Here is a 56,563-nt window from a genome sequence, read left to right on the forward strand (position 1 = left end):
GCGGCGCTGATGTTCTCCATGGCGGGCGTGCCGCCGCTGGCCGGGTTCTGGGGCAAGTTCTACGTCTTCATGGCCGCCATCGAGGCGCACCTCTACACCCTGTCCATCCTGGGCATCCTGTCGTCGGTGGTGAGCGCCTTCTATTATCTGCGCATCATCAAGATCATGTATTTCGATGACGCGGCCGAGCCGCTGGATCGCCCGGTGGGCCGTTCCATGGCCCTGGTCATGGCGGTCAGCACCCTGGTGATCCTGGCCTTCACCCTGGTACCTGCGCCGCTGGTGACGGGCGCCAAGGCCGCCGCCGCGGTTCTGTTCCCCGCAGCGGGATGAGCAAGAACGGACTGCCGTCGCCGTTCGGCCTGATGCGGCTGGGCGTCGTCGGCAGCACCAATGACGAGGCGCGGCGGCTGGCATCGGACGGTGCCGCCGCCGATCTTCTGGTGGTGATGGCCGAAAGCCAATCCGCCGGGCGCGGCCGCCGGGGGCGCCAATGGCAAAGTCCCGCGGGAAATCTTCATGCTTCGGTGCTGATCCGGCTTGATCGGCCCTTGTCCCAATCGGCGCAGATCGGCTTCGTCGCCGCCGTGGCGCTGGCGGAGGCCTTGGGTGATTTGGTCTCGGATGCGGATTTCCGCTGCAAATGGCCCAACGACCTCCTATGTAACGGCAAGAAGGTCGCCGGTATGCTGCTGGAAGCGGCGGGTGACGGATGGTTGGTGCTGGGATTTGGCGTGAACGTGGTTCAGGCGCCGCCACCCGGCGAGGCGCTGTATGCCGCCGCCTCTCTCGCGGATTTCGGCTGGGGCGGCGATGCTCCGGGGGTGTTGAACGCCTTCTGCCACCGCTTCGGGCCTTGGCTGGCCCGGTGGCGGCAAGACGGATTTCCACCCATTCGCGAGGCTTGGCTCGGCCATGCCAGGGGCGTGGGGGAGCAGGCAGTTGTTCGGCTGGAGACGGAGACCCTGACCGGGATTTTCGCCGGGCTGGACGAGGACGGCGCCCTGATCTTGGATCAGGGCGAACAGGGACTGCGCCGGGTCATGGCCGGCGACGTTTTTTTTCCGGGTTAGGGTAGGAGTGGCGCCATGCTGTTGGCCATCGATTCCGGCAATACCAACATCGTCTTCGCCGTCTATGACGGCGACATCCTGCGGGGTGAATGGCGAGCCTCCACCGATTCCGAGCGCACCGCCGATGAGCTGGGCGTGTGGCTGACCCAGCTGCTGACCATCGAGGGGCTGAACCGGCTGGACATCACCTCGGCCATCGTCGCCAGCGTGGTTCCGGCCATGGTGTTCGGGCTGAAGACCCTGTGCCGCCGCTATTTCCGCTGCGAGCCGCTGGTCGTCGGCGACGAGGGCGTCGATCTCGGCCTGTCCATCCTGCTGGACCGGCCGGAAGAGGTGGGCGCCGACCGTCTGGTCAATGCGGTGGCGGCCCATAAATGCTACAAGGGGCCACTGATCGTCATCGATTTCGGCACGGCGACCACCTTCGACGTGATCGACGGCAATGGCAATTACTGCGGCGGCGCCATATCGCCCGGCATCAATCTGTCCCTGGAAGCGCTGCACGCCGCCGCCGCCAAACTGCCCCGGGTCGCCATCGGGCGACCCAAGCAGGTGATCGGCCGCGCCACGGTTCCCGCCATGCAGTCGGGCATCTTCTGGGGTTATCTGGGTCTGATCGAAGGCCTGGTGACCCGCATCAAGGAGGAGTTCGGCTCCGACATGTATGTGGTGGCCACCGGCGGTCTGGCGCCGCTGTTCGCCGACGCCACCAAGGCCATCAACGCGCTCGACGCCGATCTGACCTTGCGGGGATTGCTGGAAATCCACCGCCGCAACCGTGGACCGGCGGCGGCATGAGCCAGTCAGAGGACGCAACCGAACTGTTTTACCTGCCGTTGGGCGGGGTCGGTGAAATCGGCATGAACCTGTCGCTGTATGGATGCGGCGGCAAATGGCTGATGGTGGATCTGGGGGTGTCGTTCGGCGATGATTCCATGCCCATGGTGGATGTGGTCATGGCCGATCCCGCCTGGATCGAGGAGCGGGCCGACAAACTGGTGGGCCTCGTGCTGACTCATGGTCACGAGGATCACCTGGGGGCGGTGGGTCATCTGTGGCGCAGGCTGCGCTGCCCGGTCTGGGCGACGCCGTTCACCGCCTCGCTGCTGAAAGGCAAGCTGCACGAGGCGGGCCTGCACAACGACGTGCCTCTTACCGTAGTTGCGCCGGGCTCCCGCTTCACGGTGGGTCCGTTCGAGATCGAAATGATCTCCATGACCCATTCCATCCCCGAACCGAATACGCTGGCCATCCGCACCAAGGCCGGCACGGTGGTCCATACCGGCGACTGGAAGTTCGATCCCGATCCGCTGTTGGGGCCGACCGCCGACAAGGAAGCGCTGCGCAAGGCGGGCAAGGGCGGTGTTCTGGCGGTGGTGGGTGATTCCACCAATGTGTTCACCCGGGGTCATTCCGGTTCGGAATCGGAAGTCAGGGGCAGCCTGATCGAATTGCTGGGACGCTTCGACGGCCGCATCGCGGTGTCGTGCTTCGCCACCAATGTGGCGCGGCTGGAAAGCATCGCGGTGGCGGCGGCGGCCAATGACCGCAATGTCGCCCTGGTGGGGCGCTCGCTGTGGCGCATCGACAAGGCGGCCCGCGAGAACGGCTATTTCGCCGACCTGCCGCCTTTCCTGACCGAGCACGACGCCGGTTACCTGCCCAAGGACAAGGTGGTCTATATCTGCACCGGCAGCCAGGGCGAGCCGCGCGCCGCCTTGGCCCGTATCGCCTCGGGGGATCATCCCCATGTGGCGCTGGGCTCCGGCGACGTGGTGATCTTCTCGTCGCGCATCATTCCCGGCAACGAGAAGGAAATCTACCGGCTGCAAAACGACCTCGTCCGTCTGGGCGTCGAGGTGGTGACCGAGAAGGATGAATTCATCCATGTCTCGGGCCATCCCGCCCGCGAGGAGATGGAAGAGCTTTACCGCCTGCTGCGGCCCAAGCTGGCGGTGCCGGTTCATGGCGAGGCCCGCCATCTTCAGGAACACGCAAGGCTGGCCAAGGCCTGCGGCGTACCGGAAGCCTTCGAGATCGGCAACGGCACCATGTTGCGGCTGGCCCCCGGTCCGGTCGAAGTGGTCGATTACGTTCCCACCGGCCGTCTCTGCGTCGATGGACCCCGTCTGGTGCGGCTGGATTCCGAGATTCTGCGCAACCGTCGCCGCATGGTCTATAACGGCTCGGCAGTGGTTACCGTGGTGGTGGACCGCAACGGCAAGCTGATGGGCGATCCGCAACTGACCGCGTTGGGGCTGCTGGACGCCGGGCACGAGGCGGAAGAACACGACGTCGTCGTCGAAGCCATCCGCGACGCCATCGAGGAATTGCCGCTAAAGGCCAAGCGCGACGACGGCATCGTGCGGGAGACGGCGCGGCTGGCGGTGCGCCGTTCGCTGAAGGAAACCCACGGCAAGAAACCCATTACCGATGTCCATCTGGTGCGAATCTAGAATCTGAATTAGAGTTTTTGGCAGGAAATAGAGGATCTGCGCCCAATGTCCTTGATCGAGTGGGATTCGTCTTTCAGCGTTGGGTCCGAGCGCATGGATGCCGACCACCAGCGTCTGCTGACTCTGCTCAATCGCCTTTACGACGCATGGCATGGCGGCGAGGGGGTGGATGAATTGGGGTGGTTGTTCGACGAATTGCTGGCTTATGCCGACACCCATTTCGCCGCCGAGGAAATGGCGTTGAAGTCCCGCAATTACCAGCGACTGGAAAAGCAACAGACCGATCATATCCGCCTGAAGGCTTCGGTGATCGATTTCCGCAATCGCTATCTGAGCGGCGATACGCCAACGGTCCTGACCGAGGAGATGACCCAGTTCCTCAAGGACTGGCTGCTGCAGCATATCCTCGGCGAGGACATGCTCTACAAGGACAGCTTCAAGGGCGAGTAGTCTAATCCACCGTCAGCACGATCTTGCCGCGCACATGGCCGCTTTTGCTGCGGTCCAGCGCCTCGGCGGCGTGGGGCAGGGGGAATTCCTCGATCTCGGGCGCGGCGAGAATGCCGCTGTCCATCAGCCCGGCCAGCCGCCGCAACTGGCCACCGTCGGGCTTGACGAACAGGTACTTCACCCGGATGCCCAGTTGCTCACCCAAGTCCTTGTCGGTCTTGTCGGTGATGGAGACCAGGATGCCGCCGGGCTTGACCGTCTGGTAGCTGCGGGTCAGCACCTCGCCGCCGACGGTGCCGTAAGCAAAATCGACGCCGTCCGGGCAAAGCGCCTTCACTTCGGTGACGAAATCCTGGGCGGCGTAGTCGATGACATGGTCGGCGCCGAGGCCGCGCACATAGTCATGGTTGGCGGCTCCGGCGGTGGCGATCACCGTGGCGCCCGCCCATTTGGCCAGCGGCACCGCCAGACTGCCGACGCCGCCGGCCCCGGCGTGGATCAGCACGCTTTGGCCCGGCCGGACCTGGGCGACGTCGAACAGGGATTGCCATGCGGTTAGTCCCGCCAGGGGAATGGTGGAGGCCTGGGCGAAGGATGCGTTGGCGGGCATGGGGGCCACCGCCGAGGCGTCCATGGTGACGTATTCGGCATAGGTGCCCCATTGGATGTCGGGCTTGCGGCAGAACGACCACACCCGCTCGCCGATGGAAAAGCCGGTGACGCCCTCGCCCAGGGCGGCGATGGTGCCCGCCGCGTCCCAGCCGGGGATCAGCGGAAAGCCGCAGGGAAACAGGCGTGCCAGCCCGCCCTCGGCGATCTTCCAATCCACCGGATTGACCCCGGCGGCGCGCACCCGGATCAACACCTCGCCCGCCGCCGGGACCGGGGTGGCGATCTCGCGCCATTCCAAGGTCTCGGGCGGGCCGAAGCGATCCAGGATCATGGCCTTCATCAGCCGCCTTCCCGCAGCTTGAAGCGCTGGACTTTGCCGGTGGCGGTGCGGGGGATGGCGTCCAGGAAGCGGACGTTGCGCGGACATTTGAAGATGGCCAGCTTGGCGCGCAGCGACTCGATGATGCGCGCTTCCAGAATGGGCGGATGCTCGTCCACCTCGGCCACCGCGTAAAGGACGAGGCGAATCAACCCGTCCTCGTTGGGAATACCCACCGCCACCGCGTCGGCGACTCCCGGTACCATCAAGGCGGCTTCTTCGACTTCGGAAGGGCTGACCCATTGGCCGGACACCTTGATCATGTCGTCCGAGCGGCCCTGGGGCGTCCAATAGCCGTCGGCGTCGAAGGCGAAGACGTCGCCGGTCTTCCACCAGCCGTCGCGCAAGACCCGCTGGGTGACATCGGGCCGATTGTGGTAGCGGCGGAACAGCGAGTCCATGCGCACCCACAAATCCCCGGCCGTGTCGGGGGTGGTGATCTCGGTCCCGTCGGGGCTGCGCAACCGTACCTCGGCCCAGGGCAGTGGCTTGCCGCAGGCGCCGGGTTTCATGTCGGCGGGCGTGCTGGCGATGAACAGGAACAGCGCCTCGGTGGCGCCGATGCCTTCCAACATCAAGCCGCCGGTCTCCTCCATCCAGCGACGGCACAATTCGGCGGGCAAGTTCTCTCCCGCCGAGACCCAGGTCTTGACGCCCCGGAACGCCTCGGTGGCGCAGGCGCCGTCCTTGAGCAGCAGGCGATAGAGCGAAGGGACCGAAAGGACCACCTTGGGCCGGGCGGTGGTGATGACCTGGGCGGCGGCGGCGGCATCCGGCCAGCCGCGATGCAGAACCAGCGTCGCGCCACAGCGTAATCCGCCGATCAGGCAATGGCCCAGCGGATAGGCGAAGAACAGCTTCGAGGTGGAGAATATCCGATCGCCGGGATTGACGCCCAGATTCTCGCGCACATGGCGTTCGCCCAGGGCGATGGAGGCATGGACGTGGATGGCCCCTTTTGGCTGACCGGTGGTACCGGAGGTGTACATCCACAAGGCGGTATCCTCGGGATCCATATCGGCCGAGACCAACTGATCGGATGATCCGGCCAGGAACGCCTCCAACTCGTCGGAAAACACCATGCGGGGCGAGACATGGGCCATGGTGGCCGCTTCACGTGCCAAATCGGCAAGGGCGCTTTCCGCCAAGAGCAGGGGGGCGCAACTGTCGCCGAAGGCATGGGCCAGATCCTTTGCGGCCATGCGGGTGTTCAGCGCCACGGCGGCGAAGCCCGCTTTCATGGCGCCCAAATAGGCGGCCACCAGTTCGGGGCCGTCGTCCAACAGCAGCAGGACGGGCTGCTGGCGCTGGACGCCCGCAAGGGTCATGGCGTTGCCGTAGCGGCAAGCCAGTCGGTCCAACTGGGAATAGGTCAGGGTCGTCTCACCGCAGATCAGGGCAAGGCTATCGCCTCGGCCGACGGCAAGGCTCGGCCCCAAGATATCGTCGGCGCCATTCATGGCAATCACCCTTGGAAAGAAAAGGCGAGCCGCCACCAACCCCATTGGGGCGGACGGCTCGCCGATTGTCGCGACCTATTCGACGATGATCCAGTCACCGTTCTTGATCTCGACCATTTTGAAGGACTCGAGGCCGAGTCCCATATGGTCGGTGGGCGAATAGGTGTAGATGCCGGTGGTGGCGACGAAGTCCTTGGTCTGCTCGATGGCGTCGCGGACCTTGGCCTTGTCGGTGGTTCCGGCACGCTTGAAGGCGTCGATGGCCATCATCAGGGCATCGATGCCGTGACCGGGCAGCGGACCGGCTTCCAGCGGCTTGTTGTGTTCCTCGTATTCCTTCTTGAAGTCCATGGTGACCTTCTTCTGACGGTCACTGGCAGGCAGCTGATCGGCGACGGCCTGAGCACCGGCCGGCAGGCGCATGCCGTCGGCGGCGGTGCCGACCAGGCGCAGGAACTCCTTGGAGGCGACGCCGTGGGACTGGTAGGTCGGCAGGTTGAGGCCCATCTGCTTGAGGTTCTTGGTCACCACGGCGGGGCCGGTGCCGGTACCGAAGATGAACAGGGCCTGCACGCCCGCCGTGCCGCGGATCTTGGTCAATTGCGGCGTGACGTCGGGATCCTTCGGCGAATAGACCTCGTCGATCAGGATCTCGATGCCGTAATTGGGGGCCAGCTTGACGGTCTGGTCATGACCGGACTTGCCGAAGCCCACATTCTCGGACAGCAGGGCGATCTTGGTCAGCCCGCGCTTCTTCAGGTCGGTCATGACCTTTTCGGCGGCCAGACGGTCGGACTGGGGAAACTTGAAGGTCCACTTGCGGACCGGATCGCCGATGGCGGTGCCACCGCCCAGGGACATATAGGGCATCTCGGCGCGTTCCATCAGGCTGAGAACGGCCATGCTGGTGGGCGTGCCCGATCCGCCGATGATGAGGTCCACCTTGTCGTTCTCGATCAGGCGCTTGACGAAGGTGGTGGCCTTTTCCGGCTCGGAGCCGTCGTCATAGATGATCGCCTGGATCTTGCGGCCCAGCACGCCACCCTGGGCGTTGACCTTGTCGATCATGTAATCGAAGGTCCGCTTCTGGGGGTCGCCCATGGGCGACATCTGACCGGTGACCGACAGGAACATTCCGATCTTAATGTCGTCGGCCGCGCTCGCGGCATTGGTGCCGCACAAACCCATGACAACCGCCAGGCCAAACCCGGCTGCACGCTTCCAGCTCATTGAACACCTCCACAGTGTGATTGACGTCTGCTTCTTTATCGGCAGTTCTTTGTCGGTATTGTAGTACCGAATTGCGCAAAAGCCAAAGCCTCTATTTGGCTAGGGCGTATAGGGTACGCTTGACGAAAGGTGCTGCCAAGCGCACCATTGAATTGTAGCGAAATGTAACGGCGCGGTTGCCATGAAAGATGCATCCAAGCTGGGCAACAGGCCCAGTGGGTTGGTCTCGGAAAGGGTCGCCGACCGCATTCTGGCGCGCATCGCGTCGGGGGAGTGGGGGCCGGGACACCGGCTGCCGGGGGAGCGGCACCTGGCCGAGGATATGGGAGTAAGCCGCGTCTCGGTCCGCGCCGCGCTCCAAAGCCTGAAGACCCAGGGGTTGCTTGACGCCGTCCAGGGCGGCGGCACGCGGGTCATCGCCACCACGGCCGCCATGGACCCCGGCATGCTGGAACTGGTGCGGGTCAATGGCGAGAACCTGACCGATCTTGCGGAAATCCGCTCCATTCTCGAAGTTTGGGCGGCGGGCCGCGCCGCCCGGCGCAGGACCGAGGCGGATATCGCCGCACTGGACGCCATCATGACGGCGACCAAGGCCGATATCGACGCGGGCAAACATAAGAGCGAAAACGACATCCGCTTCCATCTCGCCATCGCCAAGGCATCCAGCAGTGGCATCTACATGCATTTCGTCGCCATGATCCGGGGCATGCTCAGCGAGATGGTGGACTATCATCGCTACGAGTTGTTTCCCACCCGCGACGACGATCACCGCATTCTCAGCCAGCATCAGGCCATTTTCGACGGCATTCGCACAGGTGACGCCGATGCCGCCCAATCGGCCATGAAAGAGCATTTGGGCTGGGTGCTGGAGCGCTATGCCAAGCAGCATAACAACAAGAAATCGTAACAGCCGCATGGTATGCCCCGCCGGGTTCGTCTGCTATGGTGCGGGTGGACCATTTGCGAGGACTTGCGATGAAGCGAAACAGAAATGCCAAGATCATTGCCACCCTGGGGCCGGCGTCTTCCACCCCCGAGGAGATCGAAAGCCTGTTCATCGCCGGGGCCGATGTATTTCGGCTGAACTTCAGCCATGGCACCCATGCCGACCACAAGGCCCGGCTGGACGCCATTCGCGAGTTGGAGAAGAAGGTTCAGCGTCCCATCGCGGTGCTGGCCGATCTGCAAGGCCCCAAGCTGCGGGTGGGCGATTTCGAGATCGGCAAGGTCCGCATCGAAAACGGTAATCTGTTCCGCCTGGACATGGACCCGGCCCTGGGCACCGACAAGCGTGCCCCGCTGCTGCATCCCGAGGTGTTCGCCGCTCTCAATGTGGGCAGCGAACTGCTCATCGACGACGGCAAGGTCCGTCTGCGGGTGGAACGCCACGGCGCCGATTTCGCCGAGACCAGGGTTCTGGTCGGCGGCGAGGTCTCCAACCACAAGGGCGTCAACGTTCCCGACGTGGTTCTGCCCATCTCGCCGCTGACCGAGAAGGATCTGGCCGATCTGGAATTCGCGGTGGAGATGGGGGCCGACTGGATCGCCCTGTCCTTCGTCCAGCGTCCCTCCGACGTGGCCGAGGCGCGGCGTCTGGTGTCCGCCCATGTGGGATCGCGCGTCCGCATTCTGTCCAAGCTGGAAAAGCCCTCCGCCATCGACCATCTCATCGACATCATCGACCTGTCCGATGCGGTGATGGTCGCGCGCGGCGATCTGGGCGTCGAGTGTCCGTCCGAGATGGTGCCGATCCTGCAAAAGCGCATCGTCCGGGCTTGCCGTCTGGCGGGCAAGCCGGTGGTGGTGGCGACTCAGATGCTGGATTCCATGGTTCATTCGCCGACGCCCACCCGCGCCGAGGCCTCCGACGTGGCGACCGCCGTCTATGACGGCGCCGACGCGGTGATGCTGTCGGCCGAGACGGCGTCCGGCGACTTCCCCAAGGAAGCGGTCACCATGATGGATCGCATCATCGGGCAGGTGGAAAAGGACGAGCATTACCGGGTCATCACCGACGCTTCCCGCCTGGAGCCGGAACACACCACCCGCGACGCCATCAGCGCGGCGGCGCGCCAAGTCGCCCACACCCTGGGCGCGGCGGCCATCGTCACCTTCACCTCGTCGGGCTCCACCACCTTGCGCGCCGCCCGCGAGCGGCCGGAACAGCCCATCTTGTCGGTGACCTCGGACGTCGAGGTGGCTCGGCAGATGGCACTGGTCTGGGGCGCCCATTCCATCATGGCAAAGGATGTGCGCAGCTTTACCGAAATGGTGCAAAAGGCGGTGCATTTCGCCCAAAGCGAGGGCTTCGCCACCATCGGCGACAAGGTGATCATTACGGCGGGCGTGCCGTTCGGCTTCTCGGGAACGACCAATGTGCTGCGCGTCGCCGAAATCGAAGACCCCAACGCACCGCACGGCCCCTATCGTCATGTGAGCAACGAATAAGACGCATGGTTTGAAGAGCGGGCGGGACGCCCGCCCTGCTACTTGCAGCGCGGCAGTCGGGCCGCCTGTTCCAAGGTGGCCGTCGCGGCGGCGCGGGTCAGGCAGGGCGGCTCGGCCGGTGGTGCCGGGGGCTTGGGAGTCTGAACCACCGGCTTGGCGGTTGGAATCGGCGGCGGCGGCTTTGGGGCCGGTGGCGGCGTGACCATCTTGGGAGCGGGAGGAACCACGACCGGGATCGGAGCGATGGGAGCCGGTGCCACCGGTTCAGGGGCGCGGACGGCCGCGGGTTCCGGCGGTGGGGGAGGCGCCGTTGTCGCGACGGCGGGCTTGGGGGGCGGCTCGGCACCCGGCATGTTCAGATAGGGCGACGGGCTTGAAATGGGCGGGCCGACCAAGACCTTGAGGACGCCGCCGACGCCGTCGACCACGTCGCCCAGCAGTCCCAGCGTGCCGCCCTCGGACTCCTTTTCAGGTTCCTCGGCCCTTGCGGGCTGGGCCGCCAGCCCCAAGGCCACGATCAGCAGCGAGAGGCCAAGCCGCATCGCCAATCTCAGTCCGCCAGATCGATGGTGTAGTTTTCGATCACGGTATTGGCCAGCAGGGCCTTGCACATCTGCTCGGCGGCGGCCTTGGCCTTGGCGGGATCGGTTTCGGCCAGATCCAACTCGATGTACTTGCCCTGGCGCACGTCGTTGACGCCGGAAAAACCCAGCGAGGCCAGGGCGTGCTGAACCGCCTTGCCCTGGGGGTCGAGAACGCCGTTCTTGAGGGTGATGTGGACTTTGGCTTTCACGGGAGTCTTTCCGTTCAATGAAGAGGAGGGGGAGCGAGGCCGCTCCCCTTACTGCATGGTCGCGGGGCCCTTGAGATCACGGGGTCCGCCTTCCGGCAGGATGCCGAGGCGACGGGCCACTTCCTGATAGGCCTCTTCCACGCCGCCCAGATCGCGACGGAAGCGGTCCTTGTCCATCTTGTCGCCGGTCTTCATGTCCCACAGGCGACAGGAATCCGGGCTGATCTCGTCGGCCAGCACGATCTGCATGTCGTCGCCGTTGTACAGGCGGCCGAATTCGATCTTGAAGTCCACCAGACGAATGCCGACGCCGAGGAACAGGCCGGTCAGGAAGTCGTTGATACGCAGGGCCAGCGACATCATCTCGTCCAGATCCTGGGTGGTGGCCCAGCCGAAGGCGGTGATGTGCTCTTCCGAGACCATGGGATCGCCCAGGGCGTCGGACTTGAAATAGTATTCCACGATGCAGCGGGGCAGCGGCGTGCCCTCGGACAGGCCGAAGCGAACGGCCAGCGAGCCTGCGGCGACGTTGCGGATCACCACTTCCAGCGGGACGATCTCCACTTCGCGGACCAACTGCTCGCGCATGTTGAGGCGGCGCACGAAATGAGTGGGAATACCGATCTCGCCGAGGCGCAGCATCAGATACTCGGAGATGCGGTTGTTCAGCACCCCCTTGCCGGTGATGGTTCCCCGCTTCTTGTTGTTGAAGGCGGTGGCGTCGTCCTTGAAGTATTGGACCAGGGTGCCGGGCTCGGGGCCCTCGAACAGGACTTTGGCCTTGCCTTCGTAAATTTGTCTGCGTCTTGCCATGGGAAACATCCGGGTATGATGAGCGCGCTTGGCGCACGGGGACCGACGATGATGGCGTTCGGGGCGGCCATCGAGCGATCCGGGTCTGATATAGCAGGGATGTGACAGGGAGACAACGCGCGTCTCCGTCGAATTCAACACTCGACCGGGGCGTATGCGGTTTGGTCTGGGCGGCCCGGCGCGAACCGCCAGATCGGGCGGATCGGAGCGAGTTCCGGAGCGGGCAGGGCGATCAGCGAACTGGAGACGGTGCCAAACCCGTTGGGGCGAAGGAAACACATGGAGGGGGCTTCCTCGGCGTCGTTGCCGTCGCGTCCCGAATCCGCCATCAACCGGGCCCAGCCGCTCCAGTCGCCGCCCTGGGAATCACCGGGGTCGGGCCGTGGCGGCGCCAGCGCCGCGAAGCGGTCCATATAGGCGTCGATGCGGGAGCTGGCCCGGTCGTCCAGTTCCAGCGCGCTCAGCATGTGAAACCCTGGGGCGATGGAATGACGGCTGATGCGGTTGCCGTCGGCCCGCAGCCAGTAGGCGTCGCGGTTGTCGGCGATCACCATGTTGAATGGGCGATAGGAACCGGCATCAAGGTCGGACAGGGCCTCGGCGGCATCGGCGGCGTCGGCGTGTTCCAACGCCTCCAACACCAATTCCCCCCGTGAACGTTTGCCCGCTTGCGGTCCCAGGGTTCCCATGCGGTTCAAGATGGCCGCCATCACGCCGGTGTCGTTGATGCCCATCCATGATCCGCCGGCCAGTTCATCCATCCCGGCCACTACCTCGGGCCGGTCGTCCCACCACCGGCCGGGCGGCCGCGATGGGCGTCCCGCCATTTCGTCGCGATTGGCGGCGATGATCAGCGGCCAAGTCTCGCCGGGACGGCGCAACAGCACCAGAGTGCACATGTGGAGATTCCTGATTTTCCCAACGCGGGCTCCGTTATACCATGGTGGTTCAGACCCGCCAGTTGGAGAGTTATTTCCGATCATGAACGCCTTCGATGACCGCGAGAAAGCCTTCGAAGCCAAGTACCACCTCGATCAGGAGATGGAGTTCAAGGCCAATATCCGTCGCGACAAACTGCTGGGTCTGTGGGCTGCCGAGAAAATGGGGATCGGCGGCGACGCCGCCAAGACCTACGCCCTGTCCGTGGTGGACGTGGAATTCAATGGAACCGACCATGATGCGGGCCAGAAGGTGGCGCGGGACTTCGCCGCCAGCGGCGTCGCCATCGACGAAGGCACCATTCGTCACCAGATGACGGTCTTGCTGTTGCTGGCCCACGAACAGATTATCGAGGAACTGTCCCGATAGGACTCAAGGCTGGGTGCCGTCGTAGTCGATTTCGTCCTGGGGCGTGCTGTCCGAGTAGAAGCAGAACGCGTTGCGGCCCGAATGCTTCACGCGGTACATGGCCACATCGGCCGCCTTGCTGACCTCTTCCATGGTGGCACCGTCATCGGGGAAGATGGCGATGCCGATGCTGGCCCCGACCTGACAGGCGTGCTCGTTAAACTCCACCGGCTTGGTCAGCGAATCGATGATCTTGCGGGCGACCATGGCGGCCTCGCCGGGGCGGGCGACTTCCTCCATCACCACGACGAACTCGTCGCCGCCCACACGCGACACCGTGTCGGAGCCACGGATACAGGTGGACAGCCGCCGCGCCACTTCCTTCAGCACCACGTCACCAGCCTCGTGACCGAGGGTGTCGTTGATTGGTTTGAACTTGTCCAGATCCACGTAAAGCACGGCCATGCGGCCGCCGTGGCGCCGCACGCGGGCCAGGGCGTGATTGATACGGTCGTTGAGCAGATTGCGGTTGGGCAATCCGGTCAGGCTGTCATGGTGGGCAAGACGCTTGATCCGTTCCTCGTTCTCCTTGCGCTCGGAAATGTCGCGCAGGATGCCGGTGAACAGGCGACTTTTGCCGTGGCGAAGCTCGCTGACCGAAATCTCCAGGGGGAACAGGCTGCCGTCCGAGCGCCGCCCCATGCTTTCCACCGCCCGGCCCATCAACTTGGTGCCGCCGCCCAGATAGGATTTGAACATGTCGCCGTGATGGTCGCGCATGGTCTCCGCCATCAAGACGCCGATGTGCTGGCGGATCAGTTTGCCGGGGCCATAGGCGAACATGCGGTCCACCGCCGGATTGGCGGTATCGATCAGCCCTTGCTCGTTGACGGTGATGATGCCCTCGGCCACCGAGGCCAGGACGCCTTGCAGGCGTTCTTCCCGTTCCCGCAGCGCTTCGGCGGAGCGGACGAACCGGGAGATATCGCGGGCCTCGACCAGGAAAAGCTCATCGGGTGACTGGACCCGGCGAACCCGGATTTCCGCCTCGAACAGGTCCGAATCAGTGCGATGCAGTTTCAGCGGCAGGAAATCTTCCTCCGCCAGCAGATCCCAGCCCGCTTCCACCAGAAAGCGGTAGTCGGCCTCCACATAATCGACGAAATCGGTTCCGATGGCGTCGGCGGCACTGGTCAGTCCCAGTGTCTTGATTCCGGCCTGATTGATAAAGGTAACCCGTCCATCGCGCAGAATGCAGACAAGCGACGACACGAGTTCCAGCAACTCGTGATCGAGGATGACGGTTTCGGCTCTGGCGACCGCGGACGAGGGCACGTTTCCCCCTAACAATGACCGGTTGATGGTCGGTCAATCCGCCGGGGCTTGTCAATATCTGCTACATACCGGGGCAAAATTAATCAATCCTTAGGTGGTCGGAGATTTCAGCCAAACGTCCGAACGGGGACGATCCCGGTGCAAGGCTCAAAGAGCCAGCGCGCCGCACGCCCTCGCGCCCAAATCTTTCCCGGATCGCTTCCACCAGCCAAATCTCGGCCTGCGCATGACGGGCGCGCGACAGAGCGTCCTTGGCGGCAAGGTGAGCGGCATGGGAGTCAATCCCGGCGACAAGGGAGTCGATACCCTCGCGCGTATTGGACGATACCATTAGAACCGGGACGGTCCAACCGGCATCTCCGTCCTCGCCGCCCAGGCTGAGGGCGCCCAGGACGTCGGCGCGGGCCCGCTTGGCCGCCGCCCCCATATCGGCCTTGGTCACCACCACCAGATGGGGGATCTCGGCAATGCCAGCCTTCATGAACTGAAGCGAATCCCCCGATCCCGGCTGGACGCAGAACAGAACGGTGTCGGCGACGCCGACGACATCGGTTTCCGATTGGCCGACCCCGACGGTTTCGATCAGCACCACGTCGAACAGCGCGCGCATCAGCACCATGGCCGATACCGTCAGGGCCGACAGACCGCCCAGGCGATCCCGCGCAGCCATGGAGCGGACGAAGATGCCCTGGTCTTCAGGATCGGTGGTCAGGCGGGTGCGGTCACCCAGCAGAGCCCCGCCGGAGCGGCGCGATGACGGATCGACCGCGATGCAGCCGACCCGGCGGCCACTGGCCCGCCAACAGGCGATCAAGGCATTCATCAAGGTGGACTTGCCGACGCCGGGCGGCCCCGTCATGCCCACCACATGGGCCATGGGCGCGCCATGGGCCGCATCCAGCAGGGCGATGGTCTCGGGGGCGTCGGGAAAGCGTTCGATTTGGGCCAAGGCCTTTGCAAGCCCGGCCTTGCCGCCCCGTCTGACCTCATCAAGCGTCATCTGGCACCATCCGGCCTGTGATCAAGGGATTGCGGCCGGGACGGCCGCGCTCCAAACGATGCCGCCCAATGGGAGAGCGGGCATCTTGCCCGTACGACGACATCCCCCTTTCCCGCAAGCGGGAAAGGGGGGAGACGCGGTTCTAGGAGATCAGGCGGTTCCACCAGCCCTTGCGCGGGGGATTGGCGGGGGGCAGCGGCTGTTCCGGCTCGGCGGCGACCGGCGCGGGTGCGGGCGCCTCCACGACCGGCGCGGGGGCCGGAGGCTCGGGGGGCGGTTCCGCCGCGACCGGCTCGGGCTCGGGCGTCGGAGCAGGCTCGGCCACCGGCGCTTCGGCTTCCGGAGCGGCCTCGGCCTTCTTGCGGGGAGCGGCGCGCTTGCGCTTGGGCTTTTCCTCGGCGGCCGGTTCGGCGGTCACGGCCTCCTCGGTCGGCGCTTCGGCCGCGGCCTTCTTGCGGGGAGCGGCGCGCTTGCGCTTGGGCTTTTCCTCGGCGGCAGGTTCGACGATCACGGGGGCGTCGGCGTCCACCTCGGCGACGGCGGCAATTGGCGCGTCGTCTTCGTTGCCCTGCGGCTCATCGGTGCCTTCGGGGGCTTCGGTGCCTTCGACACCGTCCTGGCCCTCGGCGCCTTCGACACCGTCCGGGCCGTCACGACGACGACGACGACGGCCGCCCCGGCGACCACGGCGGCGCTTGCGCGGCTGGTCGCCGTCGGCACCCTCGGCCTCATCGGCGCGGGGTTCGTCACCCTCTTCGCCTTCACCGTCTTCATCGCCTTCGGCGTCGTCCTCGCTCTCGCCTTCGGCGTCATTGGCCGAGGCCGAGCGTTCGTTGGCGCCTTCCTCCGAGCCTTCGCCGGGCTGGCCGTCCTCGGGGCGCCGCTTCTTGCGGCGGCGACGGCGGCGCTTGCGTCCGGCGGCATCGGTCTCGCACTCGCTCTCAGGGCGGCCGCCCTCGGCCGCGCGTCCGGCCGGGGCCTCTTCGGCCTCGTCTTCCTCTTCCGCATCGGCGTCGTCGGTCTCCTCGACGGCGGGCGGCGGGCGGTGGGCCGCGTCGTCCATGCTGATGGCGGTGCGGACGGGCTCGTCGCGGAATTCGGCCTTGACGCGATCCATGCGGTAATTGGGCGGAATCAAGGTGTCGTCGCCCAGCAGCAGCACGGTGAACTCGTAGCGTTCCTCGATGGCGGCCAAGGCGCTGCGCTTCTGATTGAGGATATAGAGGGCGATGGCCGAGGACACGTAGACGGTGACCTCTGAGGACCGGCGGCGGATGCCTTCTTCCTCGATGGCGCGCAGCACATGGACGGCGGCGGATTCCACCGAACGGACCAGACCGGTTCCGGCGCAGTGCGGGCAGGGGCTGAAAGTGGTTTCCTGAAGCGAGGGGCGCAACCGCTGGCGCGACAGTTCCAGCAGGCCGAAGGCGCTGATCTTGCCCACCTGGATGCGGGCACGGTCGTTCTTCAGGGCCTCCTTGATGCGACGTTCGACCGCGTTGTTGTTGCGGTTCTCTTCCATGTCGATGAAGTCGATGACGATCAGACCGGCCAGATCGCGCAGGCGCAACTGGCGGGCCACTTCGTCGGCGGCCTCCATATTGGTCTTGAGCGCCGTCTCCTCGATATGGCGCTCCTTGGTGGCGCGGCCGGAATTGACGTCGATGGCGACCAGGGCTTCGGTCTGGCTGATGACGATATAGCCGCCCGACTTCAACTGGACCGTCGGGCTGTGCATGGCGTCCAGCTGGGTTTCCACCTGATAGCGGTGGAACATGGGCATGACCGGATCCTTGTAGGGCTGGACCTTCTTGGCATGGGACGGGGTCAGCATGCGCATGTAGTCCTTGGCGAGGCGGTAGCCCTCGTCGCCGTCCACCAGCACTTCGTCGATGTCGCGGGCATAGAGATCGCGGATCGAACGCTTGATCAGGCTGGCTTCCTCGTAGACCAGTTCAGGTGCGCTGGACTTCAGCGTCAGGTCGCGCACGGAATCCCACATGCGCAGCAGATATTCGTAGTCGCGGCGGATTTCGGTCTTGGACCGCTCGGACCCGGCGGTGCGGATGATCACCGCCATGCCGTCGGGAATGTCCATCTCGTTGGCGATGGCCTTCAGGCGGCGGCGGTCGGTGGAATTGACGATCTTGCGCGACACTCCGCCGCCCCGGGCGGTGTTGGGCATCAGCACGCAGTAGCGACCGGCCAGCGACAGATAGGTGGTGAGAGCGGCGCCCTTGTTGCCGCGCTCTTCCTTGACCACCTGGATCAGCATGATCTGGCGGCGCTTGACCACCTCTTGAATCTTGTAGTGGCGCAGCAGCTTGGCGCGGCGGCGTTCATTGTCGGCGTCGTCGTCGCCGCCCACGGTTTCCACGCTACGCTTGCGCGGCTCGGCTTCGCCGCCTTCGGCTTCGGGCGTTTCCTGCTGCGCGGGAGCGTCCTCGACGGTGGCGCCGTCGGCGGCCTCGGCCACCGCTTCGGCGGCGAGATGGCCTTCGCCCACCGGTTCGGCATCATCGCGGTCGTTGGTGGCTTCGCGCATGACCTCGGCCCGCTGGGCAGCCAGCAGGGCCTGACGGTCGGCGACCGGGATCTGGAAGTAATCCGGATGGATTTCGCTGAAGGCCAGGAAGCCGTGGCGATTGCCGCCATACTCGACGAAGGCGGCCTGGAGCGAGGGCTCCACGCGCACCACCTTGGCCAGATAGATGTTACCCTTTAGCTGCCGCTTGGTGGATGTCTCAACATCCAGTTCTTCCAGGCGAGTTCCATTGACCACCACAACCCGGGTCTCTTCCGGGTGGGTGGCGTCGATCAACATACGCTTGACCATAAAATCCATATCTCCGTGGGCTCGTTCGCGACGCGCGGGGCGCATGCGAACGGCAGTCTGATCCAGCGAAGCCGGCGCGCACGGACGCGCGACCACAAGGTTCGCCTGAAAGCGATTCCACAATCCTGTTCTCTTGGATGGGCATCATGGTGGCGATAAACCTGATCACGGGCGTCACGCCCGGCTTCGAATTCGGGTCTGGCTTCGCAGGCCGAGGAGTGGCTTTCGCCTTGCTGTCGCGCTTGGTGCGAAAAGGGCGCGAAACCACCGTCCGGGATTGGACGCTCGGATAGTGCGAGCACATGGGGAATCAAAATAGCCGCAGCGGCTCATTTCGACAACGATCTTGTTGAGGTGTTTGCGATATGACGGCCGGGGCCGGTGGCGGCGTTAATGATTCGGTAAGAAGAGTCTGCCGAATCAAAGACTTTTGGGTTGAGCTTGAGTCTTCGTCTGCGTTATAGCTTTCCATACGGCTCCCCCGTGACCGCAGATGATCGAGACCAATGATTCCACGCCGACTCATAACCTTGTCCCTGGCGATTCTGACCGGGCTGTCCGTCCTGGCGGTGAGCGGGGCGGCATGGGCGGCCTCCGGCTCGGGGGCGCGGCTGGGCATTCACGGCGAGGGCGTCACCCGCTTCGTCATGGATCTGTCGGACACCATCGCTTTTTCGGTGACGCCCAAGGCCGATCCCTATCGCATCGTCATCGAAGCGCCCGACCTGCAATGGGCGGGCGCCAACACCATCGGCAAGCCCTGGGGCTCGGTCAACGGCATGCGCGCCGAGGATGGCCGCATCGTGCTCGATCTCAGGAAGCCTGCCCTGGTGAAGGGTTCGTTCCTCATAACCCCGCGTGACGGCATGGGCTGGCGTCTGGTGGTGGATTTGTCGGAGACCACGCGGGAGGCCTTCATGGCCTCGGTGGAGGGCGGGGGGCCAGTGCTTCGGCCGCCGGTCGCCAAGGCGTCGCCGCCGCCTGCGCCCGCCAAGACCGCCGCTCCCAAGCCGCAACCCGTTGTCAAGACCGCGCCGCCGCCTGCTCCCGTTGTGGAGGAGGTTCGCGCCCCGGAACCGGCGGTGGAAGCCGCCACGCCGCCGCCCGCATCGGAACGGCCGCAATCCAAGATCGTGCTGACCAGTCCCAACGCGCCGCCGCAGGCGCCGTTGCCGCTGCCCGAGCCGGTAACCGCGTCTTCCCCGGTGGTTCCCACTGCCGCGCCCAGGCCGCTGGAAAAGCCGGTCAAGGGGCTGCCCATGCTGACGGCCCCCATGCCGCCGCCGCCCGAACGTCCGGTGGTGGCCCAGCCCGCTCCGCCGCCGCCGCCCGTGCCCGTGGTCCAGGCGCCGCCGCCGCAACCAGCCGCACCGGTGATCCAGGTCGCCGCTCCCACGCCCAATCCGCCCGCGGCGCCCAAGGGCGAGAACACCGCCAAGGCCCGCGACGGCGTGCCGGTCATCGTCATCGATCCCGGCCATGGCGGCGTTGATCCCGGCGCGACCGGCGTGTCGGGCATCTACGAAAAGCACATCACGCTCGCCATGGCCCGCGAGATGAAGACGGCGTTGGAAAAGAACGGGCGTTACCGCGTGCATCTGACCCGCGATCGCGACGTGTTCATCCGCTTGCGCGACCGCGTCGCCATCGCGCGCCAACATGGCGCCGACCTGTTCATCTCGCTGCATGCCGATGCGGTGCAAAACCCGCAGATTCGAGGCCTTTCTGTCTATACCCTGTCCCAGAACGCCTCGGATAACGAGGCCCAGTCCCTGGCGGAAAAGGAAAACAAGGCCGACCTCATCGCCGGTGTCGATCTGACTCATGAATCGCCCGACGTGGCGGGTATCCTGATCGATCTGGCCCAGCGCGAGACCATGAACCGCTCGGCCGGTTTCGCCACCGAACTGGTGGACGAGGTGGGCCAGGAGATGGATCTGCTGGGCAATACCCATCGCTTCGCGGGGTTCGCGGTGCTGAAGGCCCCCGACGTGCCGGCGGTGCTGGTGGAAATGGGCTATCTGTCCAACGACTTCGAGGAAAAGCAACTGCGCCAGCCGCAGTATCGCGCCCGCCTCGCCAATGCCATGGCCAAGGCGGTGGAACGCTATTTCCCGCCCTCGCTCAAGGCGAAGCGGCCTTGATTTTCGATTCGTCACCCCCGCGTAGGCGGGGGTCCATGATGGGGAAAGTCTGAATGCTCGCCCTTGGGCGTCGTCTTCGCGGCAAGAAGGATTCCCGCTTTCGCGGGAATGACGGGGTTATGGCTGTGTCGGCTGTGTTCACCGCCATGCTCCTGTCCGTCTTGGGCGCCCCCGCCGTCGCCGAACCCAAGCTGGAAAATCTGTGCCTGACCTGCACCCGGCCGGACCCCGCCTGCTGGCTGGTGACCTATCGCTGGCAGGATTACAATCTGAAGGGCGACGTGGGCACCACCGTGGTGGTCACCGCCGGTCAGCCGCCCACCGAGGACGATAAGGAGCGGGCGCGGTTGTCGCTGCTGCGCACCATGCCGCCCAACACCACCGTGGTCATGGCCAAGAGCAGCCGTATCGCCTGTCCCCCGGGAGCGCGGGTGGAGTAGGGGGCACTCGTCGCCACACTTGACGGACAAGGCTTCGAAGCGGTACCACCTGCCCCTGGCTGCCGTGTCGATCGGACCGCGATGTTTCGCTTCTTTCTAGGCATCTTCTCCCTGCTGATCCTGCTGGCCATCGTGGCGGCGGGCGGCACCGTGTTCGTCTTCTGGCATTTCGGCCGGGGCCTGCCCGATTACCACCAACTGGCCCATTACGAGCCGCCCATCACCACCCGCGTCTATGGCGGCGACGGCCGTCTGGTGGCGGAATACGCGGTGGAGAAGCGGGTCTTCGTGCCGCTCTACGCCATTCCGCAGGCGGTGAAGGACGCCTTCCTGTCGGCGGAGGACAAGAATTTCTACAGCCATGCCGGCGTCGATCCTGTCGGTATCGCGCGCGCCATCGTGATCAATCTGCGCAATCGCGGCATGGGCGGCGATCGTCGGCCAGTGGGTGCGTCGACCATCACCCAGCAGGTGGCCAAGAACTTCCTGCTGACCAACGAGGTGTCCATCGAGCGCAAGGTGAAGGAAGCCATCCTGGCCTTCCGCATCGAGCGCACATTCTCCAAGGACCATATCCTCGAACTCTATCTGAATGAAATCTATCTGGGCGTCGGCTCCTATGGCGTCGCGGCCGCCGCGCTGAACTATTTCGACAAGGGGCTGGACGAATTGGCCCCGGCCGAGGCCGCCTATCTGGCGGCGCTGCCCAAGGCGCCCAACAACTATAATCCCCATCGCCATTATCAGGCCGCCAAGGAGCGCCGCGACTGGGTGCTGGGCCGCATGTTCGAGGACGGCAAGATCACCCAGGCCGAGTATCAGGCCAATGTGGCCATGCCGCTGGACGTGCGCACCCGCAAGGAAATGCAGGCGACCCAGGGCGCCGACTACTTCGCCGAGGACATCCGCCGCGAATTGCAGGCCAAGTTCGGCGAAGGGGCGCTGTACAAGGGCGGATTGGTGGTGCGCGCCTCCATGGATGCCAATCTGCAAGCCGTGGGCTCCAAGGTTCTGCGCCAGGGGCTGGCCACCTACGACCGTCGCCATGGCTGGCGCGGCCCCATCGCCCGCGTGACCGCCGGAAACGGCTGGCCGCAGCAACTGGCCGCCGTGCCGCGTCCCGGCGGCGCCAACGAGGCCTGGGAGATCGCTGTGGTCATCGGCCTGACCGAGCAGGATGCCACCCTCGGTCTGTCGGGCAATCGCACCGGCAAGCTGCCCTTCGCCGAGATGAAGTGGGCGCGTCCCGCCTTGGAAAAGCAGACCATGGGGCCCATGCCGCGCCGACCCGGCGACGCGCTGGCCCAAGGCGACGTCATCCTGGTGGAGCCTGCGGCCAAAAGCGAGGACGGACACGCCTATCCGGCCAACACCTACTCATTGCGCCAAATACCCAAGGTCGAAGGCGCCCTGGTCGCCATCGACCCCCATACCGGCCGCGTGCTGGCCATGGTGGGCGGCTGGTCCTATGGCAAGAGCCAGTTCAACCGCGCTTCCCAGGCCCTGCGCCAGCCCGGCTCGTCCTTCAAGCCCTTCATCTATCTGGCGGCGCTGGAAAGCGGCTATACGCCGTCGTCGCTGGTGCTGGACGCCCCCATCGCGCTGCCGCAGGGCCCCGGACTGCCGCTGTGGCGGCCCAAGAACTACAGCGACGATTATCTTGGCCCCACCACGCTCCGCGTCGGCATCGAGAAGTCGCGCAACCTGATGACGGTGCGCCTCGCCCAGGCCATCGGCATGGAAAAGGTGGCGGATTATTCCGGCCGCTTTGGCATCTACGACAAGCTGCCGCTGCAATTGTCCATGGCGCTGGGGGCGGGCGAGACGACGCCGCTGAAGCTGACCGCCGCCTATGCCATGCTGGTCAACGGCGGCAAGAAGGTGCGGCCTACCTTGATCGACCGCATCCAGGACCGCAACGGCAAGACCATTTTCAGCCATGACCTGCGCTTCTGCGAGGGGTGTTCGGCGCAACGGTTCTCCGGACAGGACATGCCCATTCTGGCCGATATCCGCGAACAGTTGGTGGACCCGGTCTCGGCCTATCAGATGGTCAATATCATGGAAGGCGTGGTCCAGCGCGGCACCGGCACCTCCGTCAGGGCGGTGGGCAAGCCCCTGGCGGGCAAGACCGGCACCTCCAATGATTCCAACGACGTCTGGTTCGTCGGCTTTTCTCCCGATCTGGCGGTCGGCGTGTTCGTCGGCTTCGACGATCCCGCCACCTTGGGCCACAAGGAAACCGGCGGCTCCATCGCCGCGCCCATCTTCCGCGATTTCATGATGGAAGCGTTGAAGGACAAGCCGCCGACCCCGTTCCGGGTGCCGCCGGGCGTCCGCCTGGTCCGGGTCGACGCCAAGACCGGCAAGCCCGCCATGCCCGGCGACGGCAAGGCCATCTACGAGGCCTTCAAGGACACCGACCGCATGCCGGGCGACGATGAAGAGGTGCTGGAAGGCGGCGGCGCCGTCAATGGCTTCAGCTTCGCGCCCTATCTCGGCGCCGAGGAAGGCGCATCCCCCACCGGGGAGATGCCCGCGCAGGGCGGCGCGCCCACCCTGACGCCGCCGCAACCGGCGGGACCGGCTCCGGCGGCGGGCGGGCTGTATTAGCGTCCGGCGACATGACTCATGTGGGATGCGGGCGGGACGCCCGCGCTCCGAACGGCATGCTGGTCTCGGAGCGCGGGCGCCCCGCCCGCCCGCGGCTTACTTCAAATAACAAGCGGTATCAGCGGTTCAGCTTGTAGAAATCGGCGATGAACGCCCAGGCCTCCTCGGCGGTTTCCACATAGGTGAACAGATCCTTGTCGCCGGGCGAGGCCATGCCTTCCTCGATCAGGGCGCCCAGATTGATGATCCGCTCCCAATAGGCGCGACCGAACAGCAGGATGGGAATCGGGTCGATCTTGCCGGTCTGGATCAGGGTTGCCGCTTCGAACAACTCGTCCAGGGTGCCGAAACCGCCGGGGAACACCACCAGCGCCTTGGAGCGGGTGAGGAAGTGCATCTTGCGGATGGCGAAATAGTGGAAGCGGAAGCACAGTTCCGGGGTGATATAGGCGTTGGGGGCTTGCTCCATGGGAAGAACGATGTTCAGCCCGATGGATTTGCCGCCCACGTCCTGGGCGCCGCGGTTGGCGGCTTCCATGATACCGGGGCCGCCGCCGGTCTTGACCACGAAGTCGCAGGTATGGTCGTTGGCGCAGGCGCCGGTGACGATTTGGGCGAAGCGGCGCGCCTCGTCGTAATACCGGCTGTTGGCCAGCCGACGACGCGCCACGGCCAGACGGTGAGTGGCCTCCTTGTCGCGCGGGCGGGCGCGGGCGGCTTCCTCGGCGGCGCTCAATTCGCGGCGCGCCATGTCGGGGTCCGGAATGCGGGCCGAGCCGAACACCGCGATGGTGGACTTGATGCCGTATTGCTGTTGCAGCAGTTCCGGCTTCAGCAATTCCAGTTGCAGGCGCACCGGCCGCAGATCCTGGCGCAACAGGAAATCCACGTCCTCGAAGGCCAGGCGATAGGCGGGCGAGGCCGTCTGGGCGGTGGCGGCGGTGGGGATGGTCAGCTTGGCGGCTTCCCGGCGCGCGGTGGGAAACGGACCTCGGTGGCGAAATCGCGGCATGGATTTTGGGGCTCCTTTGGCGAGTGTCAGTGTCAGCCATGCATCCTTACCAGGGGGTAAAGGCGCACGCGGCTCTTGGAAAGCGGCGCGCCCTTCGCTATAGGGGGGGAGTCTTTTCAGTGGAACCGGTGCCATGACCCATCAGCATCTCGGCGATTTCGGTGATTTCTCGCTCTCGGTGGTGGTTACCAGCCCGCCCTGGTACGAGAACTGCTTCGTCGTGCTTCACAAGCCGAGCCAAACCGTGGCGGTGGTCGATCCCGGCGGCGATGCCGAACGAATCCTCCATGCGGTCGAGGCCATGGGCGGCAAGCCCGAGGTGATCTTGCTCACCCACGGCCATCCCGATCATCTGGGTGCCGCCCATCAGCTTGAGACGGCCCTGAAGATTGTCACCCGCGCCCATGCCGACGAAATGCCGGTCATCGAGGCCGCTAGCGATCTCAACCGCTCCTTCACCGGCCAACCGCAGAAGGGACCGGGCAGCCTGGAAACTTTCCCGGGCGAGCCGAGCGAGACCCTGGGCGGCGCCCCCATTCGGGTCATTCACACCCCCGGCCATACGCCCGGCGGTGTCTGCTTCGACTTCGGCCCGTTCGTGCTGACCGGCGACACTCTGTTTCGCAACGGCGTCGGCCGTACCGACCTGCCCGGCGGCAGCGAGCAGAAGCTGTGGGCCTCCATCAATCACCTTCTCGGTCTGTTGGACGACAAGGTGATGCTGTTTTCCGGCCATGGACCGGAATGGAGCGTCCAGGACGCCCGCCGCTGGTGGCGGATGGTCGGCTAATTGCCTTTAACGGCGTGATGGGCGGGCAGGCGCGGCTCGGACGGCAACGGCTTGTCCGGGTGCCATCCCACCACCGCGCTCAGCACGATGAATCCGGCGATATAGGCTGCTGTCACATGCCAGCCGTGGCGCAGCCACAGGCCCACCGACTTGGCTTCGGGGAACATGTTGGACAAGGCCACCCCGGCCGATGATCCGAACCAGACCATGGATCCGCCGAACCCCACCGCATAGGCGATGAAGCCCCAGTCGTGCCCTCCCTGCTTGATGGCAAGGGCGGTCAGCGGGATGTTGTCGAATACCGCCGAGACGAAGCCGAGCCCGAACGCGGTCATGGCCGAGGCGGGAGGCAGTTCCTCCACCGGCATCATGGACGCGCACAGGACCAGCGACAGCAGGAACACTGAACCCTTGGCCGTCTCGGGCAGTACCTCCCAGTCGGGGCGTCGGATGGACATGGTGGCGACGAGGGCCAACCACACCGAACCGCCGATAAAGGGGAACAGATGCGCGAAGTGGCCGAATTGAAGATTGACCATGACATTGGTGGCGATGGCGGAACACAGGATGATGGCGACGATGCCGACCCGGCCCCAGTCCACATGGGTGTGGTCATGCGCATTCTTCAGGATGGGCGAATAGGCCTGTTGTTGCTTGGCGGCGATGATGCCGACCACCAGCAGGCTGACCACCGCCCCCGCATAGGCTTCGAAGACGGCGGCGGGCGAGACGCCTGCGATCCACAGCATGGTGGTGGTGGTGTCGCCCACCACCGAGCCCGATCCGCCCGCATTGGAGGCCGCCACGATGGCGGCCAGATAGCCCACATGCACCCGGGCGCGAAACAATTGGTGCGCCATGGCGCCGCCGATCATGGCGGCGGCGATGTTGTCGAGAAAGCTGGACATGACGAAGACCATGACCAACAGCAAAAAGCCGCCCTTCCAGTCGTCGGGCAGATAGCGCGGCAGCAGCACGGGCACATGGCTCTTTTCGAAATGCCGCGACAGCAGCGCGAATCCCATCAGCAGGCAAAACAGATTGGCCAGCCCAACCCATTCATGGGCGAGATGGTCGCCAAATCCCGCCAGGCCGGTTCCGGTCTTGAAACCGGCGAACAGGATCTTGTAGCCGGCGATGGTCACCAAGCCGGTGAGGCCGACCTGAAAGGTGTGATTGTGGAGCAGGGCGACACCCAGCAAGGTGGCCGCGAAAAGAAAGAAATCCACCGGAATTCCGAAGATGGCTGGCATGGACGCACCCTGTCGTTTTTTTGCCGACGGTCCTTGGTGGCCATCTGGCTTGGTTGGCTTGATCATAGCCCCAGGTCCGATGCAGGCACACCCCTTACCGAGGCCAAAGGCAGATAACGCGGAATTCCGGGAAAGATGCGTTGACGCCCCCATGCGCTTTCGCTAGAACGACGCCTTAGCCACGGCGGCAAGCAACCGCCTTCTGCGGAGGGGTGGGTGAGTGGCTGAAACCAACGGTTTGCTAAACCGTCCTAGGGTGTCAAACCTTAGCGCGGGTTCGAATCCCGCCCCCTCCGCCACCTAGCTTTTTCAAGCACTTACGCGAACCAGCGATCACGGGCCATCACCCGTGATCACTCGCGCGCCCTTTTGGCTTGCGCCAATAGCGCTACGAGCTCGTCGAGGCTTGGTAGTGCGTCTCGATAACAGGTATCCCCCGAGTCAAAAATTTCATTCGCCGAGGCTCCATTGAAAGGCGCTGGACTCTCGTTCCGAAAAACGACTATATTTACGTCAGAAATTTGGAACGCGGTGTCGCTCTGGTCTGGAAGGGATTGCCGATATGGCTGAAAATCAGGAGCCGACGGTCAAGATTGTCGAGCGCGTCGTCGCGGTCTTGTCGGCCTTGTCCGATGGCGGAGCCCAGGGGACATCGCTGGCGGATCTTTGCGATATCACCGGGTTGCGCAAGGCGACGGCTCACCGTCTGCTGGCGGCCCTGACAGGCAGCGGCTTTGCCTTCCAAGATATCGATAGTCGCCGCTACCGCCTGGGATTCCAGGCGGCTTCCCTGGGTTTGACCGCGGCGGCCCAGTGCGTCGCCGGTCCCGCCATGCCGGTCCTGGGGCGGCTGGCGGCGACCACTGGGGACACGGTATTCGCCTCCATTCGGGAAGGTCTGGCGGCCATCTGCGTGGCGCGGGCGGTGGGTGGTTTTCCCATCCGCACCCTGACTCTCGACGTGGGAGACCGGCGCCCCCTGGGGGTGGGGGCGGGCAGCCTGGCTTTGCTGGCGTTCTTTCCAGATTCAGAGATTGAAATGATCGTGAATCGGAACGAACGATGGCTTCAGGACTTCCAAAGATTCGCTCCCGAGGAAATGAGCGCGCTCATCACCCGGACGCGGCGTGATGGTTTTGCCCTCAACGAAGGCCGCATCGTTCCGGGCATGAATGCCATCGGCGTCCCGGTGCTTGACGCGACGGGACGGCCGCTGGCCTCCCTCAGTCTGGCCGCCATTCGCGACCGCATGGGGCCGGAGCGTTTGCCCGAGTTGGTACAAAATCTTCAAGCCGAGGCACGGGTTCTCGCCGAAGTCCTGACGCCGCGGGCATTGGCGGCACAGTAGGACGTTCCGTTATCACCCAACAACGACACTGTCCGTGCGCGGACCGGTGAGGAGACTTTCATGCTTAACGAAATGTCCGGTGGCGAGGCCATCGCTCGCATGATCAAGGCATTCGACGGTGGCCCGATTTTCGGAATGGGCGGCTTCCAACTGCTGCCGTTCTACGATGCCGCCCGGCGGTTGGGCCTGTCCCATTACCTGATCAACGACGAGCGGGCCGGTGTCTTCGCCGCCGATGCCTATGCCAAGGTGTCCGGCCGGGTGGGCCTGGTGGATGCCACTGTCGGACCGGGGGCCACCAATCTGGTCACCGGGCTGGTCGAGGCCTTGAACGCCGGAACCCCCATGGTGGCGCTGGTGGGCAATACCCATCGCGATCACTCCTGGAAGAATATGACCCAGGAATGCCGTCAGGTGGATATTCTGCGCCCCGCTTGCAAGGAGCTGATCCGCATCGAATCGGTCGAGCGCATTCCCGAGCTGATGCGTCGCGCCTTCGCGGTGGCGACCAGCGGCCGCCCCGGTCCGGTGGTGGTGGATATTCCAGAAGATGTGAGCCACGGCACCGCCGTATTCGATCCCGCGGCCTTTAGCGCGCCGAAGGCCAATCGGACGGCGGCGGCGCTTCGCTGTCGTCCCGACGGGGCCGCCATCGCCAAGGCCACGCAAATGATTGCCGAGGCGCGGCGGCCGGTGATCCTGGCCGGTGGCGGGGTTCATCTCTCCGGAGCGGCGGAGGCGCTGACCGCCTTCAGCCGTAGCCTCAATATTCCCGTGGCCCATACCCTGACCGGCAAGGGTGCAATTCCCTGTTCCGATCCCCTGAGCGCCGGCCTGTTCGGACGCTATGACCGCATCGCCAACACGATCATCGAAGAGTCCGACCTGATCCTGGCGGTGGGCTGCAAACTGGGTGAGATCGCCACCAAGCGCTATACGGTTCCTGGGACGGGCAAGCGCATCATCCACCTGGACAATGTGAGCGAGGAGTTCGGTCGAACCGTTCAGCCCGAGCTTGTCCTATGGGGCGACGCCCTGCTTGGCATCTTGGACCTGGGCAACGCCCTTGCCATCGATGCCGAGCGTATCTCCGGCAGGAACGCCGACTGGGCGACCGGCATTCCCCGCCGCATGACGGCCTGGCGGGAGGACGTCGCCCCGCGCCTTCATTCGGCTGAGATTCCCGTCAGCATGGCGAGGCTGATGACCGAGATCAATGCCGTCCTGCCCGCCGATGGCTTCCTGGTCGCCGATGGCGGTTTCGCCGCCCATTGGGGGGGGCTGCTGTTCGATACCAAGCAGGCCGGGCGGGCCTTTGTTCCCGATCGCGGTTCCGCTTCCATCGGCTATGGCCTGCCCGGTGCCATGGGGGTTGCCATGGCCGCGCCGGGACGGGCGGTGTTCAGCCTGACCGGAGACGGCGGCTTCAACATGATGCTGGGCGAGCTGGAGACCGCTCGCCGCCTTGATCTGACCTTCACGATCATCGTCGTCAACAACGCCGCCTCGGGCTATGTCAAGGCGCTGCAGCATCTGGTCTACGGGCCGGGCTCCTACCACGCGTCGGACCTTTTGGAGACCGATTACGCCGTGGTGGCCAGGGCGCTGGGATGCACCGGCATTCGCGTCGAGGATCCGGCCGATCTGTCCCAGGCCCTGCGGACCGCGCTGGCGACCAAGGGGCCGACCATCGTCGACGTGGTGGTCACGCGCGATCCGGCAAGGATGCTGCCGGGCGTCGATAACCGCGCCGTCGTCATCAAGAAGGGCGACCGCGTCGCCTGAAGCATACACACGGCGGGGAACCGCTCGCCGTCAGGGGAGGAAACAACAATGAAACGTCGCGCCTTCATCACCTCGGCCGCCGCCGGGATCGCGTCCTTCGGCATCATCAGCCGCCGGGCCAGCGCCGCCGAATTCGTCTACAAATTCGCCAACAACCAGCCGGAAACCCATCCCACCAACACCGCCGCCAAAAAGGCAGCCGACCGCATTCGTCAAGAGAGCGGCGGTCGGCTTGATATCCAGATCTTCCCCAACAACCAGTTGGGCGGCGATACCGACATGCTCAGCCAGGTTCGTTCCGGGGCGTTGGAATTCTACATGCTGTCGCCAACCCGGCTGGCCAATATCATTCCCGATGCCGGCATCAGCGGGTTGGGCTTCGTCTTCCCGGACTACGACGCGGTGTGGAAGGCCATGGACGGCGAGTTGGGCGCTTTCATCCGCGCCCAGATGCCCAAGGCGCAACTGGTGTCCATGCCCAAGATCTGGGACAACGGCTTTCGTCACATCACCACCAGCAGTCGGCCGATCAATTCCGCCGCCGACCTGAAAAACCTGAAGATCAGGGTTCCCACCACCCAGATGTGGATTTCGCTGTTCAAGGCGTTGGGCACCGCGCCCACCGGCATCGACTTCGCCGAACTCTATTCCGCCCTTCAGACCAAGGTGGTGGACGGCCAGGAAAATCCCCTTTCGATCATTCAATTCGGCAAGCTTTACGAGGTGCAGAAATACTGCTCCTTCACGTCCCATATGTGGGACGGCTTCTGGTTCGTGGCCAGCAAGAAGCAGTGGGACCGGCTGCCGGGCGATCTCCAGGCCTTGGTGAGCCGCCACATGGATCTGGCCGCCGACGAGCAGCGGGCCGAGATTCGCGGCTTGAACGAATCGCTCCAGGGCGATCTGCAAAAACGCGGCATGACCTTCAATTCCGCCGACACCGCCTCGCTGATGAAGACGGTGGCCGACGCGGGCTACTACAAGGAGTGGAAGGGCAAGTTCGGAGCGGATGCCTGGACCCTGCTCCAGAAATACACGGGGGCGGTCGGCTGATGCGGATATCGCCCGAAGCCGCCGATCCCGTGACCGGCAATCAAGCCCAAGCCCTGCTGCTGCGATTGGATCGCGGTATCGGCGCCGTCTGTGAACTTTTGGCCGCCATCCTGATCGTGGCCGAAACCGCGATCCTGCTCTCGGGGGTTATCGCCCGATATGTGTTGCATGCGCCGCTTACCTGGTCGGATGAACTGGCGTCCATCCTGTTCCTGTGGCTGGCCATGCTGGGTGCCGTTATCGCCCTGCGGCGGGGCGAGCACATGCGCCTTACCATCCTGGTCAATGCCAGGGGCGGGATCTATCGGAAATGGCTTGATCCCCTTGCCGCCATCGTGCCGGTGATTCTGCTGGGCACCCTGCTTCCCTTTTCTCTCGAGCATTTCGAGGACGAGATGCTGGTGATGACGCCCGCCCTTGGGCTATCCCATTCCTGGCGTACCTCGGCCATGGTGGTGGGAATCGGCCTGATGGCCCTGCTATCCGCCCTACGCCTGCTCGAACGCGGATTCGACCGCGCCACCCTTCAGGTGGTTCTGGCTATTGCCCTCCTGGCCGCGGTCCTTTTTATCCTGAGGCCCCTGTTTCCCTCCCTGGGGTATTACAACCTGCTGATCTTCTTGGTCGGGCTGGTCATCACCAATGTGGTGCTGGGGGTTCCCATCGCCTTTTCCTTCGGCGTCGCCACCCTGTGCTACCTGGCATTCGCCACCCATGTGCCGCTGTCGGTGATCGTGAGCCGAGGCCAAGGCGGCATGGAGCATCTGGTTCTGCTATCGGTGCCGCTGTTCATCATCCTGGGCTTGCTCTTGGAGATGACCGGCATGGCGCGGGTCATGGTGGAATTGCTGGTGGCGCTGCTGGGTCATGTGCGGGGCGGGCTGTCCTATGTTCTGTTGGGCGCCATTTTCCTGGTTTCTGGGATTTCCGGTTCCAAGGCGGCCGACATGGCGGCGGTGGCTCCGGCCCTCTTTCCCGAAATGAAGAAGCGGGGTTACAAGCCCGACGAGTTGGTGGCGCAACTGGCCACCTCCGCCGCCATGTCCGAGACCATTCCCCCCAGCCTGGTTCTGATCACCATCGGTTCCGTCACCGACGTGTCCATGGCGTCCCTGTTCACCGGCGGTCTGCTGCCCGCCTTCGTCCTGTGCGTGGCCCTGGCCGTTCTGTCGCGCTTGCGTTTCCAGGGCGACCATCGCTCGGTCACGCCCCGGCCGCCGGCACGCCATATTCTTCGGACCCTGGTCATCGCCAGCCCGGCCCTGGCGCTGCCCTTCGTCATCCGGGCCGCCGTGGTGGAAGGCGTCGCGACCGCCACCGAGGTCGCCACCATCGGCATCGCCTATGTGGTGGTCTGCGGCCTTCTGGTCTATCGCTGCCGCGACTGGTCTCGGCTTATGCCGCTGCTGGTGGAGACGGCGGCCCTGACCGGGGCCATTCTGTTCGTCTTTGGCATGGCCACCGCCATGGGCTGGTCCATGACCCAATCCGGCCTGTCGCGCCAGTTGATCGCCGTGATGTCGGGACTGCCCGGTGGCGGCATGACCTTTCTTCTGATCTCCATCGCTCTGTTCATCGTGCTGGGCAGCGTGCTGGAGGGCATTCCCGCCCTGGTTCTGTTCGCCCCCTTGTTGTTTCCCATCGCGCGGGTGGTGGGCATTCACGAGGTGCATTACGCCATGGTGGCGATCCTTGCCATGGGAATCGGGCTGTTCGCCCCGCCGCTGGGGATCGGCTACTACACCGCCTGCGCCATGGGGCGGGTAAGTCCGGATCAGGCCATGCGGACCATCTGGCCCTATATCGGGGCCTTGATCGCCGCCCTGGTCCTGGTGGCGGCGGTACCGTGGCTGTCGACCTGTCTGCTGTAACAATCGTGGAGTTGGATCGGTGAACGACTATGCCGTGATAACAGGAGGCGCCCGAGGAATTGGCGCCGCCATAGCCCGCAAGCTGCGTAGCGACGGATTGAGGGTCATCGTCGTGGACCGTGACAGCCCCGCCACGGATACCGCCGATGAATTTCTTCAGCTTGATCTCGCGGATGCTCCAAACCTGACTGCGGGCCTGGAACGTATCATCCTGGGCCGTCGGGTTACCCGCTTGGTCAACAATGCCGGCATCGTCATGCCGGCTTCCTTGGAAGATGCCGATCCCGATTCCTTCGGCCGCGTGGTCGATGTCAACCTGATCGCGCCGATGCTTTGTGCTAAAGCCGTCCTGCCCGCCATGAAGGCGGCGCACTATGGTCGTATCGTGAATATTTCCAGCCGGGCGGCCTTGGGCAAGGAATTGAGAACGGCCTATTCCGCCACCAAGGCTGGCCTGATCGGGATGTCGAAGACATGGGCCCTGGAGTTGGCTCCCTACGGCATTACCGTCAACGTCGTGGGCCCAGGTCCGATCAACACCGAGCTGTTTGCCAAGGTCAATCCAGCCGGTGATGCCAGAACACAGGCGATTATGAACGCGATTCCCGTTAAGCGGCTGGGGACACCAGAAGACGTGGCCCAAGCCGTGGCGTTCTTCTGCGCGGAAGGCTCGGGCTTTGTAACCGGGCAAGTCCTATATGTCTGTGGTGGCCTGACCATTGGATCGGCGTGAACGTGGCGGCGCCATGTCTCTAGCGGAACAGGGCGGAGAAATCCCGAGCGCTCATGCCTGGAGCGGCGCCGCTTTCCTTGGCGGTGGCGTTGACTCGGCTGACGATGCCGGTTTCCCAGGTGGAACGGGCGTCGCCAATGCGAGCCGTCATGGCATCGACCACGGCGGCGGCAATGCCTTGTGTCGCAAGGACGGCAAGGCGGCCGACCCCGGCTTCGTCCATGCCGATACCGGCGTCGTTGAACAAAACGGCGCGGGCGGCGCAACGCAAGGCCGCCTTGGGATCGCCGCCGGGAAGCCCCCCATGCGAGCCCGTGACGACGATGGCTCCATCCAGGGCGGACGAAATGTCCGAGGCGGAATCCATGCCCCAGACATCCGGGCGGCGGGGCAGCCGGGACAGCAACAGCGGGCGGGACTCTGGTCGGGCATGCCGCTGGGCCGGAAGCGCCGCCGCGCGAAGGCGCCAAGCCGCTTCGGCGGTCGGCATGCCGGTCTCAACCCCCAGCGCCTGGGCGAGGGCATTGACATGGGATATGACGCCCCGGGCCAGCATATGGGCGCCGTCACCGATGCGGGCGCTCCGATAATCCACGGCGGCGGCGGCCATGCCGACGCTCTCCAAGACAGTCAATCCGGCGATTCCCGCCCGATCCAGGCCAATACCGGCATCGTTGAGGATCACCGCCCGGATAGTGTTCGCCGCCGCGATCCGGGCGGCGAGAACCCCGCCGTGGGAACCGGCGACCACCACCATGCCGTCGTGCCCGGTCAATAGGCCGGTGATGCTTGGCAGGGCGACAATATCACTCACAGGTTTCATTCAGAGGATTCTACCCCATGCATCTCGATGATCCCAGCCTGCTGCGCAGCCTTTGCCGCATTGGCGAAGAATGGGTCGGCGCCGATTCCCAAGAGGTCTTCGACGTGGTTGATCCTGCCGATGGGCGGGTCATCGCGACGGTGCCGCGCGCAGGCAAGGCGGAGACAAGGCGGGCCATCGAGCGCGCATCCTCCGCGCTGCCCGCCTGGCGGGGATTGACGGCAAGGGAGCGCGGCGTCCTGCTGCGGCGCTGGCATGACTTGATCCTTCAGCATCGTGACGACCTGGCCAGGATCATGACCGCGGAGCAGGGCAAGCCGCAGGCCGAGGCACGGGGGGAGGTCTCCTACGGAGCAGGCTTCATCGATTGGTTCGCCGAGGAGGGCAAGCGGATCTATGGCGATATCATTCCGTCCCCGTTTCCCGGTCGGCGCATCATGGTGCTGAAGGAGCCGGTCGGCGTCGTCGCCGCCATCACGCCATGGAATTTCCCCAATGCCATGATCACCCGCAAATGCGGACCCGCCCTGGCGGCCGGTTGCACCGTTGTCCTGAAACCGGCGGAAGACACTCCGCTATCGGCCTTGGCGCTGGTGGAACTGGCGGATAGGGCAGGGATTCCGGCCGGTGTCCTGAACGTTGTCACGGGCCATCCCGTCGAGATCGGAGCCGAGCTGACGTCGAATCCCCTGGTGCGAAAGCTCAGCTTTACCGGATCGACCGCTGTGGGCAAGGCGCTGTTGAGGCAATGCGCCGACACCATGAAGAAGGTCAGTCTGGAATTGGGCGGCAACGCGCCCTTCATCGTCTTCGATGATGCCGATCTTGACGCGGCGGTGGCGGGCGCCATCGCCAGCAAATTTCGCAATTCGGGCCAAACCTGCATCTGCGCCAATCGGCTGTTGGTTCAAGATGGCATCCACGATGCCTTTGTTGATCGATTGGTCGAGGCGGTCGGGACGCTCGACCTTGGACCACTGATCCACGGCCGAGCGGTGGAGGGAGTCGAACGCCTTGTAAACGACGCCGTGGCCTTGGGGGCGCGGGCGCTCTGCGGTGGCACCCGGCGGGCGGCGGGCGGCAATTATTTCGATCCGACCGTCCTGGTGGGAGTGACGCCCTCCATGGCCTGCGCCAACCAGGAAATTTTCGGCCCGGTGGCGCCGTTGATCCGGTTCCATACCGAAGACGAGGCAATCCGCTTGGCTAACGACACTCCTTATGGGCTGGCCGCCTACGCTTATACCCGTGATGCCGGGCGGGAATGGAGACTGGCCGAGGGATTGGAATTCGGCATCATCGGCCTCAACGAATCCATGGTTTCCACCGAGGTCGCGCCGTTTGGCGGGATGAAGGAATCCGGCCTCGGTCGGGAAGGGTCCAAATACGGTATCGATGAATATCTGGAGATCAAATACGTTTGCCGGACGGGATAGCCTTGCCGGGCCGCTTTGAACGGCGCCGCCGTCACGGCTTTGTCATTGCTTGTCCACTCGACATCGGGGTGACGAAGGGCTAAGAGGGCCGTGCGACAACTCCGATCAAGGCGCATGGCATGCGGTGGCCCCTCCCCACGGTGGCGGTATCCCAAGACCTGAAGCCCAATTCATGGGATCTGGCGCTGATTCCCGTGGTGTTCGCCGTTCTGGCCCTGTTGGCGTTCGGCGCCGCGCAGATGAGCATTCCCTACGACGTGGGCGAGCCGCTGCCGCTCAGCCTCGATCCCGCCAATCTGCCCTATTACCTGCTGCGCAGCGCCCTGCGCATGGCCGCCGCCCTGGTGGCCTCGCTGGCCTTCACCATCGTCTTCGCGGTGACGGCGGCCAAGGTTCCGGCGCTGGAAAAAGTGCTGATCCCCATTCTCGACATCCTTCAGTCCATTCCCATCCTGGGCTTCCTATCCATCACGGTGACCGGTTTCATTGCGCTGTTTCCCGGCAATCTGCTCGGCGTCGAGTGCGCCGCCATCTTCGCCATCTTCACCTCGCAGGCCTGGAACATGGCGTTCAGCCTCTATTCCTCGCTGAAGACGGTGCCCAACGACCTGATCGAGGCGTCCGACATGTTCCACCTGTCGGCGTGGCAGCGGTTCTGGCGCCTGGAAATGCCCTGGGGCATGCCGGGGCTGGTGTGGAACATGATGATGTCGGTGTCGGGCGGCTGGTTCTTCGTGGTGGCCTCGGAAGCCATCTCGGTGTCGGGCCAGAACATCAGCCTGCCCGGCGTCGGCTCCTATATCGCGCTGGCCATCGCCGAGAAGAATCTGGCGGCCATCGGCTGGGCCATCCTCGGCGTGCTGGGCGGCATCATCGTCTATGACCAGCTGATCTTCCGGCCGCTTGTCGCCTGGACCGACAAGTTCAAGGTGGATTCCCTGCCGGGCGAGCAGGTGCCGGAATCCTGGTTGCTGACCCTGATGCAGCGCGGCCGCCTGTTCCGTTATCTGGCGCGCCTGCCCGCCGCCCTGTGGGAGGTGTTCACCGGCCTGCTGCGGCGTCATGACAAGGAGACGCTGTTCCACCGGGCGCCGGGGCCGCTGTTGACCCTGCCGGACTGGGTCGGGCGCGCCTGGGACGCCGTCCTGGTGGTGGTCGCGGTCCTGGGGCTGGTCCAGGTGGCGCTGTTCGTCCATGGCGAGGTGGGGTTCGGCGAGATCGGCCAGGTCTTGCTCTATGGTCTGGCGACCACGCTGCGGGTGGTGGTGCTGATCACGCTGGCCTCGCTGATCTGGGTTCCCATCGGGGTGTGGATCGGCCAGCGCCCCCTGGTGGCGCAGAACGTCCAGTGGATCGCCCAGTTCATGGCGGCCTTTCCCGCCAATCTGATGTTTCCGGTCGCCGTGATCGTCATCGTCCGCTTCGACCTCGACGTGGATGTGTGGACCAGCCCGCTGATGATCCTGGGCACCCAGTGGTACATCCTGTTCAACGTCATCGCCGGTGCCTCGGCCATCCCACAGGAGATGAAGGACGCCGCCGGCAATCTGGGACTGACCGGCTGGCTGAAGTGGAAGCGCTTCTATATTCCCGCCATCTTTCCGTCCTATGTCACCGGGGCGATCACGGCCTCGGGCGGGTCGTGGAATGCGTCCATCGTGGCCGAACTGGTCAGTTGGGGCGACACCAAACTGGAAGCCCACGGTCTTGGCGCCTATATCGCCCGGGCCACCAGCGACGGCGACTTCCCCCGTATCGCGCTGGGCATCGCGGTGATGTGCCTGTTCGTCATGGCCTTCAACCGCTTCCTGTGGCGCAGGCTTTACATGCTGGCCGCCGAGCGGCTGCGTCTGGACTGAGGAGCCGATCATGGCCGATACCGCCACCACCACGGCATTGCTCGACCTGCGGGGCGTCCGCAAGAGCTTCCGCACCCCGGACGGCCACGAGCGCACCGTGCTGGAAGGCGTCGACTTCCGCCTGGAAGAGGGCGACATCGTCGCCCTGCTGGGCAAGTCGGGCTCGGGCAAGTCCACCTTGTTGCGCATCATGGCGGGACTGATCAAGTCCAACGGCGGCGACGTCATGTATCGTGGAATTCCCATGACCGGCCCGGCCAAGGGTATTTCCATGGTGTTCCAGTCCTTCGCCCTGTTTCCCTGGCTGACGGTCCAGGAGAACGTGGAACTGGGCCTCGAGGCGGCGGGTGTCGGCAAGGATGAACGCGAGGAGCGGGCGGGCGCCGCCATCGACCTGATCGGTCTCGGCGGCTATGAAAGCGCCTATCCCAAGGAATTGTCGGGCGGCATGCGCCAGCGGGTCGGCTTCGCCCGCGCCCTGGTGATGCGGCCCGACGTGCTGCTGCTGGACGAGCCGTTCTCGGCGCTGGACGTGCTGACCTCCGAGACTCTGCGCGAGGATCTGCTGGATCTGTGGGACGAGCGCAAGATCCCCACCAAGGGCATCCTGCTGGTGTCCCATAATATCGAGGAAGCGGTCTCCATGGCCGACCGGGTGCTGGTGTTCTCCAGCGATCCCGGTCGGGTGCGGGCCGAGATCAGGGTCGGTCTGCCACGCCCGCGCGACACCGAATCCGCCGCCTTCCGCCAGATCGTCGACGAGGTCTACACCCTGATGACCGCCCATGCGCGCGGCGGCGGCGTGGAAGCCCAGGAACAGCTGACGCTGGGCTATCGCCTGCCCGACACCACGCCGGGCAAGATGGTGGGGCTGCTGGAAAGCATCGCCGAGGCCCCGTTCAACGGCCGCGCCGACCTGCCGCAGCTGGCGGAGGAGACCGAGCTGGAAGACGATGCCCTGTTCCATCTGTTCGAGGGTTTGCGGGTGCTGGGGCTGGCCCGTATCGCTGCCGGTGATATCTTCCTGACCCCGGTCGGCAAGACTTTCATCGAGGTCGAGGAGGCCGAGCGCAAGGCCATGTTCGCCGATCTGCTGATCAAGAACATTCCCCTGGCGGCGCGCATCCGCAAGGTGCTGGACGAACGCCGGGACCACCGCGCCCCGGAAGACCGCTTCTTGCAGGAATTGCAGGATTACCTGACGGATTCCGAGGCCGAAAGGGTGCTGGAAACCGCCATCACCTGGGGCCGCTATGCCGAAATCTACGACTACGATTATACGTCGGGCGTCTTGATGCTGCCCGAGGACGTGGTCGAGGAGATGGAGGCGGAAGAGGCGAACGAGGGCGACAGCTAAAGCCGGCCCAACACATCCTCGGCGAATTGGGACAAGGTGTCGTCGCGGGCGCCCATGATCACGATGCGGTCGCCGGGCCGCGCCAGGTCCACCAGCCGGTCCGCGCAGTTGGAACGCTCGCCCAGCGCCTCGGCCGCCCGGCCCTGATCGCGCACTCCCGCCGCGATATCCTCGCTGCCGACGCTGCGGTCCACCGTGCCGCCGAAATAGACCGGATCGGGCAGGATCAGCACGTCGTCCGGCCCCATGCCCTGGGCGAATCCTTCGATGAACTCGGCCTTCATCAGTTTCAGCGGTCCGAAGCCATGGGGCTGGAACATGATCAGCAGGCGTCCCGGAAAGGAATGCAGGGTGTCCAGGGTGGCGGCGATCTTGTCGGGATTGTGGGCGAAATCGTCGATGACGGTGACACCCTTGCGGCTTCCCACCACCTCCAGCCTGCGGCGGATGCCGGTAAAGCCGCCCAGCGCCTCGGCGGCCTGGTCCAGCGGCAGGTCCAAGGCGCGGGCGCAGGCCAGGGCGGCCAGGGCATTGGCGACGTTGTGGCGGCCGGGAACCTTCAGGCGGACGACGATATCGGTTCCGGCTTCGCGCACCGTGAAAGCGATGCCGTCTGGGGCGGGCGTCAGGCCGTGGCCATACAGGCGGGCGGCGGGGTCGGTCAGGCTATAGCCGATGGAACCGGGTGGCGCCAGGGCGGCGGCCTCCGCATTGTCCAGATTGACCACACTGATCCGCGCCTTGGCCAGGAAATCGGCGAACAGGCGGCGCAGCTCCTCCATGCTCTTGTGGTCGAGCGCGATATTGTTGAGCACCGCCACGTCGGGGCGGTAATTGGCGATGGAGCCGTCGCTTTCGTCCACCTCGGCGACGAAAAGGCCGCCCCGGCCCACCAGGGCGCTGGCGAAGGGAGAGTCGGCGGTAACGAAATTCTTCATCACCGCGCCGTTCATCACGGTGGGATCGCGGCCCAGGGCGTGCAGAATCCAGCCGATCATGCCGGTGGTGGTGGACTTGCCGCTGGTGCCCGCCACCCCGATGCCATGGGGGGCGGCGTTGAACAATCGGGCCAGCAGTTGCGCCCGCGTCATCAGAGCGGCGCCCAGGGCACGCGCCGCCATGACGTCGGGAACCGTTTCCTCCACCGCCGCCGAGGTCACCAGGATCTGGTCGGGGCTGGTGATGCCGCTGCCGTCCTGGGCGAACAGGGCGATGCCCTTGCTCCGCAGGAAGTCGAACTTGGCCGCGATGCGGCCCTGGTCCAGCGAGCGGTCCGAGCCCGCCACCGGGGCTCCGGTCGCCTGGACGATCAGCGCCAGGGGCAGCATGCCGCTGCCGCCGATGCCGCAGAAGAAATAAGGGCTGTCTGGTTTCATGGCTGAAAGCTACAATCCGGCCGACTCGCTGGCAAGGAGATAGGGGCGCATGGGCAAGGTCAGGATCGGCGTCGTCGCCCCGGCTTCGTCCATGGACCGTTCCATCGCCGAGCGGGTCGCGGCCCTGGCCGCTGAGCATGGCGGCGTCGAACTCGTCTTTCACCCCCAATGCTTCGAAAGCTGGGGGCATTTCGCCGGAACCGATCAGGCCCGCGCCGACGCCTTCGTCGAGATCGCCAATGACCCCGGCTTCGACGCCGTGTGGTTCGGGCGCGGCGGCTATGGTTCGTGCCGCATGGCGCCGCTGGCGCTGGACCGGCTGAGTCCGTCTGCCAAGGACAAGAGCTATCTGGGCTATTCCGACATGGGTTCGCTGTTGGCTGGGCTGTTCGGCAAGGGCTTCGAGCGCGTCGCCCATGGCCCCATGCCCGCCGACATCAACCGCGGCGGCGGCGCGGCGGCGGTGGCCCGCGCCCTGGCCTTCCTGGCCGACGGCGCCGAAAGCGCGTTGGAGCGGACGGTACGCGGCGGCACGCCCAGCGTCGCCTTCAACATCACCATTCTGTGCCACCTGATGGGCACGGCGTTGCAGCCCGATCTGACCGGCCATGTGCTGATGCTGGAAGAGGTGTCCGAGCATCTGTACCGCATCGACCGCTCGCTGTGCCAATTGACCAGCGTTCCGGCCTTGCGGCGGGTGGCGGGGATCATGCTGGGCCGTTGCGGCGACATTCCGCCCAACCAGCCCGAATTCGGCCAGAGCGAGGAGGAGGTGGCGCGCCACTGGTGCGCCGTCTCGGGCATTCCCTATCTGGGCCGCGCCGATATCGGCCACGACGCCGACAACAAGGTGGTGCCGTTCGGGTCGTGGCCGTGGGTGGTTTAGCCTTTGGACAAAGGCTTCCCAGCTGCGGCTAGTTTTGCGTCCAGTGCAGCTTTTTTCGCTGCTGTCTCCGCTGGTTTGACATAGAAGTGGTCGAAAAGCTGCTCGATAATATCGAGACACCATTCGGCCTCATGCGGTTCAACGTCAATGATCTGCAAGGATGTATTGTCGGTAATCGGATGGGCTGAAAAATTTCCGAAATTTCTGATGGCATCGACCGTAGTTTGAACATCTAGCGGCAAACGAGGATCGGCAAGGAAGAGATCAATTTCCTTGGCGAGGTCCGATGCCTTGTATCCCTTGGCCCTCAGCATATTCTGTAGGCACCTTCGGGACAGGGCCGCTGATGCCTTCGGGCTAATGGGAAGAACCTCGACGGCTTCTTTATAATCATTTCCGATTTCGACCGGGACAGTTGTCGGGACTGGTCCGCGTGACGCCGCTCTCGGATAGAACATATGGGCTTCGCTTGTCTCGCTATTTTCGAGAATAATGGTGTCATTTCTGCAATTTGGACAAACCGTTACCTTAGATATCCAATCTGTAGAGATGTACTGGTAGCGAAGTATTCTGCTCTGATGCCAGTCGTCATGAAAGGAAATGCTACAATGAGGGCACTTCATTTTGAACCTCAAATTGATGGTTTCTTATGCGTCTTATAATATAGCAGTTCTGCCATAGAGCTAAAACATCCAGATAAGTACGTTAAGTTGCATGTTGTTCGGAGTCAAATGCCCTTATTCGCCGAGTTGCGGAGTTCAGTGCCTCGCCGTGGTGTTGGCCGACTGACCAACATTAAACGTCACCGCCAGACTTGACCCACGGCTATCCTGTTTCATTCCCGACCACCGCTTCCATGGCTGCCGCCGCAGATTCACCACCAAGGCACCAAGGACACCAAGAGAGCGAAGCAAACGGTCGCTCCTTGCTGCTTTCATTGCGGATGGGCGTGGTTGCCCGGAACGCGTCCGGGTAAGACGAAAGGCGAAGAACCGCGTCGGCCTCTTGGTGTCCTTGGTGCCTTGGTGGTGATTCCTTTTCGAGTCCCATACCGAAGATAAGCCGCTGAAATTCAGGCAGACTCAGGCGAAGGATGAAATCGCGCCGATATCGGCCACGACGCCGACAACAAGGTGGTGCCGTTCGGGGCGTGGCCGTGGGAAATATAGGCGGGCGAGGACGGCGGCACTCCATGCCGCTCAGGAGCGCGGCCGTCCCGGCCGCATTTACCCGATGCTGATCTTCGGTCCCTTGCGGCCGCTGGCCTGCATGGCCTGGACCTTGTCCCAGATCTTGGCGGCGATGGCCATATAGGCCTTGGCGTGGGGGCTGTTGGGCTTGGAGACCACGATGGGCTCGCCCGCGTCCGAGGTCTGGCGAATGGCGATGTCCAGCGGCACCTCGCCGAGGAACTCGGTGGACAGCCGGGCCGCTTCCGCCTTGGCGCCGCCATGGCCGAAGATATGGGCTTCATCGCCGCATTTGGGGCAGATGTAATAGCTCATGTTCTCGATGATGCCGAGCACCGGCACATCGACCTTGCGGAACATGTTCAACCCCTTGGTGGCGTCCAGCAGGGCGATGTCCTGCGGCGTCGAGACGATCACCGCGCCGGTCAGCGGCACCCGCTGGGTCATGGTCAATTGGGTGTCGCCGGTACCGGGCGGCATGTCGATGACCATGACGTCGAGCTCGCCCCACTGGACGTCGCGCAGCAACTGTTCCAGGGCGCCCATGACCATGGGGCCGCGCCAGATGATGGGGGAGTCCTCGGGCACCAGGAAGCCCATGGACATGCATTTGACGCCGTAATTCTCCATGGGCAGCATGGTCTGGCCGTCGGGGCTGACCGGCTCGCCGGTGATGCCCAGCATGCGCGGCATGCTTGGTCCGAAGATATCGGCGTCGAACAGCGCCGTCTTCAAGCCCATCTGGGCGAAGGACATGGCGATATTGGTCGCGGTGGTCGACTTGCCGACGCCGCCCTTGCCCGAGGCGACCGCGATGATGGCCTTGACGGTGGGCAGCAGCGGCTGTTCCACCTGACCGGCGCCATGGCCGTGGCCGTGGGAATGACCACCCTGGGGGCCGCCCTGGACATTGCGTTCGGCGGTCAGCACGGCAGAGACCGAAAGGACGCCGGGCAGATCGTGCACCGCCTTCTCGGCGGCCTTGCGCAGCGGTTCCAGGTTGGGTCCGCGCGACGGTTCCACCTCGATGGCGAAGGCCACATGGCCATTCTTGACGGCGATGCCGGATACCATGCCCAGGCTGACGATGTCGGCCTTCTTGTCCGGGTCATGAATGCGGCTCAGCGCCTCGACGATCTGCTGTTCGGTGACCTCGGCCATGGACATCCTCTTTGCTAAGAAGCCTTACGAAAATAAAGGTTTTTGCGGCGCTGAGCGCTCACAAGCATCATCTCATATATGTCGGCGGCTTCCGTTTGGAAAGGTAGAAAGGCCGGATGCTCATTGAAAACTGGTAATCTGGCCGAGCCCGCGTTGCGCAAGGTTGAAACCTGCCCTATGTTCCCTTGGCGGAGATTCGCTCCGCGCCCGGACGTACTACGATAGGGGACTGTATATGCCTTGGAATCCTCGTGGCGGCGGTGGTGGCGGCCCTTGGGGCGGCGGTGGCGGTAACGGCCCTTGGGGTCGGCCCGGCGGCGGTCCCGGTGGCGGCGGCATTCCCGGCGGTCCCGATATCGAGGAATTCATCCGCAAGGGCCAGGAAAAGCTTCGCCGCGCCTTTCCCGGCCATGGCGGCGTTGGCGGCGGCCAGGGACTGATGGCGCTGGCGGTTCTGGCCTTCGCGGCCTGGGCCTTCACCGGCATCTACAAGGTCAGCCCCGACGAGCAAGGCGTGGTCATGCGCTTCGGCAAATGGGTGGACACCACCGAGCCGGGGCTGCACTACCGCCTGCCATACCCCATCGACACCGTGCTGCTGCCCAAGGTGACCAAGGTCAACCAGTTGCAGCTTGGCTACCGTTCCACCGGCGATTCCCGTGGCGAGCGCGGCTCCACCTCGCGCAATGTGCCCGAGGAAAGCCGCATGCTGACCGGCGACGAGAATATCGTCGAGGCCGATGCCGCCGTGTTCTGGCGCATCAAGGACGCGGGCAAGTTCCTGTTCAACGTGCGCGACCCGGAAGCCACCGTGAAAGTGGCGGCGGAAAGCAGCCTGCGCGAGGTCATCGGCCGCAATCCCATCCAGGCCGCCCTGTCCGACAAGCGCGAGCAGATCGCCATCCAGGCCCAGGAAGAACTGCAAAAGCTGCTGGACACCTATGGCGCCGGCATCCATGTGCAGCAGGTCCAGTTGCAGAAGGTCGATCCGCCCGGCGCGGTGATCGACGCCTTCAACGACGTCCAGCGCGCCCGCGCCGATCAGGAGCGCGCCCGCAACGAGGCCGAGGCCTATCGCAACGACATCATTCCCCGCGCCCGCGGCGAGGTGGAGCGCATCACCCAGGAAGCCCAGGCTTACCGCGAACAGGTGGTGGATCTGGCCCAGGGCGACGCCAAGCGGTTCACGTCTCTGTACGGCGCCTACAAGCTGGCCGAGGACGTCACCGCCCGTCGTCTCTATATCGAGACCATGGAAGACGTGTTGAAGAACGCCACCAAGATCATCATCGACCCAAGCGCCAAGGGAGGGCAGGGAGTCGTCCCCTACCTGCCGCTGCCCGAAATCCGTAAGAACGCGGGAGGCGCCAAATGAGCCGCAGTCTGGCCGTTACGGCCATCCTCGCCCTGGTGGCGCTGGTGCTGGCCTCGTCGTCACTGTTCATCGTCAATCAGGCGGAACAGGCCCTGGTCCTGCGGTTCGGCGCCCATCGCGCCACCATCCGCGAACCCGGCCTGCACGTGAAGCTGCCCTTCATCGAGGATGTGGTGCGCTACGACATCCGCCTGCTGGCGCTGGACCCGCCCGATGAGCAGATCATCCTGGGCGACCAGAAGCGCATCGTGGTGGACACCTTTACCCGCTACCGCATCGCCGACCCGCTGAAGTTCTATCAGGCGGTCCGCACCGAAAGCCAGGCCCGCGCCCAGTTGGCCCAGATCGTGTCCTCGGCCATGCGCCGGGTGATGGGTCAGGTCATGCTGCCCTCCATCTTGTCGGAGGAACGCGCCAAGATCATGGAGGCCATCCAGCAGGACGTGGCGGAACGGGCCGGTCGCGAGATGGGCATCCAGGTGGTGGACGTGCGGCTGCGCCGCGCCGATCTGCCTGAGGAAACCAGCCAGTCCATCTATGATCGCATGAAATCGGAACGCGAGCGCCAAGCCAAGGAGGCGCGCGCCCAGGGCTATGAATGGGGCCAGCAGATCCGCGCCCGCGCCGACCGCGAGCGCACGGTGATCCTGGCCGAGGCCCAGCGCCAGGCCCAGATCGAGCGCGGCCAGGGCGACGCCGACGCCGCCCGCATCCTGGCCGAGGCCTATGGCAAGGATCCGCAGTTCTTCGCCTTCTTCCGCTCGTTGCAGGCCTATCGCCACACCATGGGCGACAGCGGCACCACCATGGTGCTGTCGCCCGACAACGAGTTCCTGCGCACGTTCAACGCCGGTCCCGGTCGTAATCGGTAGGCACTGAGTTTTTCGTCATTCCCGCGAAAGCGGGAATCCACGGTTCCGTCGGCTCGGCGTATGGTATCAGGCGCCTCGCCTTGTCCCCCGCATGGCCCCCAGCTTTCGCGGGGGTGACGACCTAAAAATATGGGTGAGTGTCTCGCAATTTATTCGGGACTTAAATCTTCTGGAGGATTTGGTCAGGTGTTCATCTCGAAGATCAATCATCATTCCGCCGGTTCGCGGTTTGTGATCGCCGGATTGGCGCTGCTCGCCTGGGTGAGCGCTTCCGCCGCCCAGGCCGCTGGCGGCCCGGCGCCGTCCAGCTTCGCCGATCTGGCGGAAAAGCTGCTGCCCAGCGTGGTCAATATCTCCACCACCCAGACCATCAAGGGTCAGGCGGGCGGCGGGCTGGAAATGCCGCAATTTCCGCCCGGCTCGCCGCTGGAGGAGTTCTTCAAGGAGTTCCTCGAGCGCCAACAGGGCGGACCTGGACGTCCCGACGCGCCGTCGCGCAAGGCGACCTCGCTGGGATCGGGCTTCATCGTCGATGCCACCGGCTATATCGTGACCAACAATCACGTCATCGCCGACGCCGACGAGATCAGCGTCAAGCTGCATGACGACACGGTGTTCGCCGCCACCCTGGTGGGGCGCGACCCCAAGGTCGATCTGGCCGTGCTGAAGATCGATCCCGGCAAGAAGATCCTGGCGGCGGTGCCGTTCGGCAATTCCGACGAAGCCCGGGTGGGCGATTGGGTGCTGGCCATCGGCAATCCGTTCGGCTTTGGCGGCACGGTGACGGCGGGCATCGTCTCGGCGCGGGCCCGCGATATCAACGCCGGTCCCTATGACGACTTCCTCCAGACCGATGCCGCCATCAATCGCGGTAATTCCGGCGGCCCCATGTTCAACATCAAGGGCGAGGTCATCGGCATCAATTCCGCCATCATCTCGCCGTCGGGCGGCTCCATCGGCATCGGTTTCGCCATTCCCGCCTCGCTGGCCACGCCGGTGCTGGACGATCTGCGCAAGTTCGGCAAGGTGCGGCGCGGCTGGCTGGGCATCCGCATCCAGTCGCTGGATGTGGACATGGCCGAGAATGTGGGACTGCCCGATCAGCATGGCGCCCTGGTGGCCAAGGTCGATCCCGCCGGTCCGGGCGTCAAGGCCGGCTTGAAGGACGGCGACGTGGTGCTGAAATTCGACGGCAAGGATATCACCGAGATGCGCCGCCTGCCGCGCTACGTGGCGGGTACGCCCATCGGCAAGAAGGTGGAAGTGGTGATCTGGCGCGACGGCAAGAAGCAGACGCTGATGGCCGCCGTCGGCGAGATGCCGGAGGATCCGGCCGATCAGGCCGTCAAGGGCGGCAAGACCGACCAGCCCAAGGCCAAGGAAGGCAAGGACGGCGTCCTGTCCATCCCCGGTACCGGTCTGACGGTGTCGTCGCTGACTCCGGCGCTGCGCGAGCGGTTCGGCGTCGATGACGAGACCAAGGGCATCGTCGTCACCGAGGTCAAGCCCGACAGCGGCGCCGCCGAGAAGGGCTTGCGCCCCGGTGACCTCATCATCGAGGCGGACCACAAGCCGGTGCGCGCTCCCGCCGACCTGGGCAAGGCGGTGGAAGAAGGCCGCAAGTCCGGCGCCAAGTCGCTGCTGCTGCGGGTGGAAAATCCCCAGCAGTTGCGCTACGTGGCGCTGCCGCTGAGCGAGGGCAAGAAGAAGTAGGGTGAATTGGACGCGGGGCCTCGTTGGCCCCGCGTCTCCTTCAAGTCAGCTTGACGCAAGCCTCCGTTGAAGGCAGGCTTAACCCATGAGCACGATTGCGTTCGACACCCTGAAATTTGCGGAGCGCCTTGAAGCGGGCGGCTTTACGCATGAGCAGGCAAAAACGGCCGCCATGGCATTCGCCGAGGCGTCCAGCGAACAGAATGTTGCCACCCGCGGGGATGTCGAAATTCTGCGCCGCGACTTGGATGCCAAGTTGTCCGAGACTAAGACCGAGATTCTGAAATGGATTTTCGGCACGGCCCTCGCCCAGGTTGGGGCCATCGTCGCCCTGCTGAAACTGCTCTGAGTCCTGCGTTTTTGAGGCCATCATGGCGTGTTATCACCGAATGGCGGTTGGAGTGCTGCTTGTGATAGCGGCATCAGCTGCGTTATACGCGGCTGTCGAGCATGTCAGGCCAGCAACATGGATCGCGATTGCGTGCGCAATCACTGCCATTGTCATTGATTCCAGGTTAAGTGGTTTCTCATGGCAAGACTTGAGCCGCGATACTGGGGGCGGTATGCCTGGAGATGCCTGCAATGGGGGAGATTGCGGCGGCGGAGATTGTGGTGGGGGAGATTGACGAGGCTGGCCCCGTCTTTTCCCTATTCCAGCCCGCGCAACCGCGTCACGAAATCGTGCATGCCCACTTGGCGTTCGCGCTTCAGGCGCTCGGCGGTCAGGATGGCCTGGACGCGGGCGATGGATTCCTCCACTTCCACATTGACGATAATGTAGTCGTATTCCGGCCAGTGGCTCATCTCGTCGCCCGCCTTGGCCATGCGCTTGGCCACCACCTCGGCCGAGTCCTGGGCGCGGGTGTGCAGGCGGCGTTCCAGCTCCTCCACCGAGGGCGGCAGCACGAAGACCGAGACCAGATCAGCCCGCGCCGTCTGGCGCATCTGCTGGGTGCCCTGCCAGTCGATGTCGAACAGCACGTCGCGGCCCTGGGCCAGCACGGCTTCCACCGGCGCCCTGGGGGTGCCGTAGAAATTGTCGAAGACGCGGGCGTGTTCCAGGAACTCGCCGTTCTCCACCATGGCGTGGAAGCGCTCCACTGAAACGAAGTAATAGTCCTTGCCGTCCACCTCGCCGGGGCGGGGCGCCCGGGTGGTGGCCGAGACCGACATGGAGATGCCGGAATCGCGGGCGAGCAGGGCGCGGGAGATGGTGGTCTTGCCAGCGCCGGACGGCGACGACATCACCAGCATGAGGCCGCGGCGACCGATGGAGGAGGAAGTCTGGGGCATGATACCTACTCGATGTTCTGCACTTGCTCTTTGAACTGGTCGATGACCGCCTTCAGGTCGAGACCGACGCGGGTCAGTTCCACGTCGGAAGACTTGGAGCACAAGGTGTTGGCCTCGCGATTGAACTCCTGGGCCAGGAAGTCCAGCTTGCGGCCGATGGCGCCGCCCTGGCCGAGCAATTCGCGGGCGGCCTCCACATGGGCGCTAAGGCGGTCCAGTTCTTCCCGCACATCGGCCTTGACCACCAGCAGGGCCACTTCCTGGGCGACGCGGTCCTCGGCAAGGCTAGGGGCGGCTTCCAGCACGGCGGCCAATTGGGCCTTGAAGCGTTCGCGGATGGCGTCGGGGCGCAGGCTGGCGCAGGCGGCGGCCTTGGCGGTCAGCCGGGTGATTTCGTCCAACTGGCCGTTCAGCACGGCGGCAATGCGGGCGCCTTCGTCGGCGCGCATGGCGGCCAATTGATCCAGCATGCTGTCCAGCGAGACCTTCATGGCGGCTTCGCGGAGCTGGCGCGTCTCCTCGGTGTCGCCGCGCTCGGGGTCGACCTCGGGCTCCAACACGCCGCGAATGGCCAGCAAGCCGTCGAGGCGGGCAGGGGCGACGCCGGGAAAGCGACCTTCCCATTCCTTGCACATGGACAGCAATTGGGCCAGAAGCGGCGTGTTGACCTGCAACAGCGACTGCTCGCCGACCCGGCTGACCGTCAGCGACAGTTGGACATTGCCGCGCTTGAGGCGCTTGGCGGCGGCGTCGCGGGCTGCGATTTCCAGGGCGTCATGGCCCGAGGCGAGGCGGCAGCGCAGTTCCAGGCCGCGTCCATTGACGCTTTTTGCCTCCCACACCCAGGAGGTCTGGGCGTCGCGCCCTTCGGCGCGGGCATAGCCGGTCATGCTGGCAACTGTCACGGTGGGATACCTCGCATTCAATAACGTGCCCGGTTATAGCCCCGGCGCCGCTTCGCTCCAAGTGGCCTTATTCATGAGCGCCTCAAACGCCGGGCGTTCGCTCCGCTCTCTTGGCTTTCGCGCCATGGGGCGCGCGCCCTCAACGGGCTAGTCGCTTCGCTCCAAGGTCAATCCTATGGTAACCTTCGTCCATGACCGAGCGCCGCAGGCCGCAACGCGACCGCCCCAACGTCATCGAGATCGTGGTGCGCATTCCCGCCGACAAGGCCGATGCGGTGCGCAGCTATGCCGGGCGCATTTCGCGCCGCCGCCAGCCCATCACCCGCGACGAGGTGGTGGCGCGGCTGCAGGACAATCCCCATCTGATGGAGCGGTTCGGCGTCAAGTCCCTGGCCCTGTTCGGCTCGGTGGTGCGCAACGACGCCAAGCCCACCAGCGATATCGACCTGATGGTGGATTTCCATCCCGGCCAGCCGGGCGGGCTGTTCCGCTTCGTCGAGTTGAAGCACGCCCTGGAAGGCATCTTGGGGCGGCCGGTGGATCTGATCACCTCGGGCAACATCAAGCCGCGCCTGAAAAAGCGCATCCTGGCCGAATGCATGCCCGTCTATGGCGAGGAGGCTTGCGGGATTTGAGTTTCAAGGACTGGCGCGTTCGCATCGAGGATATCCTGGAGGCCATCGAGCGCATCCGACGCTATACCGGCGGCATGACCGAGGCGCAGTTCGTCGCCGATGACCGCACAGTGGACGCGGTGATCCGCAATCTTGAAATCGTCGGAGAAGCCGCCAAGCGGGTTCCCGTCGCCATCGTCGAGCGTCATCCCGAAATTCCGTGGAGCCGCATGACCGAGATGCGAAACATCCTGGTGCACGAATATCATTCGGTGGACCCCTCCATCCTGTTCGATACCGCCCGCCACGACATGCCGCCGCTGATCGCCCCCTTGCGGGCCTTGCTGAACGACGGAGGCGGCGGATGAGCTCGTCCGTGCTGGTGACCGGCGCCTCGTCCGGCCTTGGCGCCGCCCTGGCGCGGGCCTATGCCGAACCGGGGGCAACGCTGCATCTGTCGGGGCGCGACCGGGATCGGCTGGACGCGGTGGCGGCGGCCTGCCGCGATGGGGGCGCCGAGGTCCATGCCGCAACCCTGGACGTCACTCATGCGCCCGCCGTGGCCGCCTGGGTGGCGGAATCGGAAGCACGGGCGCCACTTGATCTGGTCATCGCCAATGCGGGCATCTCGGCGGGAACCCATGGCGGCGGCGAGAGTGCGGCGCAAGTGCGCGCCATTTTCGCGGTCAATGTGGACGGCGTGTTCAACACGGTGATGCCCGCGCTCGGCCCCATGATGGAGCGTCGGCGCGGACAGATCGGAATCATGAGCTCCCTGGCCGGTTTTCGCGGTTTTCCCGGCGCCCCCGCCTATTGCGCCTCCAAGGCGGCGGTGCGGGTCTGGGGCGAAGGCCTGCGCGCCGAGATGGCGGGTAAGGGAGTCGGAGTCTCGGTCATTTGCCCCGGCTTCGTCGAGACCCCCATGACGGCGGTGAACAATTTCCGCATGCCCTTGCTGATGCAGGTCGACGAGGCCGCCGCCATCATCCGGCGCGGCTTGGCGCACGACCGGGGGCGTATTGCTTTTCCCTGGCCCATGCATGTGGCGGCGCGAATCGCCGGTTGCCTGCCGTCTCGGATAATGGATGCCGTGGCAGGCTTCACCCCTAAAAAATAGGAGGAAAGCTTTGCCCATTGTCGGCCCCACGTATAGGGCATAGGTTAGCGTTAAGAACAGTAAGTGAAAGGGGACGGGGTAATGTCCGGCAAGAAGTTCCGTCTGGTCACACGATCGGATTTCGACGGCTTGGTTTGCGCCACCCTGCTGCGGGAATTGGAGATGATCGACGACATCATCTTCGTTCATCCCAAGGACATGCAGGACGGCAAGGTCGCCGTCACCGGCGACGACATCACCACCAATCTGCCCTATGTGGACGGCGTCCATCTCTGTTTCGACCATCACGCCAGCGAGATGAAGCGGGTCGACGGCAAGGACAACCGCGTCATCGATCCCACCGCCGCCTCCGCCGCCCGCGTGGTCTATGACCATTTCGGCGGCAAGGCGCGGTTTCCCCATATCTCCGACGAGATGATGGAGGCGGTGGACAAGGCGGATTCGGCCCAGTATTCCGAGGAAGACATCCTGGCGCCGTCCGACTGGACGCTGTTGAACTTCATCATGGACCCGCGCACCGGCCTCGGCCGTTTTCGCGACTTCAAGATTTCCAATACCCAGTTGATGCTTGACCTGATCGGCTATTGCCGCAATCACAGCATCGCGGAAATCATGGCCCTTCCCGACGTGGTGGAACGGATTCACCTCTACGAGGCCCATGCCGAGCGCGCCGAACACCAATTGAACCGCTGCACCAAGATCCACGGCAATCTGGCGGTGCTGGATCTGCGCGAGGAAGAGACCATCTTCGCCGCCAACCGCTTCATGATCTATGCCCTGTTTCCCCACTCAAACATCTCCATGCATGTGATGTGGGGTGCCAAGAAGCTGAACACCGTATTCGCGGTGGGCAAGTCCATCCTGGACCGTTCCTCCAAGACCGATGTGGGCCATTTGATGCTGGAATACGGCGGCGGCGGCCACAACGCGGCGGGAACCTGCCAGGTGGAAACCGAACGGGCCGAGGTGGTGAAAGCCGAGCTGATCGCCCGCATTCGCGCCGACGGCTGATACCAAGGGATTCGGAAACTCCCGCCCGGCGTTTGAGGCGTCCATTGATCGGTTCCGATCAACGGACCTTGTATGAGGCGACGGATCGCCTGTTCATATCGTCATTCCCGCGAAAGCGGGAATCCACGCATCGGCATCCTGTGTCTTGTGGGAAAGGCGCGACCTTGCCGCAACATGGCCCCCCGCTTACGCGGGGGTGACGCGGAAAAAGAACGAGCCGGACCTTTTTCCGCAGCCTGTCAGAACAGGTAGTTCATCACGCTGCCCGGCTTGACCGAGGCAGGCGAGGTGACCCGCATGTTTTCCTCATAGCTACCAATGCCGCGCAGGACTTGGTCGAGGAATAGCTTGGGCGAACCATCGGCATTATGGTCGTCGGTATTGTCCAGCTCGATTCCAAGATTGCCCCGATTGAGCAGAGGGGTAAAGCCGTCGCGATTTTCGCGTGAGCCGCGCTTGCCGTCGGGATTGAGGTTGCCGCTCTCCTGCTGGAACCGCAGGATCTGCTCGCCATTGACGCCCAGATTGGGGTTGAAATCCAGCTTCTCGACATCGCCCCGCGTGGTCGAGGCGACATTGCGCCCGCCATTGCCGATGCGGGCTGTTGCCGCCGCGACACTGGAGGATGCTGCCGAACCTACCTGTTTGGTGCTCAATGCCATAATAGAACCTGGCCCATACGAAACCTGGATAGAGTAACCTTACACTAACCCAATCGTGAGCATACGCCGGTTAACGAAAAATTGGAAGGGCCGTGGGCTAAAATCCCTTCTCCAACAACCATTGCAGCGTCTTGTCGGCGGTCGGCTCCCACCACAGCGTGTCGAGCATCAAGCCGTGGGGGGCGCCCGACAGCACTTCCAGGTCGGCGTCGAAATAGGCGGCGGTCTCGTAGAGGGCGAAACTGGGGACCAGGATGTCGCGGTCGCCTCCCATGACCAGGATCGGCTTTGCCCCGCGCGGCTTGGGCAAAAGCGGCCGCGCCGGGTTCAGCAGTTCGACGCAGATGCGCTGGGATTCCTGTTGGAAGCGGGGCAGCAGGGCGGCGACGTCCCTGGCCGGAGTCTCGTCGCAGAACAGGGCCTTGCGGATGATCTCGCCCTTGACCGCCGATGGCCCCATGGACTGCAACAGGGCGAATTGAATACAGACATCGGGGGAAAAGATCGACATATGCAGGGCCGAGGACGCCAGGCCCGATGGCGGCACGCTGGACAGCAGCACCGCCGCCTCGACATCGCTTTCACCCGCCATGACGTGCTGGGCCACCAGACCGCCCATGGAATGGCCGATCAGGATGCAGCGGCCGCCGATATGGTCCATGGCGCGGCGAACGTCGGACACGTAATCATCCAGCGAGGCATGGTCGTAGCGGCCCTCGCTGTCGCCATGGCCGCGCAGCGACACGGCGTGACAGGCAAAGCCCGCCTTGGCGAAGAACGGCATGAATTTCTCGGCCCAAACCCAGGCGCCGCAATAGGAGCCGTGAACGAACAGGATGGGGGGGCGGGCAGGCGGCGGCGGCGTGGTCGGCCGACAATACAAAAGTTCCAGCTTCAACGGTCTACAAACCAATCTTCTTTTTCAGCCGAGCCAGCAAGCCGGGGGGAGGCGGCGGCGGCTTCTTGGCGGCGGGCTTCTTTTTCGGGATCGCGCCTGCGCCGGGGGCTGTCTTGGGGGCCGGCTTGCAGTTGGGATTGGTGTAGCTATAGAACATCCGGAACTCGCCGTCTGTAGCGACCTTGTAATAGGCGATTTTCTTGATGAAGGGGTCGCGTTGGCAGCGGCGCTTGGCGTCGTCCTCCGCCTCGCCGCGATCCTCGATCTCGCAATAATCCAGCTTGCCCTGCTTGAGCTCCTGGCCATCCCTGCAGCTGTAGACTTCCGTCGCCATGGTGTCCGCCTTGTTGGTGGCGCGATGATAGCGGCGGACGCGTCCAATTCGCAACCGTCGGAACGGGCAAGCGAAGTATTCCGTTAACACTCTCGTGCTATAAGGGGAGGCCCCTCATTTGTCGGGGGCGAGCATGGCGAGGCGACATGGCCGACGACGACGCGATCAATGCAGCCCTGGGGCTGAGTGGTGACAACCGGGAAGCCGTCTATGACGTCTCGGTGGAGCTTTCCGCCGTTCTGGGCACCGCCAACCTGCCCATCGCCCAGCTGTTGAAGCTGGGTCGCGGCGCCGTGGTGGAGCTGGACCGCAAGGTCAACGATCCCGTCGATCTCTACGTCAATCGCAAGAGGGTCTGCCGCGCCGAGGTGGTGGTGGTGGAAGATCACCTCGCGGTCACCATCACCGAAGTCCTCAAGCGCGCGGCCGATTAGCCCAACTCGTCATCAGCACCGCCGCCGTCGCCAGGAAGGCCAGCGACCACAGCGCCGCCGAGGCCGGAATCAGAATGTCCGGCCCGAACGACGCGGTGACGCGCAGATCGGCGGCGATCACCAGCACGATGGCGATGGGAATGCCCATCTTGGGCCAGCCGCCGCCCCTGCGCTCCCGGATATGATTGATGCGCAGCATCATGGCGCTGGTGACGAGACCGATGCCGCCGATGGTCGCGAGATGCAGGGCGTCGGTGCCGGGGCCCATTCCCGCCAGATCGGAGGCCGAGGCCGCGATCAATCCCGCCGCCAGCAGGAAATATCCCAACTGAATCGGTCCCATGGAGGCGTCGGTCATGGCCAGGCGCGGCCGCCAGCGGGCCTGACGGGCCAGGGCGGCCAATCCCGCCACCAGCATGGCGGGCAGATGGGGCAGCGCCAGCGCGTCGACCAGCGCCGCCAGCGCCATGCCCGCCACCACCACCCATTCCAGCCAGGGCCGGTTGCGGTCGAACAGTTCGCGGCTTTCCTCCTTGCGCACCAGGCCCGCCATGGCCGCCGGAATGACCCGCCCGCCCATGACCAGGATCATCAATGCCACCATGTCGAGAGCGGTCAGCGCGCCCCGCCGCTCGCCCGCCTCGATCAAGCCGAGCCGCCCCGCCTGATACAGCGCCTCGGCCACGGCCATGGCGGCGATGGTGGGGGCGAAGACCATGTTGTGGCCCAGCTTGGCGGCCTTGAGGAACGGCCAGCCGCCGAAGGCGAACAGCAGCGCCGGATAGGACAGCGCCAGAATCAGGCCGGGCACGCCGCCGATGCCGCTCCACGCGCCGATGCGGGCGGCGGCCCAGGCGGCCAAGGCCAGCAGCAGCCGGGGCCACGTCACCTTGGTGAACAGATAACCGCCCAGCACCGCTCCGGCGAAGCCCAGCAGCATCTCGTGGGCGTGGCGCGCCACCGGATCGCAGGATGGGCAACCGGGCAGCAGCCCGGCCCACTCCGCCACCCATAGCGGTACCGAGGCGGCGGCATAAAGGCTGGCGGCCAGAAAGAACGGCCGATGCGCCTTGGGATAGCATCCGCTGCGTGGAACCGGGGAACTCGGCATCACCCTTGCGTCTCGATCATGACGGTTTCAGCGCCAATCCAGCGGATAGCTGACCAGTCCATCGGCCAGCTTGGGCTCGAACCAGGTGGATTTGGGCGGCATCACTTGCCCTGCGTCGGCCACCGCGATCAGATCTTCCATGCTGGTGGCGAACAGGGCGAAGGCCACCGCCATCTCCCCCGAATCCACTCGCTTTTCCAATTCGCCCAGGCCGCGCTTGCCGCCGACGAAATCGATGCGCTTGTCCTTGCGCAGATCGGCGATGCCCAGCACCGGCCCCAGCAGCCGGTCCGACAGCAGGCTGACATCCAGGCGGGCGACGGGATCGGCGGGCGGCGGATTGCGCACGCCCAGGCGATACCATTGCCCCTTGAGATACATGCCGAGGCTGCGGGGCGCGGCGGGGCGGGCCTGGGCGGCGACGGGCTCGACGGTGAATTCGCCTTCGATCGCCGTCAGGAATTCGGCCGCCGACAGCCCGTTCAGGTCTTTGACCACTCGGTTGTAGTCGAAGATCTTCATTTCCTCGATGGGGAAGGTGACCACCAGGAAGGACTCGTGGGCGGCGTCCTTCCCGGCTGATTCGCGGCGCGCCTTGGCGATCCGCGAGGCGGCGGCCGAGCGGTGATGGCCGTCGGCGATATAGATGGCGGGCATGGCGTCGAACGCCTTGGTCACGGTGTTCAGCATGGCCGCGTCGTCCATCACCCAGATGGCGTGGGTATTGCCGTCCACCGCCGCGACTTCGTAGGCGGGCGGCGCCTTGGTGACGGCGGCGATGGCGGCCTTCAGGTCGGGGTGGTTGCGATGGGCCAGCAGCACCGGGCCGGTCTGGGCGTCGCAGGAATCGATCTGGCGCACCCGGTCGTCTTCCTTGTCGGGCCGGGTGAATTCATGCTTGCGGATGCGGTTGACGTCA

53 protein-coding genes and 1 tRNA gene (2 of these 54 cut by a window edge) are annotated in these 56,563 nt (G+C 64.7%); 31 read left to right on the forward strand and 23 right to left on the reverse strand.

Annotated elements, in window-relative coordinates:
• The 5 genes in view from nuoN to CU669_RS14060 are tightly spaced (at most 45 nt apart) and all read left to right on the forward strand, a layout consistent with a single transcriptional unit that may run on beyond the window.
• Window positions 1-333 carry the 3' end of an NADH-quinone oxidoreductase subunit NuoN gene (gene nuoN / locus CU669_RS14040; RefSeq protein ID WP_112145767.1) on the forward strand. It extends 1,131 nt beyond the left edge of the window, so the window shows 333 of its 1,464 coding nt (coding positions 1,132-1,464); the start codon falls outside the window, past its left edge; its stop codon occupies window positions 331-333.
• Window positions 330-1,073, forward strand: coding sequence for a biotin--[acetyl-CoA-carboxylase] ligase (locus CU669_RS14045; RefSeq protein ID WP_112145769.1), 744 nt, complete (start codon window positions 330-332; stop codon window positions 1,071-1,073). The genes nuoN and CU669_RS14045 overlap by 4 nt, the downstream gene beginning before the upstream one ends.
• A 15-nt stretch (window positions 1,074-1,088) precedes the next feature.
• Window positions 1,089-1,871 carry a type III pantothenate kinase gene (locus tag CU669_RS14050; RefSeq protein ID WP_112145771.1) on the forward strand — a complete coding sequence of 261 codons (783 nt, stop codon included), beginning with the start codon at window positions 1,089-1,091 and terminating at the stop codon, window positions 1,869-1,871.
• Entirely contained in the window at window positions 1,868-3,529 is a 1,662-nt protein-coding gene (locus tag CU669_RS14055) for a ribonuclease J (RefSeq protein WP_112145773.1), read from the forward strand. Before CU669_RS14050 ends, CU669_RS14055 begins: the two co-directional genes overlap by 4 nt.
• A 45-nt stretch (window positions 3,530-3,574) precedes the next feature.
• The gene (locus CU669_RS14060) at window positions 3,575-3,979 is read left to right on the forward strand and encodes a bacteriohemerythrin (protein ID WP_112145775.1); all 405 of its coding nucleotides are present in this window, start codon (window positions 3,575-3,577) and stop codon (window positions 3,977-3,979) included.
• Between the two features lies 1 nt (window position 3,980).
• On the opposite strand, the gene CU669_RS14065 is transcribed toward CU669_RS14060, so the two are convergent.
• From CU669_RS14065 to CU669_RS14075, 3 genes are all read right to left on the reverse strand, one after another.
• Window positions 3,981-4,931, reverse strand: coding sequence for an NADP-dependent oxidoreductase (locus CU669_RS14065; protein ID WP_112145777.1), 951 nt, complete (start codon window positions 4,929-4,931; stop codon window positions 3,981-3,983).
• Complete coding sequence (locus CU669_RS14070) at window positions 4,931-6,430, reverse strand: benzoate-CoA ligase family protein (RefSeq protein ID WP_112145779.1); 1,500 nt, start codon at window positions 6,428-6,430, stop codon at window positions 4,931-4,933. Before CU669_RS14070 ends, CU669_RS14065 begins: the two co-directional genes overlap by 1 nt.
• Window positions 6,431-6,505: 75 nt before the next feature.
• A complete protein-coding gene (locus CU669_RS14075) occupies window positions 6,506-7,660 on the reverse strand; it encodes an ABC transporter substrate-binding protein (RefSeq protein WP_112145781.1) in 1,155 nt (384 codons plus the stop codon).
• Window positions 7,661-7,841: 181 nt separating this feature from the next.
• On the opposite strand from CU669_RS14075, the gene CU669_RS14080 reads away from it, so the two are divergent.
• On the forward strand, window positions 7,842-8,570 hold the full coding sequence (locus CU669_RS14080; RefSeq protein WP_112145783.1) for a FadR/GntR family transcriptional regulator: 729 nt from the start codon (window positions 7,842-7,844) through the stop codon (window positions 8,568-8,570).
• A gap of 68 nt (window positions 8,571-8,638) precedes the next feature.
• Entirely contained in the window at window positions 8,639-10,111 is a 1,473-nt protein-coding gene (gene pyk, locus CU669_RS14085; protein ID WP_112145785.1) for a pyruvate kinase, read from the forward strand.
• Window positions 10,112-10,149: 38 nt separating this feature from the next.
• Here the strand turns inward: pyk and CU669_RS14090 are convergent, their stop codons facing one another.
• The 4 genes from CU669_RS14090 to CU669_RS14105 form a co-directional block, all read right to left on the reverse strand.
• Window positions 10,150-10,653: a hypothetical protein gene (locus tag CU669_RS14090; protein WP_112145786.1), complete on the reverse strand. Its 504-nt coding sequence runs from the start codon at window positions 10,651-10,653 to the stop codon at window positions 10,150-10,152.
• 8 nt (window positions 10,654-10,661) lie between these two features.
• Entirely contained in the window at window positions 10,662-10,904 is a 243-nt protein-coding gene (purS, locus tag CU669_RS14095; protein ID WP_112145788.1) for a phosphoribosylformylglycinamidine synthase subunit PurS, read from the reverse strand.
• 48 nt (window positions 10,905-10,952) lie between these two features.
• Window positions 10,953-11,717: a phosphoribosylaminoimidazolesuccinocarboxamide synthase gene (gene purC / locus CU669_RS14100; RefSeq protein WP_112145893.1), complete on the reverse strand. Its 765-nt coding sequence runs from the start codon at window positions 11,715-11,717 to the stop codon at window positions 10,953-10,955.
• A gap of 134 nt (window positions 11,718-11,851) precedes the next feature.
• Window positions 11,852-12,616, reverse strand: a complete 765-nt coding sequence (locus CU669_RS14105) for an NRDE family protein (protein WP_112145790.1) — start codon at window positions 12,614-12,616, stop codon at window positions 11,852-11,854.
• Between the two features lie 82 nt (window positions 12,617-12,698).
• Here CU669_RS14105 and CU669_RS14110 point away from each other — a divergent pair, with 82 nt between their 5' ends.
• Window positions 12,699-13,025, forward strand: coding sequence for a DUF1476 domain-containing protein (locus CU669_RS14110; protein WP_112145792.1), 327 nt, complete (start codon window positions 12,699-12,701; stop codon window positions 13,023-13,025).
• 3 nt (window positions 13,026-13,028) lie between these two features.
• Here CU669_RS14110 and CU669_RS14115 read toward each other — a convergent pair whose 3' ends face one another.
• From CU669_RS14115 to CU669_RS14125, 3 genes are all read right to left on the reverse strand, one after another.
• Window positions 13,029-14,339, reverse strand: coding sequence for a diguanylate cyclase domain-containing protein (locus CU669_RS14115; protein WP_112145794.1), 1,311 nt, complete (start codon window positions 14,337-14,339; stop codon window positions 13,029-13,031).
• 79 nt (window positions 14,340-14,418) lie between these two features.
• Window positions 14,419-15,339: an ArgK/MeaB family GTPase gene (locus CU669_RS14120; protein WP_112145796.1), complete on the reverse strand. Its 921-nt coding sequence runs from the start codon at window positions 15,337-15,339 to the stop codon at window positions 14,419-14,421.
• A gap of 142 nt (window positions 15,340-15,481) precedes the next feature.
• A complete protein-coding gene (locus tag CU669_RS14125) occupies window positions 15,482-18,175 on the reverse strand; it encodes an Rne/Rng family ribonuclease (protein ID WP_112145895.1) in 2,694 nt (897 codons plus the stop codon).
• 530 nt (window positions 18,176-18,705) lie between these two features.
• On the opposite strand from CU669_RS14125, the gene CU669_RS14130 reads away from it, so the two are divergent.
• The 3 genes from CU669_RS14130 to CU669_RS14140 all read left to right on the forward strand — a co-directional run bounded on the left by CU669_RS14130 (window position 18,706) and on the right by CU669_RS14140 (window position 23,372).
• A complete protein-coding gene (locus CU669_RS14130) occupies window positions 18,706-20,319 on the forward strand; it encodes an N-acetylmuramoyl-L-alanine amidase family protein (protein WP_322096909.1) in 1,614 nt (537 codons plus the stop codon).
• A 119-nt stretch (window positions 20,320-20,438) separates the two neighbouring features.
• On the forward strand, window positions 20,439-20,759 hold the full coding sequence (locus tag CU669_RS14135) for a hypothetical protein (RefSeq protein WP_112145800.1): 321 nt from the start codon (window positions 20,439-20,441) through the stop codon (window positions 20,757-20,759).
• A gap of 81 nt (window positions 20,760-20,840) precedes the next feature.
• Entirely contained in the window at window positions 20,841-23,372 is a 2,532-nt protein-coding gene (locus CU669_RS14140) for a penicillin-binding protein 1A (protein WP_112145802.1), read from the forward strand.
• Between the two features lie 118 nt (window positions 23,373-23,490).
• Here CU669_RS14140 and CU669_RS14145 read toward each other — a convergent pair whose 3' ends face one another.
• Window positions 23,491-24,384, reverse strand: a complete 894-nt coding sequence (locus tag CU669_RS14145) for an LOG family protein (RefSeq protein ID WP_112145804.1) — start codon at window positions 24,382-24,384, stop codon at window positions 23,491-23,493.
• Window positions 24,385-24,517: 133 nt separating this feature from the next.
• Between CU669_RS14145 and CU669_RS14150 the strand changes: the two genes are divergently transcribed.
• A complete protein-coding gene (locus CU669_RS14150) occupies window positions 24,518-25,174 on the forward strand; it encodes an MBL fold metallo-hydrolase (protein ID WP_112145806.1) in 657 nt (218 codons plus the stop codon).
• On the opposite strand, the gene CU669_RS14155 is transcribed toward CU669_RS14150, so the two are convergent.
• Window positions 25,171-26,427 (reverse strand): citrate transporter, encoded by a 1,257-nt coding sequence (locus CU669_RS14155; protein WP_112145808.1) that lies wholly within the window; start codon window positions 26,425-26,427, stop codon window positions 25,171-25,173. The two genes, CU669_RS14150 and CU669_RS14155, sit on opposite strands and share 4 nt — an antisense overlap.
• Window positions 26,428-26,633: 206 nt before the next feature.
• Between CU669_RS14155 and CU669_RS14160 the strand changes: the two genes are divergently transcribed.
• From CU669_RS14160 to CU669_RS14185, 6 genes are all read left to right on the forward strand, one after another.
• Window positions 26,634-26,726: transfer RNA gene (locus CU669_RS14160), tRNA-Ser, on the forward strand.
• A 263-nt stretch (window positions 26,727-26,989) separates the two neighbouring features.
• Complete coding sequence (locus CU669_RS14165) at window positions 26,990-27,775, forward strand: IclR family transcriptional regulator (protein ID WP_112145810.1); 786 nt, start codon at window positions 26,990-26,992, stop codon at window positions 27,773-27,775.
• 60 nt (window positions 27,776-27,835) lie between these two features.
• Window positions 27,836-29,560 carry a thiamine pyrophosphate-binding protein gene (locus CU669_RS14170; protein WP_112145813.1) on the forward strand — a complete coding sequence of 575 codons (1,725 nt, stop codon included), beginning with the start codon at window positions 27,836-27,838 and terminating at the stop codon, window positions 29,558-29,560.
• 48 nt (window positions 29,561-29,608) lie between these two features.
• Complete coding sequence (locus CU669_RS14175; protein ID WP_112145815.1) at window positions 29,609-30,613, forward strand: TRAP transporter substrate-binding protein; 1,005 nt, start codon at window positions 29,609-29,611, stop codon at window positions 30,611-30,613.
• Window positions 30,613-32,484: a TRAP transporter large permease gene (locus CU669_RS14180; protein ID WP_112145817.1), complete on the forward strand. Its 1,872-nt coding sequence runs from the start codon at window positions 30,613-30,615 to the stop codon at window positions 32,482-32,484. Before CU669_RS14175 ends, CU669_RS14180 begins: the two co-directional genes overlap by 1 nt.
• Before the next feature lie 19 nt (window positions 32,485-32,503).
• Window positions 32,504-33,217 carry an SDR family NAD(P)-dependent oxidoreductase gene (locus CU669_RS14185; RefSeq protein ID WP_112145819.1) on the forward strand — a complete coding sequence of 238 codons (714 nt, stop codon included), beginning with the start codon at window positions 32,504-32,506 and terminating at the stop codon, window positions 33,215-33,217.
• Window positions 33,218-33,236: 19 nt separating this feature from the next.
• Here CU669_RS14185 and CU669_RS14190 read toward each other — a convergent pair whose 3' ends face one another.
• Window positions 33,237-34,040, reverse strand: coding sequence for a hypothetical protein (locus CU669_RS14190; RefSeq protein ID WP_112145821.1), 804 nt, complete (start codon window positions 34,038-34,040; stop codon window positions 33,237-33,239).
• Between the two features lie 17 nt (window positions 34,041-34,057).
• Here CU669_RS14190 and CU669_RS14195 point away from each other — a divergent pair, with 17 nt between their 5' ends.
• From CU669_RS14195 to CU669_RS14205, 3 genes are all read left to right on the forward strand, one after another.
• A complete protein-coding gene (locus CU669_RS14195) occupies window positions 34,058-35,476 on the forward strand; it encodes an NAD-dependent succinate-semialdehyde dehydrogenase (protein WP_112145823.1) in 1,419 nt (472 codons plus the stop codon).
• 119 nt (window positions 35,477-35,595) lie between these two features.
• A complete protein-coding gene (locus CU669_RS14200; protein ID WP_112145825.1) occupies window positions 35,596-37,335 on the forward strand; it encodes an ABC transporter permease in 1,740 nt (579 codons plus the stop codon).
• A gap of 10 nt (window positions 37,336-37,345) precedes the next feature.
• Window positions 37,346-38,692: an ABC transporter ATP-binding protein gene (locus CU669_RS14205; protein WP_112145827.1), complete on the forward strand. Its 1,347-nt coding sequence runs from the start codon at window positions 37,346-37,348 to the stop codon at window positions 38,690-38,692.
• Here CU669_RS14205 and CU669_RS14210 read toward each other — a convergent pair.
• Window positions 38,689-40,068: a glutamate ligase domain-containing protein gene (locus CU669_RS14210; RefSeq protein WP_112145829.1), complete on the reverse strand. Its 1,380-nt coding sequence runs from the start codon at window positions 40,066-40,068 to the stop codon at window positions 38,689-38,691. The genes CU669_RS14205 and CU669_RS14210 overlap by 4 nt on opposite strands.
• A gap of 49 nt (window positions 40,069-40,117) precedes the next feature.
• Here CU669_RS14210 and CU669_RS14215 point away from each other — a divergent pair, with 49 nt between their 5' ends.
• On the forward strand, window positions 40,118-40,954 hold the full coding sequence (locus CU669_RS14215) for an LD-carboxypeptidase (protein ID WP_112145831.1): 837 nt from the start codon (window positions 40,118-40,120) through the stop codon (window positions 40,952-40,954).
• On the opposite strand, the gene CU669_RS14220 is transcribed toward CU669_RS14215, so the two are convergent.
• The gene (locus CU669_RS14220) at window positions 40,951-41,577 is read right to left on the reverse strand and encodes a DUF4145 domain-containing protein (RefSeq protein WP_322096910.1); all 627 of its coding nucleotides are present in this window, start codon (window positions 41,575-41,577) and stop codon (window positions 40,951-40,953) included. The genes CU669_RS14215 and CU669_RS14220 overlap by 4 nt on opposite strands.
• A 603-nt stretch (window positions 41,578-42,180) precedes the next feature.
• A complete protein-coding gene (locus tag CU669_RS14225) occupies window positions 42,181-43,305 on the reverse strand; it encodes an Mrp/NBP35 family ATP-binding protein (RefSeq protein ID WP_112145897.1) in 1,125 nt (374 codons plus the stop codon).
• Window positions 43,306-43,540: 235 nt separating this feature from the next.
• On the opposite strand from CU669_RS14225, the gene hflK reads away from it, so the two are divergent.
• The 4 genes from hflK to CU669_RS14245 all read left to right on the forward strand — a co-directional run bounded on the left by hflK (window position 43,541) and on the right by CU669_RS14245 (window position 47,614).
• The gene (gene hflK, locus CU669_RS14230; protein ID WP_112145835.1) at window positions 43,541-44,680 is read left to right on the forward strand and encodes an FtsH protease activity modulator HflK; all 1,140 of its coding nucleotides are present in this window, start codon (window positions 43,541-43,543) and stop codon (window positions 44,678-44,680) included.
• Window positions 44,677-45,552: a protease modulator HflC gene (gene hflC, locus CU669_RS14235; RefSeq protein WP_112145837.1), complete on the forward strand. Its 876-nt coding sequence runs from the start codon at window positions 44,677-44,679 to the stop codon at window positions 45,550-45,552. The genes hflK and hflC overlap by 4 nt, the downstream gene beginning before the upstream one ends.
• A 186-nt stretch (window positions 45,553-45,738) precedes the next feature.
• Window positions 45,739-47,265 carry a DegQ family serine endoprotease gene (locus tag CU669_RS14240; RefSeq protein WP_112145839.1) on the forward strand — a complete coding sequence of 509 codons (1,527 nt, stop codon included), beginning with the start codon at window positions 45,739-45,741 and terminating at the stop codon, window positions 47,263-47,265.
• Window positions 47,266-47,350: 85 nt separating this feature from the next.
• Complete coding sequence (locus CU669_RS14245) at window positions 47,351-47,614, forward strand: CCDC90 family protein (RefSeq protein ID WP_112145841.1); 264 nt, start codon at window positions 47,351-47,353, stop codon at window positions 47,612-47,614.
• Between the two features lie 299 nt (window positions 47,615-47,913).
• Here the strand turns inward: CU669_RS14245 and gmk are convergent, their stop codons facing one another.
• Entirely contained in the window at window positions 47,914-48,558 is a 645-nt protein-coding gene (gene gmk / locus CU669_RS14250) for a guanylate kinase (RefSeq protein WP_112145843.1), read from the reverse strand.
• Between the two features lie 5 nt (window positions 48,559-48,563).
• Window positions 48,564-49,463, reverse strand: coding sequence for a YicC/YloC family endoribonuclease (locus tag CU669_RS14255; protein WP_112145844.1), 900 nt, complete (start codon window positions 49,461-49,463; stop codon window positions 48,564-48,566).
• Between the two features lie 191 nt (window positions 49,464-49,654).
• On the opposite strand from CU669_RS14255, the gene CU669_RS14260 reads away from it, so the two are divergent.
• The 4 genes from CU669_RS14260 (at window position 49,655) to CU669_RS14275 (ending at window position 52,205) form a co-directional block, all read left to right on the forward strand.
• Window positions 49,655-50,098 carry a nucleotidyltransferase family protein gene (locus tag CU669_RS14260; protein WP_112145846.1) on the forward strand — a complete coding sequence of 148 codons (444 nt, stop codon included), beginning with the start codon at window positions 49,655-49,657 and terminating at the stop codon, window positions 50,096-50,098.
• Window positions 50,095-50,445 (forward strand): HepT-like ribonuclease domain-containing protein, encoded by a 351-nt coding sequence (locus CU669_RS14265; RefSeq protein WP_112145848.1) that lies wholly within the window; start codon window positions 50,095-50,097, stop codon window positions 50,443-50,445. Before CU669_RS14260 ends, CU669_RS14265 begins: the two co-directional genes overlap by 4 nt.
• Window positions 50,442-51,194, forward strand: coding sequence for an SDR family NAD(P)-dependent oxidoreductase (locus CU669_RS14270; protein WP_112145850.1), 753 nt, complete (start codon window positions 50,442-50,444; stop codon window positions 51,192-51,194). Before CU669_RS14265 ends, CU669_RS14270 begins: the two co-directional genes overlap by 4 nt.
• An 81-nt stretch (window positions 51,195-51,275) precedes the next feature.
• The gene (locus CU669_RS14275; protein ID WP_112145852.1) at window positions 51,276-52,205 is read left to right on the forward strand and encodes an exopolyphosphatase; all 930 of its coding nucleotides are present in this window, start codon (window positions 51,276-51,278) and stop codon (window positions 52,203-52,205) included.
• A gap of 239 nt (window positions 52,206-52,444) precedes the next feature.
• Here the strand turns inward: CU669_RS14275 and CU669_RS14280 are convergent, their stop codons facing one another.
• The 3 genes from CU669_RS14280 to CU669_RS14290 all read right to left on the reverse strand — a co-directional run bounded on the left by CU669_RS14280 (window position 52,445) and on the right by CU669_RS14290 (window position 54,099).
• Window positions 52,445-52,867, reverse strand: a complete 423-nt coding sequence (locus CU669_RS14280) for a hypothetical protein (protein WP_112145854.1) — start codon at window positions 52,865-52,867, stop codon at window positions 52,445-52,447.
• 97 nt (window positions 52,868-52,964) lie between these two features.
• On the reverse strand, window positions 52,965-53,765 hold the full coding sequence (locus tag CU669_RS14285; protein ID WP_112145856.1) for an alpha/beta hydrolase: 801 nt from the start codon (window positions 53,763-53,765) through the stop codon (window positions 52,965-52,967).
• Window positions 53,766-53,769: 4 nt separating this feature from the next.
• Window positions 53,770-54,099 (reverse strand): hypothetical protein, encoded by a 330-nt coding sequence (locus CU669_RS14290; protein WP_146747741.1) that lies wholly within the window; start codon window positions 54,097-54,099, stop codon window positions 53,770-53,772.
• Between the two features lie 146 nt (window positions 54,100-54,245).
• Between CU669_RS14290 and fliN the strand changes: the two genes are divergently transcribed.
• Entirely contained in the window at window positions 54,246-54,533 is a 288-nt protein-coding gene (fliN, locus tag CU669_RS14295) for a flagellar motor switch protein FliN (protein WP_112145860.1), read from the forward strand.
• Here fliN and CU669_RS14300 read toward each other — a convergent pair.
• Together CU669_RS14300 and CU669_RS14305 are read right to left on the reverse strand one after the other, a co-directional pair.
• The gene (locus tag CU669_RS14300) at window positions 54,514-55,644 is read right to left on the reverse strand and encodes an NnrS family protein (protein ID WP_112145862.1); all 1,131 of its coding nucleotides are present in this window, start codon (window positions 55,642-55,644) and stop codon (window positions 54,514-54,516) included. The two genes, fliN and CU669_RS14300, sit on opposite strands and share 20 nt — an antisense overlap.
• Before the next feature lie 27 nt (window positions 55,645-55,671).
• Window positions 55,672-56,563, reverse strand: partial view of a DUF1015 domain-containing protein gene (locus tag CU669_RS14305; protein ID WP_239988719.1) — the 3' portion only. The gene runs 368 nt beyond the window's last position; the window shows 892 of its 1,260 coding nt (coding positions 369-1,260); its start codon lies off the right edge, out of view; the stop codon is at window positions 55,672-55,674.

The sequence above is a fragment of the Paramagnetospirillum kuznetsovii genome, assembly GCF_003284725.1.
Taxonomy (GTDB): domain Bacteria; phylum Pseudomonadota; class Alphaproteobacteria; order Rhodospirillales; family Magnetospirillaceae; genus Phaeospirillum; species Phaeospirillum kuznetsovii.

Bases quoted from the DNA above. Each gene is read 5' to 3' on its own strand.
- CU669_RS14245 (WP_112145841.1), top strand. From the start codon at position 47,351: ATGAGCACGATTGCGTTCGACACCCTGAAATTTGCGGAGCGCCTTGAA.
- CU669_RS14145 (WP_112145804.1), bottom strand. From the start codon at position 24,384: ATGCCGCGATTTCGCCACCGAGGTCCGTTTCCCACCGCGCGCCGGGAA.
- CU669_RS14060 (WP_112145775.1), top strand. From the start codon at position 3,575: ATGTCCTTGATCGAGTGGGATTCGTCTTTCAGCGTTGGGTCCGAGCGC.
- CU669_RS14300 (WP_112145862.1), bottom strand. From the start codon at position 55,644: ATGCCGAGTTCCCCGGTTCCACGCAGCGGATGCTATCCCAAGGCGCAT.
- CU669_RS14270 (WP_112145850.1), top strand. From the start codon at position 50,442: ATGAGCTCGTCCGTGCTGGTGACCGGCGCCTCGTCCGGCCTTGGCGCC.
- CU669_RS14275 (WP_112145852.1), top strand. From the start codon at position 51,276: ATGTCCGGCAAGAAGTTCCGTCTGGTCACACGATCGGATTTCGACGGC.
- fliN (WP_112145860.1), top strand. From the start codon at position 54,246: ATGGCCGACGACGACGCGATCAATGCAGCCCTGGGGCTGAGTGGTGAC.
- CU669_RS14195 (WP_112145823.1), top strand. From the start codon at position 34,058: ATGCATCTCGATGATCCCAGCCTGCTGCGCAGCCTTTGCCGCATTGGC.
- CU669_RS14125 (WP_112145895.1), bottom strand. From the start codon at position 18,175: ATGGTCAAGCGTATGTTGATCGACGCCACCCACCCGGAAGAGACCCGG.
- CU669_RS14260 (WP_112145846.1), top strand. From the start codon at position 49,655: ATGACCGAGCGCCGCAGGCCGCAACGCGACCGCCCCAACGTCATCGAG.
- CU669_RS14110 (WP_112145792.1), top strand. From the start codon at position 12,699: ATGAACGCCTTCGATGACCGCGAGAAAGCCTTCGAAGCCAAGTACCAC.
- CU669_RS14165 (WP_112145810.1), top strand. From the start codon at position 26,990: ATGGCTGAAAATCAGGAGCCGACGGTCAAGATTGTCGAGCGCGTCGTC.
- CU669_RS14190 (WP_112145821.1), bottom strand. From the start codon at position 34,040: ATGAAACCTGTGAGTGATATTGTCGCCCTGCCAAGCATCACCGGCCTA.
- CU669_RS14135 (WP_112145800.1), top strand. From the start codon at position 20,439: ATGGCTGTGTCGGCTGTGTTCACCGCCATGCTCCTGTCCGTCTTGGGC.
- CU669_RS14050 (WP_112145771.1), top strand. From the start codon at position 1,089: ATGCTGTTGGCCATCGATTCCGGCAATACCAACATCGTCTTCGCCGTC.
- purC (WP_112145893.1), bottom strand. From the start codon at position 11,717: ATGGCAAGACGCAGACAAATTTACGAAGGCAAGGCCAAAGTCCTGTTC.
- CU669_RS14045 (WP_112145769.1), top strand. From the start codon at position 330: ATGAGCAAGAACGGACTGCCGTCGCCGTTCGGCCTGATGCGGCTGGGC.
- CU669_RS14105 (WP_112145790.1), bottom strand. From the start codon at position 12,616: ATGTGCACTCTGGTGCTGTTGCGCCGTCCCGGCGAGACTTGGCCGCTG.
- hflK (WP_112145835.1), top strand. From the start codon at position 43,541: ATGCCTTGGAATCCTCGTGGCGGCGGTGGTGGCGGCCCTTGGGGCGGC.
- CU669_RS14140 (WP_112145802.1), top strand. From the start codon at position 20,841: ATGTTTCGCTTCTTTCTAGGCATCTTCTCCCTGCTGATCCTGCTGGCC.
- pyk (WP_112145785.1), top strand. From the start codon at position 8,639: ATGAAGCGAAACAGAAATGCCAAGATCATTGCCACCCTGGGGCCGGCG.
- CU669_RS14220 (WP_322096910.1), bottom strand. From the start codon at position 41,577: ATGAAGTGCCCTCATTGTAGCATTTCCTTTCATGACGACTGGCATCAG.
- CU669_RS14120 (WP_112145796.1), bottom strand. From the start codon at position 15,339: ATGACGCTTGATGAGGTCAGACGGGGCGGCAAGGCCGGGCTTGCAAAG.
- gmk (WP_112145843.1), bottom strand. From the start codon at position 48,558: ATGCCCCAGACTTCCTCCTCCATCGGTCGCCGCGGCCTCATGCTGGTG.
- CU669_RS14065 (WP_112145777.1), bottom strand. From the start codon at position 4,931: ATGAAGGCCATGATCCTGGATCGCTTCGGCCCGCCCGAGACCTTGGAA.
- CU669_RS14070 (WP_112145779.1), bottom strand. From the start codon at position 6,430: ATGAATGGCGCCGACGATATCTTGGGGCCGAGCCTTGCCGTCGGCCGA.
- CU669_RS14180 (WP_112145817.1), top strand. From the start codon at position 30,613: ATGCGGATATCGCCCGAAGCCGCCGATCCCGTGACCGGCAATCAAGCC.
- CU669_RS14225 (WP_112145897.1), bottom strand. From the start codon at position 43,305: ATGGCCGAGGTCACCGAACAGCAGATCGTCGAGGCGCTGAGCCGCATT.
- CU669_RS14150 (WP_112145806.1), top strand. From the start codon at position 24,518: ATGACCCATCAGCATCTCGGCGATTTCGGTGATTTCTCGCTCTCGGTG.
- CU669_RS14155 (WP_112145808.1), bottom strand. From the start codon at position 26,427: ATGCCAGCCATCTTCGGAATTCCGGTGGATTTCTTTCTTTTCGCGGCC.
- CU669_RS14290 (WP_146747741.1), bottom strand. From the start codon at position 54,099: ATGGCGACGGAAGTCTACAGCTGCAGGGATGGCCAGGAGCTCAAGCAG.
- CU669_RS14075 (WP_112145781.1), bottom strand. From the start codon at position 7,660: ATGAGCTGGAAGCGTGCAGCCGGGTTTGGCCTGGCGGTTGTCATGGGT.
- CU669_RS14210 (WP_112145829.1), bottom strand. From the start codon at position 40,068: ATGAAACCAGACAGCCCTTATTTCTTCTGCGGCATCGGCGGCAGCGGC.
- CU669_RS14170 (WP_112145813.1), top strand. From the start codon at position 27,836: ATGCTTAACGAAATGTCCGGTGGCGAGGCCATCGCTCGCATGATCAAG.
- CU669_RS14055 (WP_112145773.1), top strand. From the start codon at position 1,868: ATGAGCCAGTCAGAGGACGCAACCGAACTGTTTTACCTGCCGTTGGGC.
- CU669_RS14090 (WP_112145786.1), bottom strand. From the start codon at position 10,653: ATGCGGCTTGGCCTCTCGCTGCTGATCGTGGCCTTGGGGCTGGCGGCC.
- CU669_RS14200 (WP_112145825.1), top strand. From the start codon at position 35,596: ATGCGGTGGCCCCTCCCCACGGTGGCGGTATCCCAAGACCTGAAGCCC.
- hflC (WP_112145837.1), top strand. From the start codon at position 44,677: ATGAGCCGCAGTCTGGCCGTTACGGCCATCCTCGCCCTGGTGGCGCTG.
- CU669_RS14080 (WP_112145783.1), top strand. From the start codon at position 7,842: ATGAAAGATGCATCCAAGCTGGGCAACAGGCCCAGTGGGTTGGTCTCG.
- CU669_RS14215 (WP_112145831.1), top strand. From the start codon at position 40,118: ATGGGCAAGGTCAGGATCGGCGTCGTCGCCCCGGCTTCGTCCATGGAC.
- CU669_RS14175 (WP_112145815.1), top strand. From the start codon at position 29,609: ATGAAACGTCGCGCCTTCATCACCTCGGCCGCCGCCGGGATCGCGTCC.
- CU669_RS14205 (WP_112145827.1), top strand. From the start codon at position 37,346: ATGGCCGATACCGCCACCACCACGGCATTGCTCGACCTGCGGGGCGTC.
- CU669_RS14280 (WP_112145854.1), bottom strand. From the start codon at position 52,867: ATGGCATTGAGCACCAAACAGGTAGGTTCGGCAGCATCCTCCAGTGTC.